Raw genomic sequence first — 53055 nt, 5'->3', positions numbered from 1 at the left:
TGCCTGTGGTCCGACGCACCCGCCCGGCTCGGACCGCCGATCGGCCGGCCGGGGACCATCTGGTGCACCGCCGCCGGGACGCGACGCGCCACCGGGGCGCGGCATGCCGGTGGAGCCGGACGTGAACGGGTTGTTGCCGGGACGCGGACCGGCCGGGCGCGGAGCGCCGGGACGGGCACCGCCCTGGCCGCCCTGCCCGGACGCGGGGCGGTTGCCGCCGGGGCGGCCGCCGTCACGCTGACCGGCGTCGCGCTGACCGCCGGCCGGAGCCGGACGGGCCGGGCGCGGACCGGGCGCGGCGCCACCGGGACGCTGGCCCTGGGCTGCCTGACCCTGGCCCTGGCCTGCGGCCGGGGTCGTGGGCGCGGACGGGGGTGCCTGGAACTCCGCGGCGGGCACGGGTGCGGCCGGCGCGGGCTTGGGCGCCGGGGCCGGCTTGGGGCCGGGGCGCGGGCCGGAACCGGACGGCGGCGTGGCGCCACCGCTCGGGGCGGCCGGGGTCACCGGACCGCCGGCCGGCTTGGGCGCCGCCGGGGCAGCCGGACGGGCCGGCGTACCCGGGGTGGGGCCGGCCGGCTTGGGGGTGCCTCCCGGGCGGCCTGCCGCCGGGGAGGGCGCCGACTTGCGCGGCGCGGACGGCTTCGCAGCGGACTTGCCGGCGCTACCGCCGCCGGGTCCCTGGAAAGCGTCAGTCAGTTTGCGGACAACCGGCGCCTCGATCGTCGAGGACGCCGAACGGACGAATTCGCCGAGTTCCTGGAGCTTGGCCATGACGACCTTGCTCTCGACTCCCATCTCCTTGGCGAGTTCGTATACCCGGACCTTAGCCACTTCGCTCCTTTTAGGTCCGGGGTGATCGTCCGCCGGACCGTCGCTACTTCATGGGCGTACTCATCGCGTACTCATCGAGTGCTCATCGCAATCTCGACCTACTTCCATCTCGCGAGGTACCTGACCGCACGGTGCATCCGTGCCGTTCTGCTTCTTACGGGTTCTACCGGTTCCTACGGGGCTGCCTGCTCGACGCACCGGCGCAACTCCGCGGTGTCCGGCGCGACCGGTCCTTTGAAGGCCCGGGCGAACGCCCGACGGCGGACCGCCAGGTCGAGGCAGGCAAGGGCAGGATGCAGATACGCACCCCGACCGGGCAGCGTACCGCGAAGATCGGGAACGCACGCGCCCCCGCTCACCGCCACACGCAGCAGATCGCTCTTGGCCGCGCGTTGACGGCAGCCGATGCACGTTCGCTCCGGGCATGCTGACGTCAGCGTCCGACCAGACACCCTTTAGTCTACCTCCCCGCGCCAACCTCACTCCTTCGAGTGGGTCAACGGACGCTTGTTCGTCCGGAACTCACAGCCTCGCCGGTCCGGCGGAGGCCGCCGGCTCAGTCCTGCTGCTCGGTGTCCGGCCTGATGTCGATCCGCCACCCGGTCAGCCGCGCGGCGAGCCGGGCGTTCTGGCCCTCCTTGCCGATCGCCAGCGAGAGCTGGTAGTCGGGCACGGTCACCCGGGCGGACCGGGCGGCGGCATCCACCACCTCGACGTGGGAGACCCGGGCCGGCGACAGCGCGTTCGCCACCATGTCCGCGGGGTCGTCCGACCAGTCCACGATGTCGATCTTCTCACCGTGCAACTCGGCCATCACCGCGCGCACCCGGGCGCCCATCGGGCCGATGCACGCGCCCTTGGCGTTCAGCCCGGAGCGGGTGGAGCGCACCGCGATCTTCGTACGGTGCCCGGCCTCGCGGGCGATCGCCTCGATCAGCACCGAGTTGTCGGCGATCTCGGGCACCTCCAGGGCGAAGAGCTTCTTCACCAGGTTCGGGTGGGTGCGCGAGAGGGTCACGGAGGGGCCGCGGGTCCCCTTGGCGACGCGCACCACGTAGGCGCGCAGCCGGGTGCCGTGGGCGTAGTCCTCGCCGGGGACCTGCTCCTGCACCGGCAGGATCGCCTCCAGCTTGCCGATGTCGACCAGCACGTTCTTGGGGTCCTTGCCCTGCTGGACGACGCCGGTGACGATGTCGCCCTCCCGGCCGGCGTACTCCCCGAAGGTGACGTCGTCCTCCGCGTCGCGCAGCCGCTGCAGGATCACCTGCTTGGCGGTGGAGGCGGCGATCCGGCCGAAGCCGCTGGGGGTGTCGTCGAACTCGCGCGGCTCGGCGCCCTCCCCCGCCTCCTCCTGGTCCTCGGTCGCCCATACGGTGATCTGACCGCTGGTCCGGTCCAGCTCGACCCGGGCCCGGCGGTGGCTGCCCGGCTCGCGGTGGTACGCGATGAGGAGTGCCGACTCGATCGCCTCGACCAGCAGGTCGAACGAGATCTGCCGTTCGGTCACCAAGCCCCGCAGGGCCTTCATGTCGATGTCCACGGCTACGCCTCCTCAGTGCTCTCGTCGTCTTCGTCTTCGACGGTCTCGTCGCCGCCGTCCGTCTCGTCGTCCACCTCGTCGTCGGCGCTGTCGTCGGCGCCGCCGCTCTTGCGGTTGAACTCGACCTCGACCCGCGCCCTGGCGATCTCGCCGAAGTCCGCCCGGGCCGGCTTGGGCTTGCGGCCCTTGACGCCCGGGACCTCCAGGTCGAGGCCCTCGTCGTCCACCGCCATGATCCGCGCGATCAGCTCTCCGCGCTCCTTGAGCTGGAGCTTGACCAGGCGGCCGGCGTTGCGGCGGAAGTGCCGCGGCTCGGTCAGCGGACGATCGGTGCCGGGTGAGCTCACCTCGAGGACGTACTCGGTCTCGCCCATGGCGTCGGACGCGTCGAGGGCCTGCGACATCGCGCGGCTCAGCTCGGCCACGGCGTCGAGCTGCACGCCGTCCTCCGCGTCCACGACGACCATCAGCTGCCGGCGCTTGCCCGCCGCCGACACCGTGACCTCTTCCAGCTCCAGTCCCGCCTCGCCGACCAGCGGCTCAAGCAGTGCGCGCAGCCTCTCGCTGTGGGTGGTGCTCATCCGGGTGACTCCTCGGCCGCGTCTGCTGTTGTCATGGAAGGTCGCGTGTTGGACCGCACTTTACCCGAGTTCGACCACCCCCCGAACGCGCTGCGGGGCGGCCGCCCGGACGCCGCCGCGTCACCCCTACACTCCCTGTCATGATCCCGAAGCTGACCCGGCGTAGCGCCGTGGCCATGGCAACCGTCGGTGTGGTGGCGGGGTGCTCCGGCGGCCGGGGCAGTGCCTCCACCGCCGTGCGGGCCGACGACGCGCCGGACGCGGCGCGGCAGGCACGCGAGGCCCGGGACAGCACCGCACTGGTCGCGCGGTACGACGCGGTGATCGCGGCGTACCCGACACTGGCCGCGCGGCTGGCACCGCTGCGGGCGGACACCGCCGCGCATGTGCGGGCCTTCGGCGGCCGGGCCCCCGCCGCCCCGTCGTCTCCGGCGTCCGGCAACGGCAACGGCAACGGCAACAGCAACAGCAACAGCAACAGCAACAGCAACAGCACGGGGTCTCCGGCGACTCCCGCCTCCACGGGCTCGGCGTCCGCCGTGCCCGCCACCGCCGACAAGGCCCTGGCCGCGCTCGCCGCCGCCGAGCGCGCGCTCGCCGACCGCCGGTCCGCCACACTGCTCGACGCGCCGGGCGCCCTCGCCCGGCTGCTCGCCTCGGTGGCCGCGGCAGGCGCGGGCCATGTCGTCCTGCTCGGCCGCCCGGCCGGAAAGTGAGCGCACGGTGAGCACGATCGTCGACGCCGCGCAGGCCGCCCTCGCGGCAGAACACGCGGCCGTCTACGGCTACAGCGTGGTCGGCGGCAAGGTGGCCGACTCCCGCAAGGCCGAGGCGCGGCAGGCGTACGACGCGCACCGCGCCCGCCGGGACTCGATGGCCCGCACCGTGACGGACCTGGGCGCGGTCCCGGTGGCCGCTGCCGCCGGCTACCGGCTCCCCTTCGCGGTGACCGGGTCCGCCGACGCGCTGCGGCTGGCCGGGTACCTGGAGGAGCACGTCGCGGGCGCCTACGGCGACCTGGTGGCGGCGGCGATAGGCGGGATACGGCAGGACGCGGCGGGCGCGCTGCGCGAGGCGGCGGTGCGTGCCGTGCGCTGGACCGGCGGCGGCGTAGCCTTCCCGGGGTTGACCGAGGAGCGCTGACCGGCGGGCCGCAGGGGGCGTACGACGGAGGGAACGCGACACGATGAGCGCAGCGGCGCACGAGGGCGGCGGCGAGGGCGACCGGTCGGCGGACCTGGCCCTCGAACCGCCCGAGCGACTCACCCGCACCGTCACCGCTTGGGAGGGCGAGGCCGGTCGCGCGTGGCTGGCCCGGCTGCCGGAGACCGTCGCCGGCTACCTCGACCGGTGGGGGCTCACCGCGGAGCGGGTCTTCGCCGCGGGCGGCCAGATCAGCATGATCGTGCTGGTCCGCACGGACGACGGCACGCCGGCGGTGCTCAAGGTCGGCATGGTCAACCGGGAGACCGCGCAGGAGCACGCGGCGCTCGCGCACTGGGGCGGGCGCGGCGCCGTACGCCTGCTGCGGGCCGATCCGGAGCAGGGCGCGATGCTGCTGGAGCGGCTGCACGCCGACGTGTCGCTGCGCTCGCTCGCCGAACCGAAGGCGATGCTCGAAGCCGCCGGGGTGCTCCAGCGGCTGTGGGTGGCACCCGCCGACGCGCACCCGTTCACCACGGTCGAGGAGTACACCGGCGCGCTGGTGCCGCTGCTGCGGGAGCGGCGCGGGCAGCCGTACGCCGAGGACGCGCGGCCGCTGATCGACGAGGCGCTGGCCCGCTGGGAGAGCCTGGTCGGCACCGCCCCCGAGGCGGTGCTGCTGCACGGCGACTACCACCACGGGAACGTGCTGGCCGGGGACCGCATGCCATGGCTGGCGATCGACCCCAAGCCGCTCGTCGGCGAGCGGGCGTACGACCTGGCGTGGCTGGTACGGGACCGGCTCTCCACGCTCGCCGCGCAGCCGGGTTCCCGGGCGGCGGCCCGGCGGCGCCTGGCGAAGCTGGCGGATTCCCTCGAGGTGGACCCGGAACGGCTCCGCGGCTGGGCGTTCTTCCGTGCGGTCGAGGCGGGCGTGTGGGGGTTGGCGGTCGGTGGCCGCGAAGACGGCGAGCTGCTCCTGGAGTTCGCGACCTGGTTGTAGCCGTTTCGGCTCCCCGCAGCGGAGCGCCGCGCGTGCGGTACGGCTCCCCGCCGCGGCATGCCGCGCGCCACTCCCGAGTGCCACCCGGTGACCGGTTGCCCGCGCAGTTCCCCGCGCCCCTTCGGCTACACGCCATCCTGGCCAACGCCAGTCCCCGGCCACAGGCCGGTCAGTGGCCGCCCGAGCGGCTCCCCGCCACGGCGTGCCGGGCGCCGCTCCCGGGTGCCGCCCGGTGGTCCGCGCCCCTTCGGCTACGCGCCGTCCTGGCCGACGCCAGTCCCCGGCCACAGGCCGGTCAGTGGCCGGTCGCGCAGTTCCCCGCGCCCCTGGATTTCCGCGGCTTTTCCGCGAAAAGAGTGTCACCGGCCCAGCGGCAGGGGTATTTCCCGGCGAAGCCAAGGGGAGAGCCTGAGCGTCAGGCCACCCACCGGCGGGATGGCGAAGGCCCGACCGCAAGGGGCAATCACCCAGGGGCGCGGGGAACTGCGCGGCCGGCTCACCACCGGGGGGTGGTCCCTGAACCGACAGGACACCGGGCCCCGGGGGGTCAGGCACCCCGGAGACGGGCGACCGCGTCGGTCAGGGGGAGGTCCTCACGGGTGCCGGTGCGGCGGTCGCGGAGTTCGAGGACGTCGTCGGCCGCGCGGCGGCCGGCAACGAGCACACGGGGCACCCCGATCAACTCGGCGTCCGTGAACTTCGCCCCCGGCGATACCCCGTCGCGGTCGTCGAGGAGGACCCGCAGCCCGGCGGCGTCGAGTTCGTCGGCCGCGCGGGCGGCAAGCTCGGCCGCGCCCCCCTTGCCCGCGGCGACCACGTGGACGTCGGCGGGGGCGACCTCGGCGGGCCAGCACAACCCGTGGGCGTCGGCGGTCTGCTCGGCGAGGGCGGCGACGGCGCGGGAGACCCCGATGCCGTAGCAGCCCATGGTGACGCGGGCCGGCTTGCCGTCGGGGCCGAGGACGTCGAGGCGGAAGACGTCGGCGTACTTGCGGCCGAGCTGGAAGATGTGGCCGATCTCGATGGCGCGGTCCAGCCGCAGCCCGGCGCCGCAGCGGGGACAGGGGTCGCCGGCCTCGACGGTGACGACATCGAGGTGGCGGTCGACGGTGAAGTCACGGCCGCACACCACGTTGGCGGCGTGCCGGCCGGGCTTGTTGGCGCCGGTGACCCAGGCGGTGCCGGCGGCGACCCGGGGATCGGCGAGGTAGCGGATGCCCAGCGTGCTCAGGCCCTGCGGGCCGACGTAGCCGCGTACCAGGTCGGGCCGGGCGGCGAAGTCCTCGGCGGTGACGATCTCGACGGTGGCGGGGGCGAGGTGCTCGGCGAGCTTGCCGAGGTCCACCTCGCGGTCGCCGGGCACGCCGACCGCGGTGATCTCGCCGTCGACCTTCACCAGCAGGTTCTTCAGGATCGCGGCGGCGGGCACCGACACCGCGGCGGCCAGCGCCTCGACGGTGGCGGTGCCGGGGGTGTCCAGTTCCTCGACCGGGCCGGGGTCGGCCGCCGCGGGGACCTGCGCGGTGAAGACGACTGCTTCGGTGTTGGCGGCGTAGTCGCACTCCGGGCAGTCCGCGAAGGTGTCCTCGCCGGCCGCGGCGGGCGCCAGGAACTCCTCGGACGCGGAGCCGCCCATCGCCCCGGACACCGCGGAGACGATCCGGAAGTCCAGGCCGAGCCGGCGGAAGATCCGGGTGTACGCCTCGCGGTGCAGCCGGTACGCCTCGGCGAGCCCCTCCGGCGCGAGGTCGAAGGAGTAGGCGTCCTTCATCTGGAACTCGCGGCCGCGCAGCACCCCGGAGCGAGGCCGGGCCTCGTCGCGGTACTTGGTCTGGATCTGGTAGAGGATCACCGGCAGGTCGCGGTAGGAGGTGACCTGGTCCTTCACCAGCAGGGTGAAGCTCTCCTCGTGGGTGGGCCCGAGGACGTAGTCGGTCCCCTTGCGGTCGGTGAGCGTGAAGAGCAGGTCGCCGTACTCGTCGGCGCGGCCGGTGGCGTCGTACGTCTCGCGGGGCAGCAGCGCGGGCAGCAGCACCTCCTGGCCGCCGATCGCGTCCATCTCCTCGCGGACGATCCGGGACACGTTGTCCAGCACGCGCTTGCCCAGCGGCAGCCAGCTCCACACTCCCGCCGACGAGCGGCGTACGTACCCGGCCCGGACCAGCAGCTTGTGGCTGGTGGTCTCCGCGTCGGCCGGGTCGTCACGCAACGTCTTGAGCAGCAGCCTGGACATGCGCAGGACCATCGTGTTCTCCGTGTTCCTCGAAGGTCCGGCGAGGATATCCAGCGGGCGGGCGGGGGCCGTAGCGGTTATTCCGGGCGGCGCGACAGCGGCAGCGGGGCGCCCATCACGGCGTAGGGGCGGGGCGCGCTGGGGAAGTGCACGGGGCGGGCCAGGTCGCGGTAGCCGAGCGCGCGGTACAGATGGCGGGCGGGGCTCTCGCCGTCGATCGCGGAGAGGATGCTGCGCGGCTCGGTGGCGGTGTCGGTGATCTCGGTGATCAGCCGGCGGCCGATGCCGCGGGACTGGAAGTCGGGCAGCACATGCAGTTCGGTGATCACGAAGGAGTCGTCGAGCCAGCCGTCGTTGCCCTGCGCGCGCAGGTACGGCTGGACCACGCTCGACCACCAGTGCGCGCGGTCGTTGGGCAGGCCGTAGACGAAGCCGACCATCCGGCCGTCGGATGTGCTGTGTGCGGCCAGCGCCCGCGCGCCCGTGCACGCCAGGTGACGCAGCACGATCTGCCGGCGGATCGCGACCTCCTCCGGCCCGAGCCCGAACGCCACCGCCTGCACGCCCAGCGCCTCGTCCACGTGCTCGCTGAGCGCACACGGGCCGACCACCACGTTCTCCATGACGCGCGACCCTATCGCCTCCCGCCCGCCCCCTCCTCCCGGGCACCGGGCGAGGTCTCCTCCGGGGCTCAGAACAACACGGACATCAGGGCGCCGACTTCCGTGAAGCCGACGCGGTGGTAGGCGGCGCGGGCGGGGGTGTTGAAGTCGTTGACGTAGAGGCTGGCGACGGGGGCGACGTCGCGCAGGGCGTAGTGCAGGACCGCGGCCATGCCGGTCTCGGACAGGCCGCGGCCGCGGTGCGAGGGGGCGACCCAGACGCCCTGGATCTGGCAGGTGTGCCGGGTGACGGCGCCGATCTCGGCCTTGAAGACCACCTCGCCGTCCTCGATCCGGGCGAACGCCCGCCCCGCGGAGACGAGTTCGGCGACCCGCGCCTGGTAGAGCAGCCCACCGTCGCCGGCCATCGGCGAGACGCCGACCTCCTCGGTGAACATGGCCACGCAGGCGGGCATGATCACCTCCATCTCGTTGCGCTGCACCCGGCGGACGAGCGGGTCGGGGGCCACGTCGGCGGGCAGCGCGCGGGTGGTCATCAGGGGCTGCCGGGCGCGCACCTCGCGGGCGGGACCCCAGTACGGTTCGAGCCGTGCCCACAGGTCGGCGGTGGCGTCGACCGGGCCGACGATCGACGAGCAGCGGCGGCCGGCCCTGCGGGCGCGGTCGGCGAACGCGCTGACGGCCTCGGGGGTGGCGCAGATCGGCACGAGGTTGGCGCCCGCGTAGCAGAGCGAGGTGAGGCGGCCGGCGGAGTACCAGCCCCACATCTCGCCGCCGAGCCGCCAGGGGTCGAGGCCGGCGATGTTGACCCGCGAGGTGACGAACGCGTTGGCGACCGGGTCCCGGTCCAGGACCGCGAGGGCGGCGTCGAGATCGCCCGGTTCGAGGACGCGGGCGGTCGGTTGGGTCAGCACGGGCGCGCCTGACCGTACGGTCCGCGCTCCTCGGCGGACGAGGTCAGCGGGCACCGCGGGCGGCTGCGGTCGGGTGCGCCGGGTGCCGCGTTCGGTGCCCCGAACGCGGCACCCGGCCGGAGACGTGCGGTCAGGAGACGCTCACCTGCGGCTCACCGGACGCGGCACCGGCCGCCTCCATCTGCTCGGCCAGCTTCATGGCCTCCTCGATCAGGGTCTCGACGATCTGCGACTCGGGCACGGTCTTGATGACCTCGCCCTTGACGAAGATCTGCCCCTTGCCGTTGCCGGAGGCGACACCGAGGTCGGCCTCGCGGGCCTCGCCGGGGCCGTTGACGACGCAGCCCATCACGGCGACGCGCAGCGGGACCTCCATGCCGTCCAGGCCGGCGGAGACCTGGTCGGCGAGCTTGTAGACGTCGACCTGAGCGCGGCCGCAGGACGGGCAGGAGACGATCTCCAGGCGGCGCTGGCGCAGGTTCAGCGACTCCAGGATCTGGATGCCGACCTTGACCTCCTCGGCGGGCGGCGCGGACAGCGAGACCCGGATGGTGTCGCCGATGCCCTCGGCGAGCAGCGCGCCGAAGGCGACCGCGGACTTGATGGTGCCCTGGAAGGCCGGCCCCGCCTCGGTGACGCCGAGGTGCAGGGGGTAGTCGCACTGCTGCGCGAGCTGCCGGTAGGCGTTGACCATGACCACCGGGTCGTTGTGCTTCACGGAGATCTTGATGTCGCGGAAGTCGTGCTCCTCGAAGAGCGACGCCTCCCACAGCGCGGACTCGACCAGCGCCTCGGGGGTGGCCTTGCCGTACTTCTCCAGCAGCCGGCGGTCCAGCGAGCCGGCGTTGACGCCGATCCGGATCGGCACGCCCGCCGCCGAGGCGGCCTTGGCGATCTCCTTGACCTTGTCGTCGAACTGCTTGATGTTGCCGGGGTTGACCCGGACCGCCGCGCAGCCCGCGTCGATCGCCGCGAAGACGTACTTCGGCTGGAAGTGGATGTCGGCGATGACCGGGATCTGGGACTTCCGGGCGATGGTGGCGAGCGCGTCGGCGTCGTCCTGGGTGGGGCAGGCGACCCGGACGATCTGGCAGCCGGACGCGGTCAGCTCGGCGATCTGCTGGAGGGTGGCGCCGATATCGGAAGTGCGGGTGGTGGTCATCGACTGCACGGAGACCGGCGCGTCGCCGCCCACCGCGACGCTCCCGACCTGGATCTGACGGCTTTTGCGGCGGTCGGCGAGTTTGGTCGGAACATCCGGCATACCGAGCGAAATCGCGGTCATCTGCGTGGCATCCCCAAGGTGTGGAACGAGGTCCCGTCGTGGGCGGGCTCCAGCATCGAGATTACGACACCCCGCCCACGACTCTCACCCGGCTCGGGCCATTACGAACTCAGTTTGACCGGGTTGACCACATCCGCGATCAGAACCAGCAGTGTGAAGCACACGAAGATTCCGGCCACGACATAGGCGATCGGCATGAGCTTGGCCACGTCGAACGGTCCGGGGTCGGGACGGCGGAAGACCCGGGCGGCGTGTCGCCGGATCGCCTCCCACAGCGCGCCCGCGATGTGACCGCCGTCCAGCGGCAGCAGCGGGAGCATGTTGAACAGGAACAGCGACAGGTTGAAGCCGGCCACGAGCATGACCATCGTCACCACCCGGTCGATGGCGGGCGCCTTCATCGCGAAGACCTCGCCGCCGACCCGGGCCGCGCCGACCACGCCCATCGGCGAGTCCGCCTTGCGCGGCGCGTGGTGGAAGGCCGCGTTCCACAGGTCGGGGATGCGCTTGGGCAGCGAGACCAGCGAGTCGACGCCCTGCTTGGCCATGTCGCCCATGTGGTCGACGGAGTCGGCGAAGCCGAGCGGCTGGATGTGGCTGGCCGGGCTGAAGCCGAGGAAGCCGGCCTTCACCGGGTTGCCGTCGGTCGGGTTGCCGTCGCTGTCGGTCTTGGCCACCGTGTTGGTGGTGATGTCCGGGTGCAGGGTGACCCGCTGGCCGTGCCGCAGCACCACGATGGTGGCCGGTCCCGCGCCCTTGCGGATGTCCTCCGACAGCTCCGACCAGTTCTTCACCGGCTTGCCGTTGAACTCCACGAACTTGTCGCCCGCCTTGAGCCCGGCGGTCTTGGCCGGCGCCACCGGGTCGGACGCGCGGCACGGGTTGTTCGCGTCGCGGTGGGAGGTGTCGGCCTGCGAGATCACGCAGTCGCTGACCTGGCCGACCACGGTGGTCGACATGCTGATGCCGAAGCCCATGAAGACGGTGAGGAACAGCGCGACGGCGAGCACGAGGTTCATGAACGGCCCGGCGAACATGACGATGACGCGCTTCCACGGCTTGCGCGTGTAGAACATCCGCGTCTCGTCGCCCGGTTGGAGCTCCTCGTACGCGGCGGTCCTGGCGTCCTCGATCATGCTGCGCCACGGCGAGGTGGAGCGGGCGGTGATCCGGCCGTCCTCACCGGGCGGGAACATGCCGATCATCCGGATGTAGCCGCCCAGCGGGATCGCCTTGAAGCCGTACTCGGTGTCGCCCTTCTTGCGCGACCACAAGGTGGGGCCGAAGCCGACCATGTACTGCGGTACGCGGATCTTGAAGATCTTGGCCCAGGTCAGGTGGCCCAACTCGTGCCACGCGATGGAGATCATCAGACCGACGGCGAAGACGACTATGCCGAGGACCGTCATGAGAGCCGTCATACGCCTGCTGCCTCCGTTGCTTGCGCCAGTTCACCGGCCCGGGCCCGCGCCCAGGTCTCCGCTTCGAGGACGTCCTCGACCGTCAGTCGAGTTCCCGACGCCGGCGTGCCGTGCTCCTCGACGACCCTGGCCACGGTGTCCACGATCCCGGTGAACGGCAGCCGGCCGGTGCGGAATGCTTCGACGCATTCCTCGTTGGCCGCGTTGAACACCGCGGGCGCGGTGCCTCCGAGGCTACCGACATGTCGGGCCAGTGCGACGGAAGGGAACGCGTCGTTGTCGAGCGGGAAGAACTCCCAGGTGGCCGCTTTCGTCCAGTCGACGCCCGGCGCGGCGTCCGGCACCCGGTGCGGCCAGCCCAGGCCCAGCGCGATCGGCATCCGCATGTCCGGCGGGCTGGCCTGCGCGAGGGTGGAGCCGTCGGCGAACTCCACCATCGAGTGGATGTAGGACTGCGGGTGGACGACGACCTCGATCCGGTCGAACGGCACGTCGAAGAGCAGGTGCGCCTCGATCACCTCGAGGCCCTTGTTGACCAGGGTCGCGGAGTTGATCGTCACCACCGGCCCCATGTCCCAGGTCGGGTGGGCCATGGCCTGCTCGACGGTGACGCCGGCCAACTCGGCGCGGGTGCGGCCGCGGAACGGCCCGCCGGAGGCGGTGACCACCAGCTTGCGGACCTCGGCCCGGCTGCCGCCCAGCAGCGCCTGGAAGAGCGCGGAGTGCTCGGAGTCCACCGGCACCACCTGGCCGGGCCTGGCGAGCGCCTTCACCAGCGGGCCGCCGACGATCAGCGACTCCTTGTTGGCGAGAATCAGCACCCGGCCGGCGGCCAGCGCGGCGAGCGTGGGACGCAGGCCGATGGAGCCGGTGATGCCGTTGAGCACGGAGTGGCACTCCAGGCCGGCGAGCTCGGTGGCGGCCTGCGGCCCGGCCAGGATCTCCGGAAGCGGCCGGCTGCCGTACCGCTCGGCCAGCGCCTCGCGCAGCGCGGGCAGCGCCTTCTCGTCGGCGACGGCGACGGTGCGCACCTCCAACCGGTGCGCCTGCTCGGCCAGCAGCGCGACCCGCCCGCCCGCGGCCGACAGCGCGACCACGCGGAACCGGTCGGGGTTGCGCAGCACCACGTCGATCGCCTGGGTGCCGATCGACCCGGTCGAACCGAGGATCACGATGTCCCGGGGCCCGTCGTCGGGTCCGGCGGGGACGTGCGGGCGGTAGTGGGGGTCTGCGAGAGCGTCCGTCATGGGGTCATTCTGTCCTGCCCGGCCCCTTGTCCACGCACGGGCCCGGGTCGGGCGGGGTCGCGGCGGGTGGCGGGCGGTGTACGGCGGGTGGTCGGTGTGCGCCCCGGTGCGCGGGCCGGTGCGGCGGTCCGCACGGGGCGGTGGTCAGGGTACGCCCGGCGGCTGTGGAGAGCGCCGGACGCGCGGGGGGCCGGTGGGAAGGGGTGGGAAGGGGCCGCGGAGGGGGTGCGGGCGCGGGCGGCGGGTTGACGCCCCTGCGCGTGCCGGCGCCCGCCGCGGCCGGCCCGCCACGCGGGCGAGCCGACCCGCGGGGTTCAGCGCACCGGGCGCCGTACGTTGTCGGCCGTGGACGGCCCGGGGGTCGCGTCGGCGATCCACGCGCCGTCCCGGACGGGGTCCACGATGCCCTCCTCCAGCCACTCGACCTTGCCGTCGAGGACGGCCTTGGCCAGGTGCCGGTCGGGGCCGTCGGTGTTGGCCCACAGGAGGGCGAAGAGCTCCTCCACCCGGACCCGGGACTGGCGGCAGAACGCGTCGGCCAGGCCCCGGGCGGCCGGGCCGTGCTCGCCCTCGGCGGCCAGGTACTCGGCGCGCACGCACACCGCGCTCATCGCGAACAGCTCGGCGCCGATGTCCACGATCCTGGCCAGGAAGTTCTGCTTCAGCTCCATCCGGCCCTGCCAGCGGGACATGGCGTAGAAGGTGCTGCGGGCGAGCTTGCGGGAGGTGCGCTCGATGTACCGCAGATGCCCGGCGAGGTCGCCGAACTCGGCGTAGGAGGTGGGAAGTTGGCCGGGGCCCGCGACGAGCTTCGGCAGCCAGCGGGCGTAGAACCCGCCGGCCTTGGCGCCCGCCCTGGCCTTGTCGGCGAGCGTGCTGTCGGGGTCGATGAGGTCGCCGGCGACCGACAGGTGGGCGTCGACGGCGTCGCGGGCGATCAGCAAGTGCATGATCTCGGTGGAGCCCTCGAAGATCCGGTTGATCCTCAGGTCGCGGAGCATCTGCTCGGCGGGGATCGCGCGCTCGCCGCGGGCGGCGAGCGAGTCGGCGGTCTCGAAGCCGCGGCCGCCGCGGATCTGCACCAGCTCGTCGGCCATCTTCCAGGACGCCTCGGAGCCGAAGAGCTTGGCGAGCGCGGCCTCGATCCGGATGTCGTTGCGATCCTCGTCGGCCATCTGCGAGGACAGGTCGACCACGGCCTCCAGCGCGAAGGTGGTGGCCGCCATGTACGCGATCTTCGAGCCGACCGCCTCGTGCTCGGCGATCGGCTTGCCCCACTGCTCGCGGGCCGCCGACCACTGACGGGCCACCTTCAGGCACCACTTGGCCGCACCGACACAGGCCGCGGGCAGCGAGAGCCGGCCGGTGTTGAGGGTGGTCAGCGCGATCTTCAGGCCGGCGCCCTCGGGGCCGATCCGGTTGGCCGCGGGCACCCGCACCTGGTGGAGCCGGGTGACGCCGTTCTCGATGCCGCGCAGCCCCATGAAGGCGTTGCGGTTCTCCACGGTGATGCCCTCGGAGTCCGCCTCGACCACGAAGGCGCTGATGCCGCCCGGGTGGCCCTCGGAGCGCGGCACCCGGGCCATCACCACCAGCAGGTCGGCGACGACGCCGTTGGTGGTCCACAGCTTGACGCCGTCGAGCAGGTAGTCGTCGCCGTCGGGCACGGCGGTGGTGGCCAGCCGGGCCGGGTCCGAGCCGACGTCCGGCTCGGTGAGCAGGAAGGCGCTGATGTCGGTACGGGCGCAGCGCGGCAGGAACGCGTCCTTCTGCTCCTGGGTGCCGAACATCTTCAGCGGCTGCGGCACGCCGATCGACTGGTGGGCCGACAGCAGCGCGCCGACCGCGGGGCTCACCGAGCCGACCATGGCCAGCGCCTTGTTGTAGTACACCTGGGTGAGGCCGAGACCGCCGTAGGACTCGTCGATCTTCATGCCGAACGCGCCCAGTTCCTTCAGGCCGCGCACCACCTCGTCGGGGATCAGCGCGTCGCGCTCGATCCGGGCGCTGTCCACCTCGGCGCGCAGGAAGTCGCCGAGCTGCGCCAGGAACGCCTCGCCCTTGGCCACCGCCTCGGGCGCGGGCAGCGGGTGGGGGTGGATCAGGTCGAGCCGGAACCGGCCGAGGAACAGCTCCTTGGCGAAGCTGGGCTTGTGCCAGTCCTGCTCGCGGGCGGCCTCGGCCACCTGCCGGGCTTCGCGTTCTGAGACGTTGCGTGTTGCGGTGGGTGCGGACACGGTGTGTGTCACCTCCGGGTAGGCCGGCTTCGAACCGGTGCTCCGTGTCCGTACTACCCCATGTCCGGCATACCAGCCACAGAAGGACGGCCGGGCCGCTGACGTGCTGTCAACGGCCCGGCCGTACCGCGGTGGCGCCCGGGGGCCCTACAGGTCGAGCCCGGTCAGCACCAGCACCCGCTCGTAGGTGTAGTCGTCCATCGCGTACTTCACGCCCTCGCGGCCGTGCCCGGAGTCCTTCACCCCGCCGTACGGCATCTGGTCGGCGCGGTAGGACGGCGCGTCGCCGATGATCACACCGCCGACCTCCAGGACCCGGTGGGCCCGGAAGGCGATCTGGAGGTCATGGGTGAACACGCCGGTCTGCAGGCCGAACCGGGAGTCGTTGACGGCCGCGAACGCCTCCTCGGCGCCGTTGACCCGGTGCAGTGACAGCACCGGCCCGAACGCCTCCGCGGTGGCCAGCACCGCGTCGCCCGGCAGGTCCGCCAGGACGGTCGGCGCGTAGGTCGCCCCGTCCCGGGTGCCGCCGGTGAGCAGCTTCGCGCCCTTGCCGACGGCGTCGTCCACCCACTGCTCGACGCGCTCGGCCGCGGCCTCGCTGACCAGCGGGCCGACGTCGGTGGCGGCGTCGTTGGGGTCGCCGGTGACCTGGGCGCGCACCTTGGCGACGACCTTCTCGGCGAGCGCGTCGTACACGGCCGCGTCGGCGATGACCCGCTGCACCGAGATGCAGGACTGGCCGGCCTGGTAGTTGGCGAAGGTGGCGATCCGGGTGGCCGCCCACTCCAGGTCCTGCTCGCTCGACCAGTCCGCGAGCACGACCGCCGCGGCGTTCCCGCCCAGTTCCAGCGTGACGTGCTTGCGCGGCACGGAGTCCATGATCTGGTACCCGACGGTGTCGGAGCCGGTGAACGAGATCACCGGCAGCCGCGGGTCGCGCACCAGCTCGGGCATCCGGTCGTTCGGCACCGGCAGCACGCTCCAGGCGCCCTCGGGCAGTCCCTCGGTCTCGGCGAGCAGTTCGCCGAGCAGCAGCGCCGACAGCGGGGTGGCCGGTGCGGGCTTGAGGATGATGGGCGCGCCGACCGCGAGCGCCGGGGCGACCTTGTGCGCGACCAGGTTCAGCGGGAAGTTGAACGGCGCGATGCCCAGCACCGGGCCGCGCGGGAACCGGCGGGTCAGCGCGAGCCGGCCGACGCCGCCCGGGTCGGTGTCCAGCCGCTGCGCCTCGCCGCCGTTGAAGCGGCGCGCCTCCTCCGCGGCCCAGCGGAACACCGACACCGCGCGGCCGACCTCGCCGCGCGCCCACTTCAGCGGCTTGCCGTTCTCCGCGGTGATCAAGGCGGCCAGTTCCTCGGCCCGCTCCGCCAGCCGCTTCGCCACGTGGTCCAGCGCCGCGGCCCGTACGTGGGCGGGGGTCGCCGCGAACGCGTCGGTCGCCCCGGCCGCCGCCGCGACGGCCTGCTCGACCTGGTCCTCGTCCGGCACGCTGACCCGGCCGACCAGGCCGCCGTCCCACGAGCTGGTCACGTCGAACGTCTCCTCGCCGCGGGCCGGGCGGCCGGCAAGCCAGAACGCGTATGGGGCTGCGCCTGTGGTGGTCACGGTGTTCCCGCCCTTTCGTCGGATGCGCGACCAAGGTAGTCGGCGCCGTCGCGCCCTCCCTTGTCCACGGCGGAGCACGCCCGCCACCCTCCGCTACAACTTGGCCAGGGCCCCCGATCCGCCGGGGTGCCTCGGCCCGCCGGTCGGGGGACCGCCTGCCGCAGCGAGCCCGGCCACCCACCCGCCGCACGGCCCCGCGACCACGAGGCCGGGCACCCCCTAGGGTCAGGGCGCCGTGGCTACGCTTCCGCTTTGAGGGCGAGCCACAGCTCCATGCGGACGTCCGGGTCGTCCAGCGAGCGCCCGAGGATCTCCTCGACCCGCCGCATCCGGTACCGCAAGGTGTGCCGGTGCACGCCGAGGTCCGCGGCGGCGGCATCCCACTGGCCGTGGTGGGCGAGCCACGCGGCGAGCGAGGCCACCAGGTCCCCGCGCGACGTCGCGTCGTGCTCCCGCAACGGCCGCAGCAGCCCCTCGGCGAAGGCCCGCACCGCGTCGTCGGCGAGCAGCGGGACGACCGAGCCGACGCCGACCTCGCCGTGCTCGACCAGGTTCACCCCGCGCCGCCGGGCGACCGCGAGGGCGCGCTCGGCCTGGCCGCGGGCGGTGGGCGCGTCAGCGGGGTCCAGCGGCGCGGACAGGCCGGCCGCGAGCCCGTCCTCGGCCTCGGCCAGGTCGGTGGCCGCGGTGAGCGCCGCGGCGCCTTCGGCGGCGAGCACGATCAGCCGCTCTCCCTCGGAGACGACCAGCAGGGGCTCGGCGGCGCGGACCGCCGCGGCCTCCGCGCGCTCCGCGAGCAGGGCCAGCGCGTCCGGCACCTCCGGCGTCTCCGGCCCGGGCCCGGCGGCCGCGGAGGCTCCGCTCGGCTCGGCGATGAGCATCCGCACCGGCGCGTCCAGGAGCGTGCCGTACAGCGGCCCCGCGGTGTCCCGGGCGTGCGCCGCCTCGCCTGCCAGCAGCATCCGCAGCAGCGCCGCGGAGAGCCGGCCCTGCGCGGCGACCAGGGCGCGGGACTGTTCCAGCGAGAGCGTCAGCAGCGCGACGGCCGCGTGCACCACGTAGCGCGCGGCGGTGTCGAGGCGCTCCTCGGTGCCGACCGCGAGGAATCCGCGCGGGCGCCGCCCGGTGCCCAGCGACTGCAGCTCGACCCGGTCCTCGCTGCCGGCCGGCCCGGCCACCGCCGCGCTCGCCGGCGCGGCGACGGCCCGCAGCCGGTCGATCTCGCCGCCCAACCGCGCGGCCCTGCGGCCCGCCCACTCCGGCGCCACGGCCAGCACCGCGCCGGACGCGTCGTACAGCGCCGCCCAGCCGTTCAGGTGCGCCGCCAGCCGTGCCAGCAGGGCGCCGGTGCCGTCGGATGCCAGCGCAGCCCTGGTCAGCTCGCGCTGCGCCTCGAACCCGGCCGTCACCGCCTGATACTGGTCCGCGGCCACCGCCGCCGACACTGCCTTGCTGATCGCGATGAACGGGGTCGCCCGCGGCACTTCCAGCAGCGGCAGCCCCACTTCGTCCGCCGCCGCGACCAGGGCCCGCGGCACCTCGTCGTGTCCCACCCCGACGCCGAAGCCCAGCCCGACCACGCCCGCCGCCGCCAGCCGCCGGACGTATCCGGCCACCGCCGCGGGGTCGGCCGTGTCCAGCTTCAGCCCGGTGGTGAGCAGCAGTTCCCCGCCCTCCAGATACGGCGCCGGGTCCTCCAGCTCGCTGGTGTGCACCCAGCGCACCTCGGCGCCCAGCCGGCCGCCCGCGGCGAGCACGGTGAGCTTGAGGGACGTGTGGTGCGCGAGCGACGCGAGCGTGAGAGGCATGCCTACCTGGTGCCGTTCAGAGACGGAGATCTGCCGACCGGTCGCCGACACCCTGGATTCCCCCGCACCGTACCTCAACCCTCGCTCAGGCTCGCAGATCGACCAGAACCGGCGGCGCGTGCTCTCCCGAGGTGGTCGTCAACGACACCACCGCGTGTCCCACGGGCACCTGCTGGGCCAGGTCGGCGGCGCTCCAGCGCTCCCGCTCCACCTCGCGGACGGTCACCGACTCGGTGGTGACGACCTCGCCGGTGAACAGCCGCCGCACGCCCCGGCTCAGCCGCCGGGGCAGCCCGCCGGACTGGTCGGGGGTCCGGGTGATGTCGCGGGTCTGCACCCGCATGGTGCCCCACGTCTCGGAGAAGAACCGGCCGTCGCGGGGTGAGACCCCGGCGAACACCATCCGGCAGCCCACCGCGCCGACCACGGCGCCGCGCAGCCCCTCCGGCAGCGCGTCCAGCGAGCTGAGCCCGAACATCGCGCCCGCGTTCAGGCCGCGCAGCGACGGCAGCGCGCGCAATGTGCCCTCCGACAGCGCGTGAGTGGCGTCGTCGACCACGATGCAGGCGAACAGCGAGCGGTCCCGGCGCGCGGCGACCGCGGCGGTGAACTGGGCGAGGAGCAGCCGGACGAGTATCCGGGACGCCTCGGTGTGGCCGTGCTCGGGCAGCACGACCCGGACCCGCACCGACCGGGCCAGCGCGGGCATCGAGAACGACGGGCGCTGCCCCGACCCGTCGAAGAACCCGGCGAACGCGGGCCGGTCGAGCAGCCCGACCCGGTCCGCGAGTTCGGTGCCGACGTCACCGGACCGGGCGCTCTGCCGCACCCGCGCGTCGAGTTCGCGCACCAGGCCCGGCATGCCCACCGCGTCGACCGCCTCGCGCAGCTCGGCGACGGCATGCGGCAGGCCCTCCAGCAGTTCGCGCAGCACGGGCACGGTGGGGAACCGGCCGTACGCGGCGGCGTACGGGGCGAGCAGTTGGCCGAGCGCCGTGGCCGCCCGGCGCTGCTCGTTCTCCGGCCCGTCGGTGAGCGCTTCGGCGAGCACCCAGGCCGCCAGGTCGGGGTCGGTGGTGCCGCCGTACAGATCGAGGCCGCACGGCGAGCCGGGGTCGGCCAGCGAGACCACCATGTCGTACGACTCGGTCGGGCCGAGGTCGACGTCGGCGCCCGCGACGGCCACCACCGCGGCGCGGCCGGCGAGCGCCTGCAGGCACAGCGACTCCACGACGGGGCGCATGAGCAGCCGGCCCTTGTCCGCGCCAGGCGGCCCGACGGCCAGCAGCCCGGTGCCGAGCACGCCCGGGTCGAGGGCGACACCCGCGCCGCGGTACTGGTAGCCGTTGCGCGGGTCCTCCACGCCCCGGCCGATCCGCACCTGGCCGGCGAGCAGGTCGTGGTCCGCGGTCCGCCGCGGCAGGTCCCGATGGCCGGACGGGTGCGCCATCGCCGCCCCGCCGAGTTGCAGCACCACGTCCGCGAACTCCCGCGCGCCCTCGGGCCGCCCGTGCACCGCCTGCCACGACTGCCGCACCCGCACGCAGTCCACGTCGTTCATCCGCCCGGTCCGCACCTCCTGCGCCAGCCGGTCGGCCACCAGGCCGTACCCCGCCTGGCGCAACTCGGACCACTCGGCGGGACCGGGGAGCTGTGCCTGGCCCTCCTTGGAGAGTTGATCGGGCACGCGCAGCGCGCCGGCCGGCTGCATCGGCCGGCTGGAGGCGGTGAGGTAGTACCGAACGAGGTCCGCCCACCGGCCGTATCGGGCGAACGGCCAGGCGAGCAGCAGCGCGACGATGACCAGGATGCCGTTGGAGACGGCGGACGCCACGGCCTGGTTGCCGCCGCCGTTCAGCCACGAGCGCGGCACCAGGGGCAGAACGACGGCCACCGCCGGCACGTAGCCGTTGTTCGCGAGCATGCACACGACGAAGGCGCCGAACAGGGTCGCCCACCCTCGCCGGAGCGGGGTCGTGAGATAGCGGCGGAACAGCTCGGGAAAGTTGCCGAGGCGACCGAAGTAGTAGGTCAGCAACCCCATCCAGAGCAGGTCGTACAGTGCGTCGGCGACCTGTCCCGCCGGAGGCTGCGGGCTCTTCCACCAGCCCTTGGGGGTGAGGAGGGAGAGCGGTTTGCGCCAGAACGGGATGTAGCCGTGGTCGAACAGCGACCACAGCAGTAACCCGCACACCAGCGCCAGCACCGCTCCCCCGATCAGCCGGCGATCGGTCATCCGGTCGGGGTCGTCCGGCGGCCGGGGCACGTGCCCGTAGGCGTAGATGCCGGGCGCGTCGGACACCCTCGGGGTGCGCAGCCAGCGTTCGACCGCCGACAGCGGCGGCGCCTGCGCGGGTGCGGGCGGCGGCACGGCCGGCCGCCGGACCGGGGTGTTCGGGGGCCTCGGCGGAGGGGGCGGGCCGTAGGGGGCGCCCTGGGTGTTGCGGTCCTTGGCATCCATCGCGTGCCTGCCCCTCGCCCCTCCATCACCGCCGATGCGCACAATGTAGTCGAGCCGCTACGCCGGCAAAAGGATCTTGGCGTATTACGGCACCGCCGCCCGCACTGTCCGAACCGGCGAAACCGCGGGCGGCAGTGTTACCTATCGGCGTATGCGGGTGCGCCGGGGCCCGGCCTACCCTCCGGGAGGACTCGGAAGACCACAGAAGACCACGGAAGACGTCGCCACGTTGCCGTAACAGCGTCAGAGCGTAAGTAAGGAGAGCGCCCGTCATGACCGAAGTGCCGCAGGAGCGCAGGCTCGTCACGGAAGTACCAGGACCGAAGTCGCGGGAGTTGGCGGCCCGGAAGTCGGCCGCGGTGGCAGACGGGGTGGGGGTGACGCTGCCGGTGTTCGTGGCCCGCGCGGGCGGCGGCGTCGTGGAGGACGTGGACGGCAACCGGCTGATCGACTTCGGCTCCGGCATCGCCGTGACGTCGGTCGGCAACAGCGCGGAAGCCGTGGTGCGGCGCGCCTCGGCGCAGCTCGCCGACTTCACCCACACCTGCTTCATGGTCACCCCGTACGAGGGTTACGTGGAGGTGTGCGAGGAGCTGGCGCGGCTCACCCCGGGCGACCACGCGAAGAAGTCGGCGCTGTTCAACTCCGGCGCCGAGGCGGTGGAGAACGCGGTGAAGATCGCCCGGTCGTACACCAAGCGCCCCGCGGTGGTGGTGTTCGACCACGGCTACCACGGCCGGACCAACCTCACGATGGCGCTGACCGCGAAGAACATGCCGTACAAGGAGGGCTTCGGGCCGTTCGCGCCGGAGGTGTACCGGGTGCCGCTGGCGTACGGGTACCGCTGGCTGACCGGGCCCGAGCACGCGGCGGAGGAGGCCGCGGCGCAGGCGATCGACATGATCACCAAGCAGATCGGCGCCGACCACGTGGCCGCGATCGTGATCGAGCCGATCGCGGGCGAGGGCGGCTTCATCGAGCCGGCGAAGGGCTTCCTGCCGCGGATGGCGCAGTTCGCGAAGGACAACGGCATCGTGTTCGTGGCGGACGAGATCCAGACCGGCTTCTGCCGGACCGGGCAGTGGTTCGCGTGCGAGGACGAGGGCGTGGTGCCCGACCTGATCACCACGGCGAAGGGCATCGCGGGCGGGCTGCCGCTGGCGGCGGTGACCGGCCGGGCGGAGATCATGGACGCGGCGCACTCCGGTGGCCTGGGCGGCACCTACGGCGGCAACCCGGTGGCGTGCGCGGCCGCGCTCGGCGCGATCGAGACGATGCGGGAGCTGGACCTGCCGGCGCGGGCGCGGCGGATCGGCGAGGTGATGACGCCGCGGCTGCGGGCGATGCAGGAGAAGTTCCCGGTGATCGGGGAGGTGCGCGGCCGGGGTGCGATGATCGCGGTCGAGCTGGTGCAGCCGGGCACGAAGGAGCCGAACCCGGCGGTGACCGGCGCGGTCGCCAAGGCGTGCCACGCGGCCGGCCTGGTCGTGCTGACGTGCGGCACCTACGGAAACGTGTTGCGCTTCCTGCCGCCCCTGGTGATCGGCGAGGATCTGTTGAACGAGGGCCTGGACATCATCGAGGAGGCCCTCGCCGGCGTGTGAACACAGGCGGGCCGTGTGACGGATGTGAACCGTGCGACACGGGGGACGGGGTCGTGAAGAAGGTGTGCGAGCCTGATGGCGGACGGGTGATCGACGACCCTGATGAGCCGCCTGTGACGTACGGTTTCCGAGGAACACCCCGCACGTGGCCGAATCCCAGCGAGGAGGCCGCGGGCGACACCGCGCCGATGAATCCCCATCACCGGCGCAGCAGTGCCCTCGCGCACGAAGCAGCCGGGACCTTTGGCTCCGGCAATCCTCGCCGATCGGCTGGCCGTTCGTCCCAAACCCCCCGGGACGGACGGTACGGCGATCGCCCTGGCCGCCCCGGAACTCTCCCCCCTGTTCCGGGGCGGCTGACTCCTTTCCGGGCGCTCTTCGCGCTGCTCACCGTCTTCACGCTCGCCGTCACCGCCTTCTGCCTGCTGACCTGGCAGGTGTCGGCCGGCGGCCGGCTGGTCACCGACGACGGGCGGCTGCTGCGCGACGTACGGCGCACGGCCGTCGCGCATCCCGGCTACGACCGGCTCGCCCACCTGCTGTGCGACCTCGGCGACATCGCGGTGGCCGTGCCGGTGCTGCTGGTCGCGCTGGTCCTGGCCGCCTGTCTGGGACGCCGGGCGGGGCTGCCGCGCTGGTGGGTGCCGCCGGGCGCGGCGGCGCTGGCGATGTGCCTGCTGCCGGTGCTGGTGGGTGCGGTGAAGTCGGGGGTGGACCGCCCGGCGCCCGGCCGGGTGCACGCCGACCCGAACTACGGCTACTTCCCCTCCGGGCACACCGCGACGTCCTCCATGGCGTTCGGACTGGCCGCGCTGGTGCTGTTGCCGTTCGTCCGGCGTACGGCGGTGCGCGCGCTGCTGGCCGCGGGCACCGTGCTGCTGGCGCTGCTGGTGGGCGTGGCGCTGGTGTGGTGCGACTTCCACTGGCCGCTGGACGTGCTGGCGAGCTGGTGCCTGGCGGTGGCGCTGCTGTCGGCCGCGGCGGCCGCGCGGCTGGTGCCGGGGGCGGCCGGCCGCGGCGGCGGCAGCGACGAGGAGGCGAACGGGGATGCGGACGGGGACGGCACGGGCGACGACGCCACGGAGGACGGCGCCCGCGCGGGCCGCGACGGGGTCTGAGCGGCACCCGCGGGGTCGGTGGGGGGTCAGGAGTTGGTCGGGAAGCCCAGGTTCAGGCCCGCGTGCGAAGGGTCGGGCCACCGCTGCGTGACCGCCTTGCCGCGGGTGAAGAACCGCACCCCGTCCTCGCCGTAGGCGTGCGCGTCGCCGAACAGCGAGGACTTCCATCCGCCGAAGGAGTAGTACGCGACCGGCACCGGGATCGGCACGTTGATGCCGACCATGCCCACCTCCACCTCGTGCTGGAAGCGCCGGGCGGCGCCGCCGTCGCAGGTGAACAGCGCGGTGCCGTTCCCGTACGGGTTGGCGTTGATCAGCGCCAGACCCGCGTCGTAGCTGGGCACGCGGACCACGGAGAGCACGGGGCCGAAGATCTCGTCGTCGTACACGGACATGCCCGGGCGGACGTGGTCGAAGAGGGTCGGGCCGAGCCAGAAGCCGCCGGGGTCGCCGTCGATCGCGTGCTTGCGGCCGTCGGTGGCGAGGACGGCGCCGTCGGCGGTGCCGGCGTCGAGGTAGGCGGTGACCTTGTCGCGGTGCGCGCCGGTGACGAGCGGGCCCATCGCCGAGCCGGGCGCCGAGCCGGGGCCGACGGTGAGGGTGGCGATGCGCTGCTTGATCCGCGCCACCAGGTCGTCGCCGACCGGGTCGACCGCGACCAGCACGGACACCGCCATGCAGCGCTCGCCCGCGGCGCCGTAGCCGGCGTTGACGGCCGCGTCGGCGGCGAGGTCCAGGTCGGCGTCGGGCAGCACCAGCATGTGGTTCTTGGCGCCGCCCAGGGCCTGGACGCGCTTGCCGTGGCGGGTGCCGGTCTCGTAGACGTGGCGGGCGACGGGGGTGGAGCCGACGAAGGAGACCGCCTTGATGTCGGGGTGCTCCAGCAGCCGGTCGACGGCCGCCTTGTCGCCGTGCACGACGTTGAACACCCCGTCGGGCAGCCCGGCTTCGCGCCACAGCCCGGCGAGGAAGTTCGCGGCGGACGGGTCCTTCTCCGACGGCTTGACGACCACGGTGTTGCCGGTGGCGATGGCGAGCGGGAAGAACCACATCGGCACCATGGCGGGGAAGTTGAAGGGCGAGATGATCGCGACCGGGCCGAGCGGCTGGCGCAGCGAGTAGACGTCGACGCCGGTGGACGCCTGCTCGGTGTAGCTGCCCTTGGCCAGTTGCGGGATGCCGCAGGCGTACTCGACGACTTCGAGGCCGCGGGCCACCTCGCCGAGCGCGTCGGAGTGCACCTTGCCGTGCTCGGAGACGATCAGCGCGGCCAGTTCGTCGCGCTGGGCGTTGAGCAGCTCGCGGAAGGCGAAGAGCACTCCGGTGCGCTTGGCCACGGAGGTGTTCCGCCACTCGCGGAAGGCGTCGACGGCGGCGCCGACCGCCTCGTCCACGACCTCGGGTCCGGCGAAGTCCACCTGCGCGGTGATGCGGCCGGTGGCCGGGTCGTAGACGTCGCCGTGCCGCTCGGCGGTGCCCGTCCAGGCGCGGCCGGCGATCCAGTGGGTGAGGTGCGAGGTCGTCACGGGGTGAACCCTTCCGTCGTCGTCTGCCGCCAGTGTCGCCACGGGCGGCGGGGTGCCACAAGCACCCGGGCCGGGCCGGAGGGCCCGGGACCTACCCGCCGGCGAGCTGGGCGGCCGCCTCGTGCATCGCCAGTTCCAGCACCACCGGGTCGGTGAGGTGCCCGGAGCCGTCCGGGGGGACCAGCCAGCGCACTCCCCCGGTCGGCCGGCCGGGGTAGGGCACCACGATCCAGGTGCCGCGCCCGGCCCCCCGCACCCCGGTGCCGAGCCAGCGGGCGGCGGTGCCCGGCGGCACGAAGAATCCCATCCGGGCGTCGCCGAAGTCGGCGAGCACCGGGCCGGTCCGGCCCATCAGCCGGGTCAGCACGTCGAGCGTGGGGTAGCCGATCCTGCCGGGCAGGATCAGCACGTCCCACTGCCGCCCGGCGGGCAGCAGCGCCACCCCGAGCGCGCTGCGCTCCCACTCCCACCTGCACCCCCGCGGGTCGTCCGCTACCGAAGCCAGCCACTCCACCGCGCTCTTCGCGCCCGTGTCGGCCATCGTGGGCCCCCTCCGTCTCTCGTGTGACGCGTCTGCCGTCACACGAGAGACAGGGGTGGGGCCGGATCATTACGCGGGTTTCGCTACCCATTGGTAGTGATCCGGCTCACAGCCGGGCGGCGCGGGCCGGGTGCGGGCCGCTCACGAGTCGAAGCCAAGACCGGCCCGGTCCAGGGCGCGCAGCCACAGGTTGCGCCGCCCCCGCGCGCGGTCGGCGCGGGCCAGCGACCACTGGGTCAGCCCGATCCCGGCGGTGGCCAGCGGCTCGGGCGGGAAGGGCAGCGGGCGCTCGCGCACCATGGTGAGCGCGGTGCGCTCGGTGGGCCGCCCGGCCAGCAGGTCGAGCATCACCTCGGCGCCGAACCGCGTGGCGCCGACGCCGAGTCCGGTGTACCCGGCCGCGTACGCGACCCGCCCGCCGTACGCCGTGCCGAAGAACGCCGAGAAGCGGGTGCAGGTGTCGATCGCGCCGCCCCAGGCGTGGCTGAACCGCACCCCCTCCAACTGCGGGAAGCAGGCGAAGAAGTGCCGGGCCAGCCGCAGGTACGTCTCCGGGCGGTGGTCGTACGCGGCGCTCATCCGGCCGCCGCGCGGGTAGATCGCGTCGTAACCGCCCCACAGCACGCGGCCGTCGGCGGTCAGCCGGAAGTAGTGGAAGCGGTTGGCGCTGTCGCCCAGGCCCTGCCGACCGCGCCAGCCGATCGCGGCGCGCTGGTCGGCGGTGAGGGGTTCGGTGGTCAGGGCGTAGTCGTAGACCGGCACGGTGTGGTGCCGGGTGCGGCGCAGCAGGGAGGGGAACACGCCGGTGCCCAGGGCCACATGGTGGGCGAGCACCCTGCCGTACGGGGTGCGCACGGCGAGCGCGGCGCCGTGCCGGACCAGGGCCGTGGCGGGGGTGTGCTCGTGAATCCGCACGCCGGCCCGGGTGGCGGCGCGCTTCAGGCCCCAGGCGAGCTTGGCCGGGTGGACCAGCGCGACGCCGCTCCGGTCGTACAGGCCGGCGCGGAAGGTGGGCGAGTCGACCTCGGCGCGCACCTGGTCGCGGTCGAGCAGTTCCAGGTCCAGGCCGTGCCGCACGGCGGTGGCGTGGGCCTCGCGCAACTCCTCGACCTGGTGGTCGGCGGTGGCCACGTCGATCTCACCGGTCCGCTCGAACTCGCAGTCCAGGCCGTAGCGTGCGACGGCGGCCTCGATGGCGTCGAGGTTGCGCTCGCCGAGCGCCTGGAGGGTCGCGAACTCCTCGGGCCAGCGCGCCAGTCCGTTGGCGGTGCCGTGGGTGAGGCTGGCCGCGCAGAAGCCGCCGTTGCGGCCGGAGGCGGCCGCGCCGATCCGGCCGCCCTCGACCAGCACCACGTCCCGGTCCGGGTCGCGCTCCTTCGCCAGCAGCGCCGTCCACAGCCCGCTGTAGCCGCCGCCGATCACCAGCAGGTCGCAGTGCTCGGCGCCGGCCAGGGCCGGTTCGGCGTCCGGCCGGGCCGGGTCGTCGAGCCAGTACGGCAGCGGGCGGGCGGCGGCGAGCGCGCGGGCCGGGTCCATGTCAGCCACGCGCCTTCCTGCGGCCCCCGACCAGCTGCCCGGCCAGCACCAGCAGCACCGCGAGCACGAACATGGCGGTGCCGATCACGTTGACCTGCACCGGGGTGCCGCGCTGCGCCGAGCCCCAGACGAACATCGGGAAGGTGACGCTGTTGCCGGCGTTGAAGCTGGTGATGATGTAGTCGTCGAAGGACAGCGCGAACGACAGCAGCGCGCCGGCCGCGATGCCGGGTGCGGCCAGCGGCAGCGTGACCCGCAGGAAGGTCTGCGTCGGGGTGGCGTAGAGGTCTTGCGCGGCCTGCTCCAGCCGCGGGTCCATGCTCATCACGCGGGCCTTGACCGCGGTCACCACGAAGCTCAGGCAGAACATGATGTGCGCGATGAGGATGGTCCAGAAGCCGAACTGGATGCGCATGTTGAGGAAGAGGGTGCCGAGCGAGGCGCCCATCACCACCTCGGGCATCGCCATCGGCAGGAAGATCAGCATGTTGGTGGCGGCCCGGCCGCGGAAGCGGTAGCGGGCGAGCGCGAAGGCGGTCATGGTGCCGAGCACGGTGGCGGCGAGGGTGGCGTAGACCGCGATCTTCAGGCTGAGGGTGAGCGAGCCGCACATGCCGGCGACGCCGCAGGGGTGCTGCCAGGCGTCGGTGGAGAACTGGTTCCAGGTGTAGTTGAAGCGGCTCTTGGGCTTGTTGAAGGAGAAGGCGAGCACCACCAGGTTCGGCAGGATGAGGTACCCGAGGGCGAGGACGCCCGCGATCACCACGAGGTTGGCGCGCAGCCGGCGGATCAGGCGCATCAGACCAGCTCCTCCGTTCCGGCCCGGCGGATGTAGAGGGTGACGACGGCGAGGATGACGGCCATCAGGATGAACGAGAGGGCGGCGGCCGTCGGGTAGTCGAGCACCCGCAGGAACTGCGACTCGATGACGTTGCCGATCATCTGCTGGTTGGTGGAGCCCAGCAACTCGGCGTTGATGTAGTCCCCGGAGGCGGGGATGAAGGTCAGCAGGGTGCCGGCCACCACGCCGGGCATCGACAGCGGGAAGGTCACCTTGCGGAAGACGGTGAACGGGGTGGCGTACAGGTCGCCGGCCGCTTCGTGCAGCCGGCCGTCGACCCGCTCAAGCGAGGTGTACAGCGGCAGGATCATGAACGGCAGGAAGTTGTAGGTCAGGCCGCACACCACGGCAAGCGGGGTGGCCAGCACCCGGTCGCCCTGGGTGATCCGCAGCCAGGACGTCACGTCGAGCAGGTGGACGTCGTTGAGGAAGGACACCACCGGCCCCTGGTCGGCGAGGATCGTCTCCCAGGCGAGGGTGCGGATCAGGAAGCTGGTGAAGAACGGCGCGATCACCAGGATCAGCAGCACGTTGCGCCACCGCCCGGCCCGGAAGGCGATGGTGTACGCCAGCGGGTAGCCGATCACCAGGCACAGCACGGTGGCGATGCCGGCGTAGACCAGGGAGCGCACGAAGTGCGGCCAGTACTCGCTCAGCGCGTCCCAGTAGGTGGCGAAGTGCCAGGTGACCTTGAAGCCGTCCTCCAGGGTGCCGGTCTGCACCGAGGTGGACGCCTGGTAGACCATCGGGGCGACGAAGAAGACCAGCAGCCAGGCCACCCCGGCCAGCAGCAGCAGGTACGGCACCCGGCGCCGGCGGGCGGCGGCCCGGCGCAGCGCCTTGGGCGGCCGGGGCGCCGCGGCGGCGGGCGGCGGCAGGGGTTCGGTGGCGGCGGTCATACGGCGGCCCCCTCGGCGGACTCGGTGCGGTCGGTGCCGCCGCCCTGCGACTCGGCGCCGCCGGTCCTCCCGTCGCCGGCCGCGTCGTCCAGCCCCGCGTCCAGGCCGGCGCCGATGTCCTGTCCCGCGTCGAGACCGAAGGTGTGCTCGGGGTTCCAGTGCAGGACGACCGGCGCGCCGGGCACCAGCCGGGCGTCGCGCTCCACGTTCGGCACGAAGACTTCCAGGTCGGCGCCGACCGGGCTGTCGACCACGTACTGGGTGGACACGCCGATGAAGCTGGAGTCCACGATCCGGCCGGATATCCGGTTCCGGCCGGCGGGCACGCCGGCCGCGTCGTCGCGGTGCACGAGGGTGATCTTCTCCGGGCGGACCCCGGCCAGCACCCGGTCGCCGCGGGCCGCCTCGGTACGGCAGCGGGCGGCGGGCAGCGCCAGTTCCTGCCCGGCGCGGGTGAGCGTGAGGGTGCCGTCGGCGACGCCGGTGACCTCGGCCTCGATCAGGTTGGAGGTGCCGAGGAAGTTCGCCACGAAGGTGGAGGAGGGGTTCTCGTAGAGGTCGGCGGGCGCGCCCATCTGCTCGACCCGGCCGGCGTTCATCACCGCGACGGTGTCGGCCATCGTCATGGCCTCCTCCTGGTCGTGGGTAACGTGGATGAAGGTGATGCCCACCTCGGTCTGGATGCGCTTGAGTTCGAGCTGCATCTGGCGGCGCAGCTTCAGGTCGAGCGCGCCGAGCGGCTCGTCGAGCAGCAGCACCTTCGGCTGGTTGATCAGCGCGCGGGCCACCGCGACGCGCTGCTGCTGGCCGCCGGAGAGCTGGTGCGGCCGGCGACGGGCCAGCGGGCCGAGCTGCACCAGTTCGAGCATCTCGCCGACCTGCTTCTTCACCGGCTTGATGCCGCGCCGGCGCAGCCCGAACGCCACGTTCTCGTAGACGTCCAGGTGCGGGAAGAGCGCGTAGTTCTGGAAGACGGTGTTGACCGGGCGCTTGTACGGCGGCAGCGCGGTGACGTCCTGGCCGCCCAGGTGCACCGCGCCGGTGCTGGGCGTCTCCAGGCCGGCGATCATCCGCAGCGTGGTGGTCTTGCCGCAGCCGGACGCGCCGAGCAGCGCGAAGAACGAGCCGGCCGGCACCGCCAGTTCGAGCGGGTGGACGGCGGTGAAGGCGCCGTAGGACTTGCTGATCCCGGTGAGGCGGACGGCGGCGTCGGCGGACTTCGCTGTGCTCGTGCTGGGGGTCGTCATGGGTTGTCCTCGGGGGGTGCGGGAGCAGGCCGGGGTCAGGCGCCGATGAGTTTGGAGAACTTGTCCTCGTACCGCGCGTCCTGGGCGTCGGTGAGCGAGCGGAAGTCGTGGCCCTTGGCGTCCATGGCTGCGTCGGGGATGATCAGCGGGTTGCTCGCCAGCTTCGGGTCGATCTTCGCCAGGTACGGCTTCACCCCGGCGACCGGGCACACGTAGTTGATGTACGCCGAGACCTGCGCGGCGACCGCGGGCTCGTAGTAGTAGTCGATCAGCCGTTCCGCGTTCGTCTTGTGCCGGGCCTTGTCGGGGATCAGCAGGTTGTCGGTGGACGACAGGAAGCCCGAGTCGGGGAAGACGTACTCGATGTCGGGGTCGTCGAGGCGCAGTTGGACCAGGTCGCCGGCCCAGGCCAGGCAGGCGGCGATGTCGCCCTTGCTGAGGCCGTCGGTGTAGTCGTTGCCGGTGAACTTCCGGATCTGCTGGCTGTCGACGGCCTTCTGGATGCGGGCGACGGCCGCGTCGAAGGTGTCGTCGGTGACCTTCTCGGGCAGCTCGCCCATGTCGAGCAGGGTCATCCCGATGGTGTCGCGCATCTCGGAGAGCATGGCGACCTTGCCCTTGAGCGAGCTGTCGTCGAGGAGTTGGGAGACGGAGCTGATCTTCCGCCCGCCGGTGGCCTTCTTGTTGTAGGCGATACAGGTGGCGATGCCCTGCCAGGGGTAGGAGTAGGCGCGGCCGGGGTCCCACTCGGGGCTGCGGAAGCGCTGTTCCAGGTTGGCGTAGGCGTGCGGCAGGTTCGCGGAGTCGAGTTGCTGCACCCAGCCGAGCCGGATCATCCGGCCGGCCAGCCAGTCGGTGAGCACCATCAGGTCGCGGCCGGTGTCCTGGCCCGCGGCGAGCTGCGGCTTGATCTTGCCGAAGAACTCGACGTTGTCGTTGATGTCCTCGGTGTACTTGACCTTGATCCCGGTGCGCTTGGTGAAGGCGTCGAGGGTCGGATGGTGCTTGCCGTCGTCGGTGACGTCGATGTACTCGGTCCAGTTGGAGAAGTCGACCACCTTCTCCTGCGCCGAGTGGTCGGTGGAGACGGTGTCGCCCTTGCGGCCGGCCGCGGGGATGCCGCAGCCGGTGAGGCCGACGGTGGCGACCGCGCCGAGCCCGGCGGCCCGCAGCAGCGAACGGCGGGCGAGCGCTCCTCGTCCGCTGGTCATGCTGCGCGCCATGGCGGCGCGCTGGGGCGGTGTGAGGGTCTCGAACAGCTCCATGGGTGGTGCCCTTCCGAGGGATCGGCCGGGTGGCGCCGGGCGGGTGGCCGGGGGCCGGCCGGGAGGACCGGCCAGGGGTGGCCGGGGCGCCCCGCCGGGGTCGCGAATCCATGTACCAGCGTGGTCAAAGCCTGGATTGATGGCTGATCCTGGCAGAGCCGACCGCCTCCAACAAGGGATTCCGTTGTTGCCTTTTGGTTAATCGACGAAATCTGTGCTCCGACCTTTCGCTGCGCCCCGCGCCGGCAGGACCCGTACCCGGGGGCGGGGCGCATTACGATGAACGGCACCGGCCGCGCGCCGGCCCGTCCCGCACGCCCCTCCGGAGGAACCCCGCATGCCCGAGACCGTCCCCGGCCCCTCCCCCGCCGCCGTCCCCGCCGCCGGCGCCGGTCTTGACTCCTTCATCGCCGGGCTGCCGAAGGCCGAGCTGCATGTCCACCACGTGGGCTCCGCCTCGCCGCGGATCGTCTCGGAACTGGCCGCCCGGCACCCGGACTCCAAGGTGCCCTCCGACCCGGCCGCGCTCGCCGAGTACTTCACCTTCAAGGACTTCGCGCACTTCATCCAGGTCTACCTGTCCGTGGTGGACCTGATCAGGGACGCCGAGGACGTGCGGCTGCTGACCTACGAGGTGGCGCGGGACATGTCCCGGCAGCAGATCCGCTACGCCGAGCTGACCGTGACGCCGTACTCCTCGACCCGCCGGGGCATCCCCGCGCAGGCGTTCATGGAGGCGATCGAGGACGCCCGCAAGGCCGCGGAGGCGGAGTTGGGCGTGGTGCTGCGCTGGTGCTTCGACATCCCCGGCGAGGCGGGCCTGGAGTCGGCCGAGGAGACCGCGCACCTGGCGGTGGACCTGCGGCCGGAGGGCCTGGTCTCCTTCGGGCTCGGCGGGCCCGAGATCGGGGTGCCGCGGCCGCAGTTCAAGCCGTACTTCGACCGGGCCAGGGCGGCCGGGCTGCACAGCGTGCCGCACGCCGGCGAGGCCACCGGCCCGCAGACGATCTGGGACGCGCTGGACGCCCTGGGCGCGGAGCGGATCGGCCACGGCACCAGCGCCGTTCAGGACCCCCGGCTGCTGGACCACCTCGCCGAGCACCGCATCCCGCTGGAGGTCTGCCCGACCTCCAACATCGCCACCCGGGTGGTGCCCACGCTGGAGGAGCACCCGATCCGGCGGATGGTCGAGGCCGGTGTCCTGGTCACCGTCAACAGCGACGACCCGCCGATGTTCGGCACCGACCTGAACACGGAGTACGCGGTCGCCGCCCGGCTGCTGGAGCTGGACCGGGCGGGCCTCGCGGACCTGGCGAAGAACGCGGTGCACGCGTCGTTCCTCGACCCGGCGGGCAAGGCGCGGCTGGCGGCGGAGATCGACGCGTACACCGCCGCGTCCGGCGACGCCTCCACCGGCGGTACCGGCGTCCCCGCCGCGCGGAGCTGACGCCGTGGCCCCGCGCCCTGGACACCGGGTAACGGTCGTCGCCCATAGGGGCGACCCTTACGTACACCGCGAGAACACCCTGCCCTCGGTGCGCTCCGCCCTGCACAAGGGCGCCGACGTCGTCGAGGTGGACGTCCGCCTCACCCGGGACGGCGTGCCGGTGCTGCTGCACGACGCGACCCTGGAGCGGCTGTGGGGGCGCCCTGCGCCGGTGACCTCGCTGACCTACGACGAGGTGGCCGAGGCCACCGGCGGCGGCGTGCCGGCCTTCGCGGACGCGCTCGCCGAACTCCTGCGCCAGCCCGGCCCGGCCCGGATGCTGATCGACCTCACCGAGGTCCCGCAGGCGGCCGCGGCGATCACCGCGGTGCGGGAGGCGGGCGCGGCCGACCGGGTCTACTACTGCGGCGAGCTGGCCGCGATGCGCGAGGTGCGCGCCCTGGAGCCGTCGGCCGAGGTCGCCATGACCTGGACGACCTCCGCGCGCCCCGCCGACTCGCTGATCGACGGCCTCGGCCCGCGCTGGCTCAACCTCCGCTTCGGGCTGGCGAATCCGGCCACCGTCGCCTGGGCGCACGACCGCGGCCTGCTGGTCGCCGCCTGGACCGCGGACTGGCAGCGCTCGATGTCCCGCCTGGTCGCGGCCGGGGTGGACGCCATCACCAGCAACCGGCTGGACGCGCTGCTGCGCGTGGCGTCCCGGCCCGCCTGACCGCCCGGCCTCACCACCCCTGCCAGTGCAGCACCTCCGCACGCGGCACCCGCCGGGCCGGCCGGAATTCGGTGCCGATCGTGTAGGCGACGGGGATGAACGCCGCCTGCATCAGCCGCTCGTACGGCACGCCCAGCGCCCGGGACAGCTCGCGCTCGTACGCCAGGCCGCCGGTGGTCCAGCAGGAGCCGAGACCGCGTTCCCGGGCGGCGAGCATGAAGCTCCACACGGCGGGGAGGATCGAGCCCCAGGTGCCGGCCTGGCGTTCCACGGAGGCGCCGTCGGTGCGTCCTTCCACGTACGGGACGACCAGTGCCGGCACCCGGTGCAGGTTCGCGTGGAGGTGGGCGAAGCCGGCGCCGACCCGCGCCATCCGGCCGGACGCCACGTTGGCGCGCCGGACGTCGCGGGCGGTCAGCGGCTCGGCGTCGCCGGGCGCGGCCGCGCTGGCCCGCCAGATGTCGGCGACCTCGCGGCGCTTGTCCTCGTCGGTGACGATCACGAAGTGCCAGCGCTGCCGGTTGCGGCCGGTCGGCGCCTGGACGGCCAGGTCGACGCACTCCTCCAGCAGGTGCCGCGGCACCGGGCGGTCGAGGTCGAGCCGCAGCCGTACCGCGCGGGTGGTGGACAGCAGCTGGTCGGAAGTCAGGTCCAGGTTCATGGTGTTGAGGGTGGCGGGCGGGCGCGCTCGGCGGCCAGCGCCGCATTCCACCCAGTGGAAGGCGGCCGGTGGAAGCCTTTCCCGGGGGTCCGCCCGGTGGAGGCCGCTTGGTGGAAGCCGCCTGGTGGAAGCCGCTTCCGCCCTGGAAGCGGGGTACCCCCGGCCGAGTCGGCGAAGGGCGAATGAGATGTCCGGCAACTCCCGTACCCCGGGGCGCACCGTGTCCGCGAAGCTGCTGGCGGTGCTCGACGCGTTCACGCAGCGGACGGGGACCGGCCGGGCACCCGACGGCGGTCTGCGGCTCAGCGAGATCGCGCGGCGCGCGGACCTGCCCGCGCCCACCGCCCTGCGTCTGGTGCGCGAACTCGTGGCGTGGGGCGGCCTGGAGCGGTTCGCCGACGGTTCGTACCGGCTCGGCACCCGGCTGTGGGCGATCGGCGGGACCTCACCGTGCCCGCACCGCCTGCGCGCGGTGACCCGCGAGCCGCTGCGGGACCTCGCCACCGCCACCGGCGGCCGGGCCGAGGTGGCCGTGCTGGAGCGCGGCGCCGCGCTGGTGCTGGAGGGCGCGGGCCCGGGCGCGGGCGGCGGGGCGGACCGGTTGCCGCTGCACGCCACCGCGCTCGGCAAGGTGCTGCTCGCCTGGGGCCCGCCGGCCCCGGTCGGCCCGACGGAGCGCTTCACCGCCCACACCCGTCCGGCGGGTGGGCCGCTGGAGCGGGAGTTGCGGCGGATACGGCAGGCCGGATTCGCGCTGGCCAAGGAGGAGTTCCGGCTCGGCGAGGTGGCCGCGGCGGTGCCGCTGCGTACGGAGGAGGGCAGGGTGGTCGCCGCGCTGGGCGTCACCGTGCCGTCCACGGTGCCCCTGGCGCGGGTGCTGCCGCACCTGCGACGGGCCGCCGCCAGGACCGGGGTGGTCGGCGGCCCGCCGGGGGCGCGGAACGGGTGAACGCGGGACGGGTGAGCGCGGGCCGGTGCCCGAGCGGGCGGCCTTCCTCGGCCCGCCCCGGCCCGGCCCGGCCGTCACCGGGATGACGGCCGGGCCGGTGCGGTCACGGCACTACCGCCTGCTCACGCCTCCAGCGACGTCATGACGTGCTTGATCCGGGTGTAGTCCTCGAAGCCGTACGCGGACAGGTCCTTGCCGTAGCCGGACTGCTTGAACCCGCCGTGCGGCATCTCGGCGACCAGCGGGATGTGGGTGTTGATCCACACGCAGCCGAAGTCCAGCTTCTTGGACATCCGCATCGCCCGGCCGTGGTCCTTGGTCCACACCGAGGAGGCCAGGCCGTAGTCCACGTCGTTGGCCCAGGTGACGGCCTGCTCCTCGTCGGTGAACGACTGCACGGTGATGACCGGGCCGAACACCTCGCGCTGCACGGCCTCGTCGTCCTGCAGCAGCCCGGAGACGACGGTGGGCGCGTAGAAGTAGCCCTCCTCACCGACCCGGTGGCCGCCCGCCTCGACCTTGGCGTGCGCGGGCAGCCGCTCGATGAAGCCGGTGACCTGCGCGAGCTGGTTGGCGTTGTTGAGCGGGCCGAAGAGCACGTCCTCGTCGTCGGGCAGGCCGGTCCTGGTGCCGGCGGCGGCCTTGGCCAGCGCCGCGGTGAACTCCTCGCGCACGCCTTCCTGCACCAGCACCCGGCAGGCGGCGGTGCAGTCCTGGCCGGCGTTGAAGAAGCCGGCGACCGCGATGTCCTCGGCGGCCTTGGCCAGCGCCGCGCTGTCGAGGTCGTCGAAGACCACCACGGGGGCCTTGCCGCCCAGCTCCAGGTGCACCCGCTTGACGTCCTTGGCGGCGGACCCGGCGACCTCGATGCCGGCCCGTACCGACCCGGTGATGGACGCCATCGCCGGCACCGGGTGCTCGACCATCAGCCGGCCGGTGTCGCGGTCGCCGCACACCACGTTGAAGACGCCCTTGGGCAGGACGCCGGCGATGATCTCGGCGAGCAGCACCGTGGAGGCCGGGGTGGTGTCGGACGGCTTGAGCACCACGGTGTTGCCCGCCGCGATCGCCGGGGCGAACTTCCACACCGCCATCATCATCGGGTAGTTCCAGGGCGCGACCTGCGCGCACACCCCGACCGGCTCGCGCCGCACGATGGAGGTCAGGCCCTCCATGTACTCGCCGGCCGAGCGGCCCTCCAGCATCCGGGCGGCGCCGGCGAAGAACCGGATCTGGTCCACCATCGGCGGGACCTCCTCGCTCGCGGTCAGCGCGAGCGGCTTGCCGGTGTTCTCGCTCTCCACCGCGACCAGCTCGTCGGCGCGCGCCTCGATCGCGTCGGCGATCTTGAGCAGCGCCTTCTGCCGCTCGGCGGGAGTGGTGTCGCGCCAGCCCGGGAAGGCGGCCTTGGCGGCGGCCATCGCCGCGTCGACGTCGGCCTGGCCGGACAGCGGAGCGGTCGCGTACGCCCGCCCGGTGACCGGGCTGACCACCTCGGTGGTACGCCCGTCGGCGGCGTCGCGGAATTCTCCGTCGATGTGGTTGCGCAGAGTACGGAGTTCGGTCACGGCGCTTGCTCCCTGGTCCTTCTGGTCCATGTCCATGGGGTGAGACGCTGCCCAGCTTAGCGCCAGAACTGCCGTATTCGACACACCCGCCCGGCCAGAACAACCGATTCGGTGTTACAGAAGGCTTAACACAACGGAATTCATCGTGAAGGGCTTGCGGGACCGTCGACCTCTCCTGCACAGTGGTGCGCGTGGCCACTCGTGACATGAACGGCGCTTCCGCCTCGATCGACGCGGTGTCGAAGGCGATCATCGAACAGCTCCAGGAGGACGGGCGCCGCCCGTACGCGGCGATCGGCAAGGCCGTGGGGCTGTCGGAGGCCGCAGTGCGCCAGCGGGTGCAGAAACTGCTCGACCAGGGCGTGATGCAGATCGTCGCGGTGACCGACCCGCTCACCGTGGGCTTCCGCCGCCAGGCGATGGTCGGCGTCAACGTCGAGGGCGACCTCGAACCGGTCGCCGACGCGCTCGCGGCCCTCGACGAGGTCGAGTACGTCGTGCTCACCGCCGGCTCCTTCGACCTGCTGGTGGAGATCGTCTGCGAGGACGACGACCACCTGCTGGAGATGATCAACAAGCGCATCCGCGCGCTGCCGGGCGTCCGCTCCACCGAGACCTTCGTCTACCTCAAGCTCCGCAAGCAGACCTACACCTGGGGAACCAGATAGCCATGACCGCTCCGAACGCCGATCAGCCTGATCTGTCGAAGTCCGCGTACGACCACCTGTGGATGCACTTCACCCGCATGTCGGACTACCAGGACGCCCCGGTGCCGACCATCGTCCGCGGCGAGGGCTCCTCCATCTACGACGCGCACGGCAAGCGCTACATCGACGGCCTGTCCGGGCTGTTCGTGGTGCAGGCCGGGCACGGGCGGCACGAACTGGCCGAGACCGCCTACAAGCAGGCGCAGGAGCTGGCCTTCTTCCCGATCTGGAGCTACGCCCACCCCAAGGCGGTCGAACTCGCCGAGCGGCTGGCCGGATACGCCCCCGGGGACCTCAACAAGGTCTTCTTCACCACCGGTGGAGGCGAGGCGGTGGAGACCGCCTGGAAGCTGGCGAAGCAGTACCACAAGCTCACCGGCAACCACACCAAGTACAAGGTGATCTCGCGTGCGGTCGCCTACCACGGCACCCCGCAGGGCGCGCTGTCGATCACCGGACTGCCCGCGCTCAAGGCCCCGTTCGAGCCGCTGGTGCCCGGCGCCCGCAAGGTGCCCAACACCAACATCTACCGCGCCCCGATCCACGGCGACGACCCGGAGGCGTTCGGCCGCTGGGCCGCCGACCAGATCGAGCAGGAGATCGTCTTCGAAGGCCCCGAGACGGTCGCCGCGGTCTTCCTCGAACCGGTGCAGAACGCCGGCGGCTGCTTCCCGCCGCCGCCCGGCTACTTCCAGCGGGTCCGCGAGATCTGCGACCGGTACGACGTCCTGCTCGTCTCCGACGAGGTGATCTGCGCGTTCGGGCGGCTGGGCACGATGTTCGCCTGCGACAAGTTCGACTACGTCCCCGACATGATCACCTGCGCCAAGGGCATGACCTCCGGGTACTCCCCGATCGGTGCGTGCATCATCTCCGACCGGCTGGCCGAGCCGTTCTACCGCGGCGACAACACCTTCCTGCACGGCTACACCTTCGCCGGCCACCCGGTCTCCGCCGCCGTGGCCCTCACCAACCTCGACATCTTCGAGCGCGAAGGGCTCAACCAGCACGTGCTCGACCACGAGGCCGCCTTCCGCGCCACCCTCGACAAGCTGAGCGACCTCCCGATCGTCGGCGACGTACGCGGCAACGGCTTCTTCTACGGCATCGAACTCGTCAAGGACAAGGCGACGAAGGAGACGTTCACCGACGAGGAGACCGAGCGCGTCCTGTACGGCTTCCTGTCCAAGGCGCTCTTCGACAACGGGCTCTACTGCCGCGCCGACGACCGTGGCGACCCCGTCATCCAGCTCGCCCCGCCGCTCATCTCGGAGCAGCCGCTTTTCGATGAGATCGAGGACATCCTCCGCGATGTCCTGCGGACGGCCTGGACCAAACTCTGACGGCGCCCCCTCCCCGGGGCGGGGGTGCCCTGGCGGGCGGCGGTGCCCAGGGGCGCTGGGCACTTTCGCGGAGGACGTTCACCCGTGAGGGGCGCTGGGGGGACCTCCCAGGCGAGGCTCTTGGGGAGGAGCTTCGCGACCAGCCGGTGGTCCGGCGATCCCGCCGCGAGAGCTGGGCCCGCGGGCCCGGCGCGCCACAGCGGTGGCTGATCGCGCAGTTCCCCGCGCCCCTGTAGGGCACCCTGCTTCCGGTAGGGGGCCGCAGGGCCGGGCGGGGGCGCTCGGCCGATCGGGGGGTTCGCCGCTGCGCCTGCAAGGAATCGCTGGGGTCGGATGCATACCGTGCCGGGGAGTGACCGGACAGGCGCCGGGCTCGTTGGCCGAGTGAACTCGCAATCCGCGGAGGTACGGCATGGAGGCCCCGCCCGACAACGACGTGCTCTGGGCTCGCGCCCTGCGCCACTCCTACCAGGGCTCGCCCGCGCTGCTCGGCGTGTCCGTGAGCGTGCGGGCCGGGGAGATCCTCGCGCTCGCCGGTCCGCGCGGCTCGGGGAAGTCGACCCTGCTGCGCTGCCTTTCCGGGCAGCTCGTCCCGGACGAGGGCGAGGTGTGGTTCAACAGCGGCCCCGTGCACACGCTGCCCGAGACCGCCCGGGAGCGGCTGCGCCGCGACCGCTTCGGCTGGATCGGCGCCGACCCGCAGCTGCTGCCCGAGCTGAACGTCTGGGAGAACGCCGCGCTGCCGCTGCTGCTGCGCGGCGAGAGCAGCAGGGCCGCCCGGGCCGCCGCCTGTGAGTGGCTGGACCGCTTGGACATCGGCGACATCGCCCGCCGGCGCCCGACCGGGCTGCCCGCCGCGAAGCGCCAACGGGTCGCCGTGGCAAGGGCGTTGGTCACCGGACCGGCGGTGGTCTTCGCCGACGAGCCGACCGCCCCGCTGCACCGCAACGACCGCGCCCACGTCCTGCGCACCCTCACCAGCGCGGCCCGCACGCACGGCATCACCGTCGTCCTGGCCACCAGCGACCCCGACATCGCCGCGCACGCCGACCGCGTCATCCCCTTCGCCGACGGCCGCGCCGGAACTGCTGCCCAGGATCAGGACCAGGACCTGTCCGCGCCCCGCCCGGCGACCGTATGAGCGCCCCCGGCGCGCACCCGGGCCGGCACGGCGGCGCCGCGGCGCGGAGCGGCTCGTGCTGAGCCTGCGGCTGCTGCGCGGGGCCCGGCCCGCCGCGCTGGGCCGATGGGCCCTGGTGGCGCTCGCGTCGTGCGGCAGCGGCCTGCTCCTGCTGGCAGCCCTCGGCTGGGCGCTGGCGCACCCGAAGGGCGGGACGTCGGACGCGGTCGCGCGGCTCGGCTGGTGCGTCGTCCCCCTCGTGGTCACCGTGCAGCTCGCGGTCGCGGTGGGCCGCGCGCAGTCCGGCGGGTGGCCCCGGGCCGGCCTCGCCGCGGTCGGTCTCGGCCGCAACGGCGTGGTGCTGCTGACCGCGGCGACGGTGACCGTGGTGAGCGCGTTCGGCAGCGTGCTGGCCCTGCTCGCCTTCCTCCAACTGCGCGGCGACGTGACGGGCGTGCCGTACCACGGCGTCGGGCCCGGGCTGCTCGCGGCGGGCCGGAGCCTGCCGCCGGCCGGCGCGGTGACGCTGCTCGCGCTGGTCCCGCTGACCGCCGGTGTCGCGAGCGCGGCGCGGCTGCGGGCCGAAGGCAAGTCCGCCGAGGACATGCCGGGCGGGCTGCCGTGGGGGGTCGCGCTGGTCGCCGTGGGTCTGGCGATCGAGGTGACGGCGCCCGACGGGCACAGCTTCCCGCTGCCCAGCGGGCTCGGCTCGATGGCCCCGGCCGCGGTCGGCGGCTGGGTGCTGACCGCGGCGGGCCTGGTGCTGGCGGGACCGGGACTGGTCTACGGCTGCGGGCGGCTGATCGCCGCGTACCGGCCGGGCGGGCTGCGGCTGCTGTCCGGCCGCGGCCTCCAGCACGAGGCGCGCCGGCTCGGCCGCCCGCTCGGCCTGCTCTCGGCGACCGCGGCCGTGGCGCTGTCCGGATACGGCCTGCACCAGCACAACGGCCGGACGCTGGGCCCGGTGACCACGTTCGCGGCGACGCTGGTCTGCGTGTGCGTGCTGGCCTCGACCGCGGTGGCCGCCATGGAGTCCCGCACCGAGCGCGCCTCCACCACCGCCGCGCTCCGCGAGCTGGCGGTGCCCGCCACCATGCTGCGCGCCTCGGCGGCCGTGCGCACGGGCGCCCTGGTGGTCGCCTTCCTGGTGCCCACGCTGCTGGTCGCGGCGCTGTCCCCGACGCCGTAGCGCCGTATCCCGGATCGCCGGGCACATGACGCGGCGCCGCCTGCGGTCATCCGCGCGGCGCCGCGTCAACAGCGCGACGCAGAGGTCCTCCTTCGCCACGGCCCGGCGCACACCTGAGCGCGCTATCGTGCTCGCGTGCCAGCGCCTACTCCCCCCGATTCGCCCCATCCGCCCCATCCGCGGCTGCCCCGCCCCACGCGCGGCGCCCGCCGTCCGCCGGGCCCGCCGGAGCCGCCGAAGGAGCCCTCGGACGCGGCACCCGAGCCCATCCACCGGGCCCGCGGGGTGGAGACGCTGGAGGAGTTCGACGCGGTCGCGCTCGGCGGGTCGTTCGCGGACTGCCGGGTGCGGGCCGTGGACCTCACCTCGCGGACCTTCGCGCTGCTGGTGACCGACACGTCGGAGGCGGTGTTCCTCGGCTGCCCGATGGAGCCGCAGGCCCTGGCGCACGTACGGGCCGGCGGCGCGCTGGTCTTCCCGCCGGTGCCCGGCCTGCCGTTCGACCCGTACCGCGCGGCGCCCTACCGGCCCGAGGAGCTGTACGCGGACCTCGCCGAGGGCGGGTACGCCGCGACGCCGGACGCGCTGACGTACGAGTGGTGGCTGCGGACCTCCGCGGAGGGCGACGTGTTCGCCTCGATGCTGCGCTCCATCCACGACGACGCGGTCTCCGACGTGCTGGACGAACAACTCGGCGGCGCGCGGGTCGTGGGGGTGATGGGCGGGCACGCGATGGAGCGCGGCACGGAGGCGTACGCGGGCGCCGCGCGGCTGGGCCGGTCGCTGGCGGAGTCCGGGCTGACGGTGGCGACCGGTGGCGGGCCCGGCGCGATGGAGGCGGCCAACTTCGGGGCGTACGCGGCCGCGTACGACGACGTCATGCTCGGCAAGGCGCTCGACGTGCTGGCCGGCACCCCCTCCTTCAGCCCGTCCGTCGACGCCTGGGCGTCGACGGCCTTCGAGGTACGCGACCGCTGGCCGGACGGCGGGCCGTCCTACGGCCTGCCGACCTGGTTCTACGGCCACGAGCCGCCCAACGCCTTCGCCGCGCACATCGCGAAGTTCTTCGCGAACGCCACCCGTGAGGACGGCCTGCTCTCGCGCTGCTCGGCCGGCGCGGTCTTCCTCCCGGGCGCCGCCGGCACCGTCCAGGAGGTCTTCGACGCGGCCACCGCGAACTACTACGGTTCGCACGGTGAGCCCGCGCCGATGGTGCTGGTGGACCATGCGTACTGGACGGACGAGTTGCCGGTCTGGCCGCTGCTCAACGCCTTGGCGGCGGGCCGTTCGATGGGGGGACGGGTCGCCCTCGTGGACAGCGTGGACGATGTCCCGGCGGCCCTGGAACGCCTGGGTTCCGCGTAAGCGCACCCGGCCCGCCAGAGCTTCGCCTGGGATGTACCCCCCGCGCCCCTGTCCGTGCGGACCACAATGGCGAGCAGCCGTCAACGGGGGCCCGGGGAACTGCGCGACCGGCCCACCACCGGCGGACGGTCCCGGAACCTACGGGACCGGGCGGGACGGGCGGACCGGCTCAGCCTCCCGCAGGGCTGAGCACGACGACGTCCGCGGCCTCGAACGAGGCACCCACGGACGCCCCGAGTTCCGGGGCCTCGCGCAGGGCGCACTCCGCTTCGAGGGCGGGGCCGCGCTCGGGCCGGAGCATGACGCCGACGTGGCCGCCCCGGAAGGTCCGCGAGGTGACCTCGCAGCGCAGCCCGGCGGTGTCGGGCGGGCCGAGCCGCACCCCGGAGGGCCGGACGAGGATCAGGTGCTCGCCGTCGGGGGTCCCGTCCGGGACGGGGAGTTCGCCCCAGGCGGTGGCGGCGACGGCGCCGCTGACCGTGCCCCCGGTGATGTTGTCGAACCCGAGGAAGCGGGCCACGAACTCGGAATCGGGCCGCTGCCATACCTCCAGCGGGGTGCCGCTGCGCTCGATCCGCCCGTCCCGCATCACCACCACCCGGTCGGCGAGCGCGAACGCCTCGCCCTGGTCGTGGGTGACGGCCAGCACGGTGGTGCCCAACTGCCGGAACAACCGGCGCAGTTCGACCACGAGTCGCTCGCGCAGGGAACGGTCGAGCTGGCCCAGCGGCTCGTCGAGCATCAGCAGGCGCGGCTCGGGCGCGAGCGCGCGGGCCAGGGCGACCCGCTGCTGCTCGCCACCGGAGAGCGTGGCGACCGGGCGGGTGGCGGCCCCGGGCAGGCCGACCAGGTCGAGGAGTTCGGCGGTCCGCCGGTCCCGGGCCTCGCGCGGCATCTTGTGCATGCGCGGCCCGAACGCCACGTTGCCGCCGACGTCGCGCTGCGGGAAGAGCTGGTGGTCCTGGAACATCAGCCCGACCCCGCGGCGGTGCGCGGGCACACCCGCCTGGTCGGCGCCGTCCAGCAGCACCCGGCCCCCGTCGAGCGGCTGCAACCCGGCGACCGCGCGCAGCAGCGTGGACTTGCCGCTGCCGCTGGGCCCGAGCACGCAGACGATCTCGTGCGCGGCCGCGTCCAGGCTCACCGCGTCCAGTGCGGTGCGCGCCCCGAACCGTACGGTGGCGGCGTCCAGGCTCAGCAGGGCATCGGTCATCGTGGGCTCTCCGAGCGGGCAGGGGTAGCGGGGGCCTCGGGCACGGCGGGAGCTTCAGGCGCCGTGCGGGATGCGGTGGCCCGGGGAGCCGCAGCCAGGCCCTGCGCGGCGGCCGTTACGTCCTTACCGCCCGGCGCGTCCTTACGGCGCGGCGTCGTACGCCCGGACAGCGGGTACTCCAGGATCAGCAGGCTGGCCGCGCAGACCACCATGAGGATGGTGCTCAGGGCCATCGCCTGGCCGTAGTTCATCTCGCCGGCCCGGCCGAGCAGGCGGGAGACGGCCACCGGGAGGGTGGGGCTGTCGGGCCGGGCGATGAAGACCGTGGCGCCGAACTCGCCGAGCGACACCGCGAACGCGAACCCGGCCGCGATGCCCAGCGCCCGTCCGACCAGGGGCAGTTCGACCTCGCGCCAGACCCGTAGCGGGGACGCGCCGAGCACCGCGGCGGCCTCCCGCAGCCGCTCGTCGACCGCCCGCAGCACCGGCAGCATCACCCGGACCACGAACGGCGCGCCGACCAGCGCCTGTGCGAGCGGCACCAGCAGCCAGGAGTCGCGCAGGTCGAGCGGCGGCTTGTCGAGCGTGATCAGGAAGCCGAAGCCGACGGTGACCGCGGAGGTGCCCAGCGGCAGCATCAGCAGCCCGTCGAAGCCGCGCATCAGCCGCCCGCTGCGGCGGGTGAGCGCGGCCGTGGCCAGCCCGCCGACCAGCAGGGCGATGACGGTCGCGGCGGCGGCGAAGCGCAGCGAGTTCCAGACCGTGTGCAGCGGTGAGACGAGGAAGGTCCCGTCGGCGCTGGTGGAGCCGAGCGCGCGGTAGAAGGCGAAGCCGTAGCCGTTCGGGCCGTCGAGGGAGCGGGCCGCGAGCACGCCGAGCGGCAGCAGGATCAGCAGCGCGATCGACCCGAGGACGGCGGCGAGCAGCATCCGTTCGCCCGCGCCGCGCGGGCGGTGCGCGGTGCCGGCCGGGTCGACCAGCCGCAGCGCGGACTCGCGGCGGCGGGCCGTCCAGGTATGCACGGCCAGGATCGCGACGACCGCGACGAGTTGGAGCAGGGTGAGCACGGCCGCGGTGGGCAGGTCGAAGATCTCGGCGGTCTCCCGGTAGATCTCGACCTCCAGGGTGGCGCGGGTGGGGCCGCCGAGGATCTGGATCACGCCGAAGGAGGTGAAGGTGAACAGGAAGACCATCACCGCGGCCGACGCGACGGAGGGGGCGAGGGCCGGCAGGGTGACGCGGCGCCAGGCGGCGAGGCGGCCCGCGCCGAGCATGCGGGCGGCCTCCTCCTGGCGCGGGTCGAGTTGCGCCCACAGGCCGCCGACGGTGCGGACGACCACGGCGTAGTTGAAGAAGACGTGCGCGATCAGGATCGCCCACACGGAGGTGTCCAGGCGTACGCCGAAGAGGCTGTCGGTGAAGCCGCCCTGCCCGAGCAGCGCGAGGAACGCCGAGCCGGCGACGACAGTCGGCAGCACGAACGGCACGGTGACCACCGCCCGCAGCAGCCGCTTGCCGGGGAAGTCCAGCCGGGCGAAGGCGTACGCGCCGGGCAGCGCGACCGCGAGGGTCAGCGCGGTGGACGCGCCGGCCTGCCAGCAGGTGAACCACAGCACGTGCCGTACCGAGCCGTCGCCGAGCACGTCGCCGATCCGGCCCAGCCGCCAGTGGCCGCCCGGGTGCAGGCCCCGGCCGACGATGGACGCCACCGGGTAGGCGAAGAAGGCGGCGAAGAACGCCAGCGGCAGGGCGGCCAGGGCGAGCCCGGTCGCGGTGCGGCGGCGCCCCGCCGTCCGATCGGCGGGTCCCGCCTCCAGCGCGGCGGACCCCGCCTTCCGGACGGCTACAGGACGATCGAGTTCCACGACTTCACCCAGTCGTCCCGCTTCGCGGCGATCTTGTCGGGCGCGAGCGTCGTCGGGTGCGGGACCTTCGCGCCGTACTTGGTGAACACCTCCGGCTCGGTGGCGCCCTTCACCACCGGGTCGACGTACATCTGGAGCGGCATGTCCTGCTGGAAGGTCCTGCTGAGCATGAAGTCGATGAACGCCTCGGCGCCCGCCGGGTTCTTCGCGCCGTGCAGCACTCCGGCGAACTCGATCTGGCGGAAGCAGGTGCCGGTGGCCACCCCGACGGGTGACTGCGCGGGCGGCGGGTTGACGCCGACCACCTCGGCGGGCGGGCTGGAGGCGTAGGAGACCACCAGCGGCTTGTCGCCCTTGGCCTTCTTCCCGGCGGCCGACCCGGAGAAGGCGCTGTCGTACGCCTGCTCCCAACTGTCGACGACCTGGACGCCGTTGGCCTTCAGCTTCTTCCAGTACGCCTGCCATCCCGCGTCGCCGTAGGTGGCGGCGGTGCCCAGCAGGAAGGCCAGGCCCGGCGATGAGGTGGAGACGTTCTCGGTGACCAGCAGGTTCTTGTACTGCGGCTTGATCAGGTCGGCGAAGGTCTGCGGCGGCGCGAGGTGGTGGGAGGTGAAGTAGGCGCGGTCGTAGTTGACGCAGACGTCGCCGGAGTCGATCGGCGTCACCCGGTGCTTGCCCGCGTCGAGTTGGACGTCGGCGGGCACCTGGTCCAGGCCCTTGGCGGTGTAGGAGTCGAACAGGCCGTTGCCGAGGGCGCGGGAGAGCAGGGTGTTGTCGACGCCGAAGAAGACGTCGCCGCGCGGGTGGTCCTTGGTGAGGATGGCCTGGTTGACCGCGGCGCCCGCGTCGCCGCCGCGCAGCACCTTGACGGTGTAGCCGGTCTCCTTGGTGAACTCCGCCATCACCGACTTGGATGCCGCGAACGAGTCGTGGCTGACCAGGGTGACGGTCTTCGACGGCTTGCCGCCGGACGCCTTGCCGGAGCCGGAGTCGGAACCGGACCCCGAGCCGCCGCAGCCGGCGAGGACGGTGGCGCCCGCGGTGGCGAGGACGAGCGCGCCCACGGCACGCCGACGAATGGTGCTCTTCACTGTGCTGACTCCCTACGCCGGTATGACCCGGATCAGGTGGGAGGGTCTGCGGCCTGGGCTTCTCGACGGTCTCGCCGTCGCCCCAGCCGCACTCTCAGCGCCGTCTCAGGCGCTCCCCTGTCGGATGTTCATTTGTCCAGATGTTCATTCAAGCGGTGCGACCAGCGCACCTGCGCACCGTATCAGCGCGCGGACGCGGCCAGCTGACCGCAGGCCCCGTCGATCTCCTGACCGCGGGTGTCCCGTACGGTCACGGGCACGCCGTGCGCCTGGAGGGCGGCCACGAACGCCCGCTCGTCCTCCGGGCGGGAGGCGGTCCACTTCGAGCCCGGGGTGGGGTTGAGCGGGATCAGGTTGACGTGCACCCGGTGGTTCTTGAGCAGCTTGCCGAGCCGGTCGGCACGCCACGCCTGGTCGTTCACGTCGCGGATCAGGGCGTACTCGATGGAGACGCGGCGGCCGGAGACGTCGGCGTAGTGCCAGGCGGCGTCCAGCACCTCGCGGACCTTCCAGCGGGTGTTGACCGGCACGAGGGTGTCGCGCAGTTCGTCGTCGGGGGCGTGCAGGGACACCGCGAGGCGGCACTTGAAGCCCTCGTCGGCGAACCGGTGCATCGCGGGGACCAGGCCGACCGTGGAGACGGTGATGCCGCGCTGGGAGAGCCCGAGGCCGTCGGGCGCCGGGTCGGTGAGGCGGCGGATCGCGTCGATGACCCGGCGGTAGTTCGCCAGCGGCTCGCCCATGCCCATGAAGACGATGTTCGACAGCCGGTCCGGGGCGCCGGGGCCCGCGCCGGGCACCTCGCCGTCGCGCAGCGCGCGCATCCCGGCGACGATCTGGTGCACGATCTCCGCGGTCGACAGGTTGCGGTCCAGACCCGCCTGGCCGGTGGCGCAGAACGGGCAGTTCATCCCGCAGCCCGCCTGCGACGAGATGCACATCGTCACCCGGTCCGGGTACCGCATCAGCACCGACTCGACCAGGGTCCCGTCGAACAGCCGCCACAGCGTCTTGCGGGTCTCCCCCTCGTCGCACGACGCGTGCCGCACCACCGTCATCAGCTCCGGCAGCAGATCCCCGGCCAGCTTCCCCCGCGCCCCGGCCGGAATGTCCGTCCAGGCCGCCGGATCGTCCGCGTAGCGCGCGAAGTAGTGCTGCGACAACTGCTTGGCCCGGAACGGCTTCTCCCCCAGCTCCGCCACCGCCTCCCTCCGCTCCGCGGGCGACAGGTCGGCAAGATGCCGCGGCGGCTTCTTGGCCCCGCGCGGCACGGCAAACGTCAGTTCTCCGGGTACAGGCATGATGCCTACCAGTGTCGCAGACTCCGCGCAGTGCCCTGTTCGTACGGCCGGCGCCGTGCCAGGGCCGGGCGCGGGTGGGTGGTCAGCCCTGGCCGACGAAGGCTACGAGGAGGAGCCAGACGACCGGGGCGGTGGGGAGGAGGGAGTCGAGGCGGTCCATGATGCCGCCGTGGCCCGGGAGGAGGGTGCCCATGTCCTTGATGCCGAGGTCGCGCTTGATCATGGACTCGCCGAGGTCCCCGAGGGTGGCGCTGACGGCGGCGGCGAGGCCGAGCAGCAGGCCCTGCCACCAGCGGCCGTCGTCCACGAAGAACTGCATGAGCAGGGCGCCGGCCACCATGGCGAAGGAGATCGCGCCGAACAGCCCCTCCCGGGTCTTGCCGGGGCTGATCCGGGGGGCGAGCTTGTGGCTGCCGAAGCGCCAGCCGACCGCGTAGGCGCCGGTGTCGCTGATCACGGTGAGCAGGAGGAAGACCAGCACCCGGCGCGGGCCGTCGTCGGCGGCGAGCATCATGACGACGAAGGTGGCCAGGAAGGGCACGTAGAACGCGGCGAAGACGGCCGCGGTCACGTCGCGCAGGTAGTCCTCCGGCGGCTGGGCCATCCGCCAGACCAGGACGGCGAGCGCGGTCAGCGCCATCGCGATCCACGCGCCGTCGGCGCCCTTCAGGTACCCCGCGATCACCATGGCGGTGCCGCCGATCGCCAGCGGGATCAGCGGCGCCTGGATCTGCTTGCGCTCGGCGAGCCGGGAGGTCAGCTCCCACAGGCCGATCACCACCGCGACCACCACGATGCCGACGAACACCGCCTTGACGACGAAGAGCGCCGCGACCACCACCGCGCCGAGGCCGACGCCGACCCCTATCGCCGCCCGCAGGTCCCGGCCGGCGGACTTCTTCGCGGGGGCGGCCGGCGGCTCGGAGCCGGGTCCGGGGCCCCGGCCCGGTGGCGGCGGGTCCTGGGGCGGCGAAGGGGGTGGCGGCGGCATGGTGGAGATCTTCCTCCTGACCCCGGGCTCCGTGGCGGAACCCGCCGCGTGACCTGCACGTGGCGAAACGCCCCAGGAAGAATCGTTCACGGAGCGTCGCCTCGCGTCGTCGTCAGGGTGGTGGTCGGCGTGGTGGTCGGCGTGGTGGTCGGCGGGTGCGGTCGGCCGGGAGATGCTCGCCCCGGTGTGCGACCCGGGCAGGGGGCGGTGTGCGCGGAAAAGCGGATCTCCACGCGGTGTGCCGCGCGGAGGTCAGACCTCCAGCAGCTCCGCTTCCTTGTGCTTGAGCAGCTCGTCGATCTGCGCCACGTACTTCGACGTGGTGTCGTCGAGCTCCTTCTCCGCGCGGCGCACCTCGTCCTCGCCGGTCTCGCCGTCCTTGACGAGCTTGTCCAGGGTCTCCTTGGCCTTGCGCCGGACGCTGCGGATGGAGATCTTCGCGTCCTCGCCCTTGGTCTTGGCGACCTTGATGTACTCGCGCCGGCGCTCCTCGGTGAGCTGCGGGAACACCACCCGGATGATCCGGCCGTCGTTGCTGGGGTTCACACCGAGGTCGGAGTTGCGGATCGCCTCTTCGATGTTGCGCAGGCTGCTGCTGTCGAAGGGGGTGATCACGGCCATCCGCGGCTCGGGCACCGCGAAGGAGGCGAGCTGGTTGATCGGGGTGACCGCGCCGTAGTACTCGGCGACGATCTTGTTGAACATCGCCGGGTGCGCACGGCCGGTGCGGATCGCCGCGAAGTCGTCCTTGGCGACGACGACGGCCTTCTCCATCTTCTCCTCGGCCTCGAGGAGGGTCTCTTCAATCACCATGTGCTCCTGGTATTCAGAAGGCAGAGCCGTCGGGTCGGGGCCCCTGCGCACGTGTTCCTGCACGGTCTCGGACCGGGCAGCCTGTTGTCCATACCGGCCGCGCCGGTCACGCCCTGGTGCCCTGGTCGTTGACCAGCGTGCCGATCTTCTCACCCTTGACGGCGCGGGCGATGTTGCCCTCGGCGAGCAGTTCGAAGACCAGGATGGGCAGTTTGTTGTCCTGGCAGAGGGTGATCGCCGTGAGGTCGGCGACCCGCAGGTCGCGGGCGATCAGCTCGCCGTACTCCAGGGCGTCGAAGCGGACGGCGTTCGGATTGTGCTTGGGGTCGGAGTCGTAGACCCCGTCCACCCCGTTCTTGCCCATCAGCATCGCCACCGCGTCGATCTCCAGGGCGCGCTGGGCGGCGGTGGTGTCGGTGGAGAAGTAGGGCATGCCCATGCCCGCGCCGAAGATCACCACGCGGCCCTTCTCCAGGTGCCGGACGGCCCGCAGCGGGATGTACGGCTCGGCGACCTGGCCCATGGTGATGGCGGTCTGCACCCGGGTCTCGATGCCCTCCTTCTCCAGGAAGTCCTGGAGCGCGAGGCAGTTCATCACGGTGCCGAGCATGCCCATGTAGTCGGAGCGGGCCCGGTCCATGCCGCGCTGCTGGAGTTCGGCGCCGCGGAAGAAGTTGCCGCCGCCGAGCACGACCGCGATCTCGTAGCCCTCGCGGACCACCGCGGCGATCTCCCGGGCGATGGCGTGCACGACGTCGGGGTCGACGCCGAGACCGCCGCCTCCGGCGAACGCCTCACCGGAGAGCTTGAGCAGGTAGCGGCGGGGAGTGGACCCGTCGCGGCCTTCGTGACGCCGTCCGCCGTCGTCGTCGTGGGTGGGGGTGTGGTCGCGGGCCTTGCCGGCGCCTTCGGCACCATCATCCATGGGAGGTCTCCTCGTGCACGTACCGAGGAGGCCATTGCCGTGGGTCCTTGTCGGTTCCCGGTACGGCAATGGCCTCCTCGTCACCTCTGCGGCCGGCCGGCGGGCGACCGGCCGCGTACGGCCCCAGCGGGACCGTCTGTCTTGCGCCGCGCGGCCGCGGGGCGACCGTGCGGACGTGGGTGGCAGCCCGCCGCGGCCGAGTGGTGTCCGCGGCCGGACCGGCGGGTGCCGGTGCGAGCGGACGTCAGACGCCGACGCGGAAGCGCGCGAAGTGCTTCAGCGTGACCCCGGCCTCGTCGAGCACCTTCTGCACGGTCTTCTTGGAGTCCTTGGCGAACGCCTGCTCCAGGACGACGTTCTCCTTGAAGAAGCCGTTCACCCGTCCTTCGACGATACGCGCCAGGGCGGCCTCCGGCTTGCCCTCCTCGCGCGCGGTGGCCTCGGCGACCCGGCGCTCGTTCGCCACGGTCTCCTCGTCGATCTCGTCGCGGCTGAGGAACTTCGGGGCGAACGCGGCGATGTGCTGCGCGACGTCCTTGGCGGTCTGCGGGTCGGCCTTGTCCAGCTCGACCAGCACGCCGACCTGCGGGGGCAGGTCCGGGCTGGTGCGGTGCAGGTAGGAGGCGACGTAGCCGTCGGTGAACTGCGCGAAGCGGTCCAGCACGATCTTCTCGCCGAGGGTGGCGTTGGCCTCGTCGACGAACGCCTGGACGGTCTGGCCGTCCTTGATCTCGGAGTTGAGCAGCGCGTCGATGCCGGCCGGCTTGGTGGCGGCGACGTGCGCGGCGATCGCGTCGGCGACCGCGACGAACTTGTCACCCTTGGCGACAAAGTCGGTCTCGCACTTCAGCTCGACGAGGACGCCCTCGGAGTTGTCAGCGGCGATGAGGGAGACGACCGCGCCGTTGGAGGCCGAGCGGCCCTCGCGCTTGGTGACGCCCTTCTGGCCCTTCACACGGAGGATCTCGACGGCCTTGTCCAGGTCGCCTTCGGCCTCGGTGAGGGCGTTCTTGCAGTCCATCATGCCCGCGGCGGTGAGCTCGCGGAGCTTCTTGACGTCGGCGGCGGTGAAGTTCGCCATGGGTGTGAGTCTCTTCCCGGATGGTCGGTGGATCTACGGGTGAACGGCGGGGGCGCTGGGCCCCCGCCGTCGTCACGCGTGGTGCTGTTCCCGGACGCTCGCGTCCGCGGGTGATCAGGCTCCGGTGGAGTCGTCGCCCTCGGTGGCCGCGGGCGCGGCGTCGGCGGCCGGAGCCGCGGGCGCCTCGTCGGCCGGGGCAGCGGCCTCGGCGGCGTCGGCAGCGGGGGCCTCGGCAGCCGGGGCGGCGGCCTCGGTGGCCGGCTCGGAGTCGGCCTTCTTCTCGCCCTCGAGCAGGTCGCGCTCCCACTCGGCGAGCGGCTCGGCGACGCCTTCGGCCTTCTTGTCGCCGGTGGCGGCGCCGGAGCGGGCGATGAGGCCCTCGGCGACGGCGTCGGCGATCACGCGGGTGAGCAGCGTGACGGAGCGGATCGCGTCGTCGTTGCCCGGAATCTTGTAGTCGACCTCGTCGGGGTCGCAGTTGGTGTCGAGGATCGCGACCACCGGGATACGGAGCTTGCGCGCCTCACCGACGGCGATGTGCTCCTTCTTGGTGTCCACGATCCAGACGGCGCTCGGCACCTTCTGCATCTCGCGGATACCGCCGAGGGTCTTCTCCAGCTTGTCCTTCTCGCGGGAGAGGACCAGCAGCTCCTTCTTGGTGAGGCCGGAGGCGGCCACGTCCGAGAAGTCGATCTCCTCGAGCTCCTTCAGGCGCTGGAGGCGCTTGTAGACGGTCGAGAAGTTGGTGAGCATGCCGCCCAGCCAGCGCTGGTTGACGTACGGCATGCCGACGCGGGACGCCTGCTCGGCGATTGCCTCCTGCGCCTGCTTCTTGGTGCCGACGAACATGATGGAGCCGCCGTGCGCGACGGTCTCCTTGACGAACTCGTAGGCGCGGTCGATGTACGACAGCGACTGGAGCAGGTCGATGATGTAGATGCCGTTGCGCTCGGTGAAGATGAAGCGCTTCATCTTCGGGTTCCAGCGGCGGGTCTGGTGCCCGAAGTGGACGCCGCTCTCCAGCAGCTCCCGCATCGTGACGACGGCCATGGCCGTACTCCTTGATGTGCTCGGTTACCGCGGCCACCGGACGGCGGCCACGCCTGACGTCCCGACGCGCCGTGCCACAAGGGACCGAGGGGCGCGGCCACCGCCCGTGACCATCAAGGTCCGGGGTTGGTGGCGGGGCGTGCGAAGTCGAC

45 protein-coding genes and 1 riboswitch are annotated in these 53055 nt (G+C 73.1%); of the genes, 13 read left to right on the top strand and 32 right to left on the bottom strand.

Annotated elements, in window-relative coordinates; translation table 11 throughout:
- From AB0399_RS28040 to rimP, 4 genes are all read right to left on the bottom strand, one after another.
- On the bottom strand, positions 1–831 hold an 831-nt coding region (locus tag AB0399_RS28040), incomplete at its 3' end, for a translation initiation factor IF-2 N-terminal domain-containing protein (RefSeq protein WP_366413237.1).
- A 173-nt stretch (positions 832–1004) separates the two neighbouring features.
- On the bottom strand, positions 1005–1283 hold the full coding sequence (locus AB0399_RS28035) for a YlxR family protein (protein WP_328470112.1): 279 nt from the start codon (positions 1281–1283) through the stop codon (positions 1005–1007).
- Between the two features lie 104 nt (positions 1284–1387).
- Positions 1388–2371, bottom strand: coding sequence for a transcription termination factor NusA (nusA, locus tag AB0399_RS28030; protein ID WP_328470110.1), 984 nt, complete (start codon positions 2369–2371; stop codon positions 1388–1390).
- Between the two features lie 2 nt (positions 2372–2373).
- Positions 2374–2952: a ribosome maturation factor RimP gene (gene rimP / locus AB0399_RS28025; protein ID WP_329364121.1), complete on the bottom strand. Its 579-nt coding sequence runs from the start codon at positions 2950–2952 to the stop codon at positions 2374–2376.
- A 140-nt stretch (positions 2953–3092) separates the two neighbouring features.
- Between rimP and AB0399_RS28020 the strand changes: the two genes are divergently transcribed.
- The 3 genes from AB0399_RS28020 to AB0399_RS28010 are packed head-to-tail and all read left to right on the top strand — an operon-like array spanning position 3093 to position 5098.
- Entirely contained in the window at positions 3093–3668 is a 576-nt protein-coding gene (locus AB0399_RS28020; protein ID WP_366413236.1) for a hypothetical protein, read from the top strand.
- Positions 3634–4095: a ferritin-like domain-containing protein gene (locus AB0399_RS28015; protein ID WP_366413235.1), complete on the top strand. Its 462-nt coding sequence runs from the start codon at positions 3634–3636 to the stop codon at positions 4093–4095. Before AB0399_RS28020 ends, AB0399_RS28015 begins: the two co-directional genes overlap by 35 nt.
- Before the next feature lie 43 nt (positions 4096–4138).
- Positions 4139–5098 carry an aminoglycoside phosphotransferase family protein gene (locus tag AB0399_RS28010; RefSeq protein WP_329364124.1) on the top strand — a complete coding sequence of 320 codons (960 nt, stop codon included), beginning with the start codon at positions 4139–4141 and terminating at the stop codon, positions 5096–5098.
- A gap of 547 nt (positions 5099–5645) precedes the next feature.
- On the opposite strand, the gene AB0399_RS28005 is transcribed toward AB0399_RS28010, so the two are convergent.
- The 10 genes from AB0399_RS28005 to AB0399_RS27960 all read right to left on the bottom strand — a co-directional run bounded on the left by AB0399_RS28005 (position 5646) and on the right by AB0399_RS27960 (position 20935).
- Positions 5646–7343: a proline--tRNA ligase gene (locus AB0399_RS28005; protein WP_366413234.1), complete on the bottom strand. Its 1698-nt coding sequence runs from the start codon at positions 7341–7343 to the stop codon at positions 5646–5648.
- A 65-nt stretch (positions 7344–7408) separates the two neighbouring features.
- Positions 7409–7954 carry a GNAT family N-acetyltransferase gene (locus AB0399_RS28000; protein WP_328470098.1) on the bottom strand — a complete coding sequence of 182 codons (546 nt, stop codon included), beginning with the start codon at positions 7952–7954 and terminating at the stop codon, positions 7409–7411.
- 68 nt (positions 7955–8022) lie between these two features.
- Entirely contained in the window at positions 8023–8868 is an 846-nt protein-coding gene (locus AB0399_RS27995) for a GNAT family N-acetyltransferase (RefSeq protein WP_329364126.1), read from the bottom strand.
- A 130-nt stretch (positions 8869–8998) separates the two neighbouring features.
- Entirely contained in the window at positions 8999–10153 is a 1155-nt protein-coding gene (gene ispG / locus AB0399_RS27990) for a flavodoxin-dependent (E)-4-hydroxy-3-methylbut-2-enyl-diphosphate synthase (protein ID WP_328470094.1), read from the bottom strand.
- A 101-nt stretch (positions 10154–10254) separates the two neighbouring features.
- Positions 10255–11574 carry a site-2 protease family protein gene (locus tag AB0399_RS27985; RefSeq protein ID WP_329364127.1) on the bottom strand — a complete coding sequence of 440 codons (1320 nt, stop codon included), beginning with the start codon at positions 11572–11574 and terminating at the stop codon, positions 10255–10257.
- The gene (dxr, locus tag AB0399_RS27980) at positions 11571–12821 is read right to left on the bottom strand and encodes a 1-deoxy-D-xylulose-5-phosphate reductoisomerase (RefSeq protein WP_366413233.1); all 1251 of its coding nucleotides are present in this window, start codon (positions 12819–12821) and stop codon (positions 11571–11573) included. Before dxr ends, AB0399_RS27985 begins: the two co-directional genes overlap by 4 nt.
- Before the next feature lie 314 nt (positions 12822–13135).
- The gene (locus AB0399_RS27975) at positions 13136–15058 is read right to left on the bottom strand and encodes an acyl-CoA dehydrogenase family protein (protein WP_366413232.1); all 1923 of its coding nucleotides are present in this window, start codon (positions 15056–15058) and stop codon (positions 13136–13138) included.
- A gap of 147 nt (positions 15059–15205) precedes the next feature.
- Positions 15206–16666, bottom strand: a complete 1461-nt coding sequence (locus tag AB0399_RS27970) for an aldehyde dehydrogenase family protein (protein WP_366413231.1) — start codon at positions 16664–16666, stop codon at positions 15206–15208.
- A gap of 239 nt (positions 16667–16905) precedes the next feature.
- On the bottom strand, positions 16906–18474 hold the full coding sequence (locus tag AB0399_RS27965; protein WP_366413230.1) for a PucR family transcriptional regulator: 1569 nt from the start codon (positions 18472–18474) through the stop codon (positions 16906–16908).
- Positions 18475–18559: 85 nt separating this feature from the next.
- Positions 18560–20935, bottom strand: coding sequence for an ATP/GTP-binding protein (locus AB0399_RS27960; protein ID WP_366413229.1), 2376 nt, complete (start codon positions 20933–20935; stop codon positions 18560–18562).
- 272 nt (positions 20936–21207) lie between these two features.
- On the opposite strand from AB0399_RS27960, the gene gabT reads away from it, so the two are divergent.
- The gene (gene gabT, locus AB0399_RS27955; protein ID WP_328470080.1) at positions 21208–22539 is read left to right on the top strand and encodes a 4-aminobutyrate--2-oxoglutarate transaminase; all 1332 of its coding nucleotides are present in this window, start codon (positions 21208–21210) and stop codon (positions 22537–22539) included.
- A gap of 437 nt (positions 22540–22976) precedes the next feature.
- On the top strand, positions 22977–23657 hold the full coding sequence (locus AB0399_RS27950; protein WP_366413228.1) for a phosphatase PAP2 family protein: 681 nt from the start codon (positions 22977–22979) through the stop codon (positions 23655–23657).
- 26 nt (positions 23658–23683) lie between these two features.
- Here the strand turns inward: AB0399_RS27950 and AB0399_RS27945 are convergent, their stop codons facing one another.
- The 7 genes from AB0399_RS27945 to AB0399_RS27915 all read right to left on the bottom strand — a co-directional run bounded on the left by AB0399_RS27945 (position 23684) and on the right by AB0399_RS27915 (position 31512).
- Positions 23684–25183, bottom strand: a complete 1500-nt coding sequence (locus AB0399_RS27945; protein WP_366413227.1) for a CoA-acylating methylmalonate-semialdehyde dehydrogenase — start codon at positions 25181–25183, stop codon at positions 23684–23686.
- Between the two features lie 91 nt (positions 25184–25274).
- Positions 25275–25724 carry a hypothetical protein gene (locus tag AB0399_RS27940; protein ID WP_329364144.1) on the bottom strand — a complete coding sequence of 150 codons (450 nt, stop codon included), beginning with the start codon at positions 25722–25724 and terminating at the stop codon, positions 25275–25277.
- Positions 25725–25865: 141 nt separating this feature from the next.
- Complete coding sequence (locus AB0399_RS27935) at positions 25866–27260, bottom strand: FAD-dependent oxidoreductase (protein ID WP_329373839.1); 1395 nt, start codon at positions 27258–27260, stop codon at positions 25866–25868.
- Between the two features lies 1 nt (position 27261).
- Positions 27262–28059, bottom strand: a complete 798-nt coding sequence (locus tag AB0399_RS27930) for an ABC transporter permease (RefSeq protein WP_329364146.1) — start codon at positions 28057–28059, stop codon at positions 27262–27264.
- Complete coding sequence (locus AB0399_RS27925; protein ID WP_366413226.1) at positions 28059–29000, bottom strand: ABC transporter permease; 942 nt, start codon at positions 28998–29000, stop codon at positions 28059–28061. Before AB0399_RS27925 ends, AB0399_RS27930 begins: the two co-directional genes overlap by 1 nt.
- The gene (locus AB0399_RS27920; RefSeq protein WP_366413225.1) at positions 28997–30247 is read right to left on the bottom strand and encodes an ABC transporter ATP-binding protein; all 1251 of its coding nucleotides are present in this window, start codon (positions 30245–30247) and stop codon (positions 28997–28999) included. The genes AB0399_RS27925 and AB0399_RS27920 overlap by 4 nt, the downstream gene beginning before the upstream one ends.
- Before the next feature lie 35 nt (positions 30248–30282).
- Complete coding sequence (locus AB0399_RS27915) at positions 30283–31512, bottom strand: extracellular solute-binding protein (RefSeq protein WP_328470068.1); 1230 nt, start codon at positions 31510–31512, stop codon at positions 30283–30285.
- A 337-nt stretch (positions 31513–31849) separates the two neighbouring features.
- On the opposite strand from AB0399_RS27915, the gene AB0399_RS27910 reads away from it, so the two are divergent.
- Entirely contained in the window at positions 31850–32959 is a 1110-nt protein-coding gene (locus AB0399_RS27910) for an adenosine deaminase (protein ID WP_366413224.1), read from the top strand.
- A 4-nt stretch (positions 32960–32963) separates the two neighbouring features.
- Positions 32964–33671: a glycerophosphodiester phosphodiesterase gene (locus tag AB0399_RS27905; protein WP_366413223.1), complete on the top strand. Its 708-nt coding sequence runs from the start codon at positions 32964–32966 to the stop codon at positions 33669–33671.
- 10 nt (positions 33672–33681) lie between these two features.
- Here the strand turns inward: AB0399_RS27905 and AB0399_RS27900 are convergent, their stop codons facing one another.
- The gene (locus tag AB0399_RS27900) at positions 33682–34332 is read right to left on the bottom strand and encodes a nitroreductase family protein (RefSeq protein WP_329364159.1); all 651 of its coding nucleotides are present in this window, start codon (positions 34330–34332) and stop codon (positions 33682–33684) included.
- 187 nt (positions 34333–34519) lie between these two features.
- Here AB0399_RS27900 and AB0399_RS27895 point away from each other — a divergent pair, with 187 nt between their 5' ends.
- Positions 34520–35281, top strand: coding sequence for an IclR family transcriptional regulator C-terminal domain-containing protein (locus AB0399_RS27895; protein WP_366413222.1), 762 nt, complete (start codon positions 34520–34522; stop codon positions 35279–35281).
- A gap of 122 nt (positions 35282–35403) precedes the next feature.
- Here the strand turns inward: AB0399_RS27895 and AB0399_RS27890 are convergent, their stop codons facing one another.
- Positions 35404–36849 carry a gamma-aminobutyraldehyde dehydrogenase gene (locus AB0399_RS27890; RefSeq protein ID WP_366413221.1) on the bottom strand — a complete coding sequence of 482 codons (1446 nt, stop codon included), beginning with the start codon at positions 36847–36849 and terminating at the stop codon, positions 35404–35406.
- Positions 36850–37055: 206 nt separating this feature from the next.
- Here AB0399_RS27890 and AB0399_RS27885 point away from each other — a divergent pair, with 206 nt between their 5' ends.
- The 5 genes from AB0399_RS27885 to AB0399_RS27865 all read left to right on the top strand — a co-directional run bounded on the left by AB0399_RS27885 (position 37056) and on the right by AB0399_RS27865 (position 42573).
- Positions 37056–37517, top strand: a complete 462-nt coding sequence (locus AB0399_RS27885) for an Lrp/AsnC family transcriptional regulator (RefSeq protein WP_329373841.1) — start codon at positions 37056–37058, stop codon at positions 37515–37517.
- Between the two features lie 2 nt (positions 37518–37519).
- Positions 37520–38899, top strand: coding sequence for an aspartate aminotransferase family protein (locus AB0399_RS27880; protein WP_328470056.1), 1380 nt, complete (start codon positions 37520–37522; stop codon positions 38897–38899).
- Between the two features lie 412 nt (positions 38900–39311).
- Positions 39312–40040, top strand: a complete 729-nt coding sequence (locus AB0399_RS27875; protein WP_329364165.1) for an ATP-binding cassette domain-containing protein — start codon at positions 39312–39314, stop codon at positions 40038–40040.
- 55 nt (positions 40041–40095) lie between these two features.
- A complete protein-coding gene (locus tag AB0399_RS27870) occupies positions 40096–41208 on the top strand; it encodes a hypothetical protein (RefSeq protein WP_328470052.1) in 1113 nt (370 codons plus the stop codon).
- A 267-nt stretch (positions 41209–41475) separates the two neighbouring features.
- Complete coding sequence (locus AB0399_RS27865) at positions 41476–42573, top strand: LOG family protein (protein ID WP_366413239.1); 1098 nt, start codon at positions 41476–41478, stop codon at positions 42571–42573.
- Positions 42574–42742: 169 nt separating this feature from the next.
- Here the strand turns inward: AB0399_RS27865 and AB0399_RS27860 are convergent, their stop codons facing one another.
- The 9 genes from AB0399_RS27860 to rpsB form a co-directional block, all read right to left on the bottom strand.
- Positions 42743–43786, bottom strand: coding sequence for an ABC transporter ATP-binding protein (locus tag AB0399_RS27860; RefSeq protein WP_366413220.1), 1044 nt, complete (start codon positions 43784–43786; stop codon positions 42743–42745).
- Positions 43783–45543 carry an iron ABC transporter permease gene (locus AB0399_RS27855; protein WP_366413238.1) on the bottom strand — a complete coding sequence of 587 codons (1761 nt, stop codon included), beginning with the start codon at positions 45541–45543 and terminating at the stop codon, positions 43783–43785. Before AB0399_RS27855 ends, AB0399_RS27860 begins: the two co-directional genes overlap by 4 nt.
- 86 nt (positions 45544–45629) lie before the next feature.
- Positions 45630–46742, bottom strand: a complete 1113-nt coding sequence (locus AB0399_RS27850; RefSeq protein ID WP_366413219.1) for a thiamine ABC transporter substrate-binding protein — start codon at positions 46740–46742, stop codon at positions 45630–45632.
- Positions 46735–46871, bottom strand: a riboswitch (TPP riboswitch). It overlaps the preceding gene by 8 nt.
- Positions 46872–46924: 53 nt before the next feature.
- Entirely contained in the window at positions 46925–48043 is a 1119-nt protein-coding gene (gene rlmN, locus AB0399_RS27845) for a 23S rRNA (adenine(2503)-C(2))-methyltransferase RlmN (RefSeq protein WP_366413218.1), read from the bottom strand.
- 82 nt (positions 48044–48125) lie between these two features.
- Positions 48126–49124, bottom strand: a complete 999-nt coding sequence (locus AB0399_RS27840) for a phosphatidate cytidylyltransferase (protein ID WP_329364177.1) — start codon at positions 49122–49124, stop codon at positions 48126–48128.
- Between the two features lie 162 nt (positions 49125–49286).
- Positions 49287–49844, bottom strand: a complete 558-nt coding sequence (frr, locus tag AB0399_RS27835; RefSeq protein WP_103890462.1) for a ribosome recycling factor — start codon at positions 49842–49844, stop codon at positions 49287–49289.
- A gap of 109 nt (positions 49845–49953) precedes the next feature.
- On the bottom strand, positions 49954–50772 hold the full coding sequence (pyrH, locus tag AB0399_RS27830) for a UMP kinase (protein ID WP_328470044.1): 819 nt from the start codon (positions 50770–50772) through the stop codon (positions 49954–49956).
- 244 nt (positions 50773–51016) lie between these two features.
- Positions 51017–51853 (bottom strand): translation elongation factor Ts, encoded by an 837-nt coding sequence (tsf, locus tag AB0399_RS27825; RefSeq protein ID WP_329364180.1) that lies wholly within the window; start codon positions 51851–51853, stop codon positions 51017–51019.
- Between the two features lie 114 nt (positions 51854–51967).
- Complete coding sequence (rpsB, locus tag AB0399_RS27820) at positions 51968–52903, bottom strand: 30S ribosomal protein S2 (RefSeq protein ID WP_329364182.1); 936 nt, start codon at positions 52901–52903, stop codon at positions 51968–51970.
- Positions 52904–53055 lie beyond the last annotated feature (152 nt).

It is taken from the genome of Streptomyces sp. NPDC088194 (assembly GCF_040702025.1).
In the GTDB taxonomy this organism is placed as follows: Bacteria; Actinomycetota; Actinomycetes; order Streptomycetales; family Streptomycetaceae; genus Actinacidiphila.
This window is presented reverse-complemented; position numbering and strand designations above follow the sequence as displayed.

Coding starts and splice junctions, on each gene's coding strand:
- AB0399_RS27875 (WP_329364165.1), top strand. CDS start 39,312: ATGGAGGCCCCGCCCGACAACGACGTGCTCTGGGCTCGCGCCCTGCGC.
- tsf (WP_329364180.1), bottom strand. CDS start 51,853: ATGGCGAACTTCACCGCCGCCGACGTCAAGAAGCTCCGCGAGCTCACC.
- ispG (WP_328470094.1), bottom strand. CDS start 10,153: ATGACCGCGATTTCGCTCGGTATGCCGGATGTTCCGACCAAACTCGCC.
- AB0399_RS27940 (WP_329364144.1), bottom strand. CDS start 25,724: ATGGCCGACACGGGCGCGAAGAGCGCGGTGGAGTGGCTGGCTTCGGTA.
- gabT (WP_328470080.1), top strand. CDS start 21,208: ATGACCGAAGTGCCGCAGGAGCGCAGGCTCGTCACGGAAGTACCAGGA.
- AB0399_RS27915 (WP_328470068.1), bottom strand. CDS start 31,512: ATGGAGCTGTTCGAGACCCTCACACCGCCCCAGCGCGCCGCCATGGCG.
- AB0399_RS28005 (WP_366413234.1), bottom strand. CDS start 7,343: ATGGTCCTGCGCATGTCCAGGCTGCTGCTCAAGACGTTGCGTGACGAC.
- rimP (WP_329364121.1), bottom strand. CDS start 2,952: ATGAGCACCACCCACAGCGAGAGGCTGCGCGCACTGCTTGAGCCGCTG.
- pyrH (WP_328470044.1), bottom strand. CDS start 50,772: ATGGATGATGGTGCCGAAGGCGCCGGCAAGGCCCGCGACCACACCCCC.
- AB0399_RS28000 (WP_328470098.1), bottom strand. CDS start 7,954: ATGGAGAACGTGGTGGTCGGCCCGTGTGCGCTCAGCGAGCACGTGGAC.
- dxr (WP_366413233.1), bottom strand. CDS start 12,821: ATGACGGACGCTCTCGCAGACCCCCACTACCGCCCGCACGTCCCCGCC.
- AB0399_RS27900 (WP_329364159.1), bottom strand. CDS start 34,332: ATGAACCTGGACCTGACTTCCGACCAGCTGCTGTCCACCACCCGCGCG.
- AB0399_RS27960 (WP_366413229.1), bottom strand. CDS start 20,935: ATGGATGCCAAGGACCGCAACACCCAGGGCGCCCCCTACGGCCCGCCC.
- AB0399_RS28010 (WP_329364124.1), top strand. CDS start 4,139: ATGAGCGCAGCGGCGCACGAGGGCGGCGGCGAGGGCGACCGGTCGGCG.
- AB0399_RS28015 (WP_366413235.1), top strand. CDS start 3,634: ATGTCGTCCTGCTCGGCCGCCCGGCCGGAAAGTGAGCGCACGGTGAGC.
- AB0399_RS28020 (WP_366413236.1), top strand. CDS start 3,093: ATGATCCCGAAGCTGACCCGGCGTAGCGCCGTGGCCATGGCAACCGTC.
- AB0399_RS27910 (WP_366413224.1), top strand. CDS start 31,850: ATGCCCGAGACCGTCCCCGGCCCCTCCCCCGCCGCCGTCCCCGCCGCC.
- AB0399_RS27985 (WP_329364127.1), bottom strand. CDS start 11,574: ATGACGGCTCTCATGACGGTCCTCGGCATAGTCGTCTTCGCCGTCGGT.
- AB0399_RS27880 (WP_328470056.1), top strand. CDS start 37,520: ATGACCGCTCCGAACGCCGATCAGCCTGATCTGTCGAAGTCCGCGTAC.
- AB0399_RS27935 (WP_329373839.1), bottom strand. CDS start 27,260: ATGGACCCGGCCCGCGCGCTCGCCGCCGCCCGCCCGCTGCCGTACTGG.
- AB0399_RS27885 (WP_329373841.1), top strand. CDS start 37,056: ATGAACGGCGCTTCCGCCTCGATCGACGCGGTGTCGAAGGCGATCATC.
- AB0399_RS27925 (WP_366413226.1), bottom strand. CDS start 29,000: ATGACCGCCGCCACCGAACCCCTGCCGCCGCCCGCCGCCGCGGCGCCC.
- AB0399_RS27920 (WP_366413225.1), bottom strand. CDS start 30,247: ATGACGACCCCCAGCACGAGCACAGCGAAGTCCGCCGACGCCGCCGTC.
- rpsB (WP_329364182.1), bottom strand. CDS start 52,903: ATGGCCGTCGTCACGATGCGGGAGCTGCTGGAGAGCGGCGTCCACTTC.
- rlmN (WP_366413218.1), bottom strand. CDS start 48,043: ATGCCTGTACCCGGAGAACTGACGTTTGCCGTGCCGCGCGGGGCCAAG.
- AB0399_RS27965 (WP_366413230.1), bottom strand. CDS start 18,474: ATGCCTCTCACGCTCGCGTCGCTCGCGCACCACACGTCCCTCAAGCTC.
- AB0399_RS27930 (WP_329364146.1), bottom strand. CDS start 28,059: ATGCGCCTGATCCGCCGGCTGCGCGCCAACCTCGTGGTGATCGCGGGC.
- AB0399_RS27860 (WP_366413220.1), bottom strand. CDS start 43,786: ATGACCGATGCCCTGCTGAGCCTGGACGCCGCCACCGTACGGTTCGGG.
- AB0399_RS27895 (WP_366413222.1), top strand. CDS start 34,520: ATGTCCGGCAACTCCCGTACCCCGGGGCGCACCGTGTCCGCGAAGCTG.